The organism is Brevundimonas sp., assembly GCF_035627475.1.
In the GTDB taxonomy this organism is placed as follows: domain Bacteria; phylum Pseudomonadota; class Alphaproteobacteria; order Caulobacterales; family Caulobacteraceae; genus Brevundimonas.
Map to the genome: position 1 here is coordinate 1 of NZ_DASPLR010000027.1, position 54,171 is coordinate 54,171.

Annotated in this window: 60 protein-coding genes, 1 tRNA gene and 2 pseudogenes (1 of these 63 only partly in view); 37 read left to right on the forward strand and 26 right to left on the reverse strand. The window is 69.5% G+C overall.

Annotated elements, in window-relative coordinates:
- Positions 1-141, forward strand: a pseudogene (tuf, locus tag VEA62_RS06565) (elongation factor Tu); the annotation flags it as partial.
- Between the two features lie 148 nt (positions 142-289).
- Here tuf and VEA62_RS06570 read toward each other — a convergent pair.
- Complete coding sequence (locus VEA62_RS06570) at positions 290-1,585, reverse strand: NAD(P)/FAD-dependent oxidoreductase (protein WP_324819826.1); 1,296 nt, start codon at positions 1,583-1,585, stop codon at positions 290-292.
- A gap of 174 nt (positions 1,586-1,759) precedes the next feature.
- Between VEA62_RS06570 and VEA62_RS06575 the strand changes: the two genes are divergently transcribed.
- The 13 genes from VEA62_RS06575 (at position 1,760) to VEA62_RS06635 (ending at position 9,602) form a co-directional block, all read left to right on the forward strand.
- Positions 1,760-1,891 carry a hypothetical protein gene (locus tag VEA62_RS06575; protein ID WP_324819828.1) on the forward strand — a complete coding sequence of 44 codons (132 nt, stop codon included), beginning with the start codon at positions 1,760-1,762 and terminating at the stop codon, positions 1,889-1,891.
- Between the two features lie 94 nt (positions 1,892-1,985).
- Positions 1,986-3,320, forward strand: coding sequence for a hemolysin family protein (locus tag VEA62_RS06580; RefSeq protein ID WP_324819830.1), 1,335 nt, complete (start codon positions 1,986-1,988; stop codon positions 3,318-3,320).
- Between the two features lie 91 nt (positions 3,321-3,411).
- A tRNA-Trp gene (locus tag VEA62_RS06585) sits at positions 3,412-3,487 on the forward strand.
- A 70-nt stretch (positions 3,488-3,557) separates the two neighbouring features.
- Positions 3,558-3,842 (forward strand): preprotein translocase subunit SecE, encoded by a 285-nt coding sequence (secE, locus tag VEA62_RS06590; protein ID WP_324819832.1) that lies wholly within the window; start codon positions 3,558-3,560, stop codon positions 3,840-3,842.
- Positions 3,843-3,853: 11 nt separating this feature from the next.
- On the forward strand, positions 3,854-4,435 hold the full coding sequence (nusG, locus tag VEA62_RS06595; protein WP_324819834.1) for a transcription termination/antitermination protein NusG: 582 nt from the start codon (positions 3,854-3,856) through the stop codon (positions 4,433-4,435).
- A 10-nt stretch (positions 4,436-4,445) separates the two neighbouring features.
- Positions 4,446-4,892 carry a T6SS immunity protein Tdi1 domain-containing protein gene (locus tag VEA62_RS06600; protein WP_324819836.1) on the forward strand — a complete coding sequence of 149 codons (447 nt, stop codon included), beginning with the start codon at positions 4,446-4,448 and terminating at the stop codon, positions 4,890-4,892.
- A 150-nt stretch (positions 4,893-5,042) separates the two neighbouring features.
- Positions 5,043-5,474: a 50S ribosomal protein L11 gene (rplK, locus tag VEA62_RS06605; RefSeq protein ID WP_324777633.1), complete on the forward strand. Its 432-nt coding sequence runs from the start codon at positions 5,043-5,045 to the stop codon at positions 5,472-5,474.
- Positions 5,475-5,478: 4 nt separating this feature from the next.
- Entirely contained in the window at positions 5,479-6,168 is a 690-nt protein-coding gene (rplA, locus tag VEA62_RS06610) for a 50S ribosomal protein L1 (RefSeq protein ID WP_324819838.1), read from the forward strand.
- 109 nt (positions 6,169-6,277) lie between these two features.
- A complete protein-coding gene (locus tag VEA62_RS06615) occupies positions 6,278-6,781 on the forward strand; it encodes a DUF2059 domain-containing protein (protein ID WP_324819840.1) in 504 nt (167 codons plus the stop codon).
- Between the two features lie 91 nt (positions 6,782-6,872).
- Positions 6,873-7,529, forward strand: coding sequence for a DUF47 domain-containing protein (locus VEA62_RS06620; protein ID WP_324819842.1), 657 nt, complete (start codon positions 6,873-6,875; stop codon positions 7,527-7,529).
- Positions 7,530-7,538: 9 nt separating this feature from the next.
- Complete coding sequence (locus VEA62_RS06625) at positions 7,539-8,540, forward strand: inorganic phosphate transporter (RefSeq protein ID WP_324819844.1); 1,002 nt, start codon at positions 7,539-7,541, stop codon at positions 8,538-8,540.
- Positions 8,540-8,974: an NUDIX hydrolase gene (locus tag VEA62_RS06630; RefSeq protein ID WP_324819846.1), complete on the forward strand. Its 435-nt coding sequence runs from the start codon at positions 8,540-8,542 to the stop codon at positions 8,972-8,974. Before VEA62_RS06625 ends, VEA62_RS06630 begins: the two co-directional genes overlap by 1 nt.
- A gap of 55 nt (positions 8,975-9,029) precedes the next feature.
- Positions 9,030-9,602 (forward strand): DUF2059 domain-containing protein, encoded by a 573-nt coding sequence (locus VEA62_RS06635; protein ID WP_324819848.1) that lies wholly within the window; start codon positions 9,030-9,032, stop codon positions 9,600-9,602.
- An 11-nt stretch (positions 9,603-9,613) separates the two neighbouring features.
- Here VEA62_RS06635 and VEA62_RS06640 read toward each other — a convergent pair whose 3' ends face one another.
- Positions 9,614-10,084, reverse strand: coding sequence for a DUF1203 domain-containing protein (locus VEA62_RS06640; RefSeq protein WP_324819850.1), 471 nt, complete (start codon positions 10,082-10,084; stop codon positions 9,614-9,616).
- 99 nt (positions 10,085-10,183) lie between these two features.
- On the opposite strand from VEA62_RS06640, the gene VEA62_RS06645 reads away from it, so the two are divergent.
- The 11 genes from VEA62_RS06645 to VEA62_RS06695 all read left to right on the forward strand — a co-directional run bounded on the left by VEA62_RS06645 (position 10,184) and on the right by VEA62_RS06695 (position 18,397).
- Positions 10,184-11,986 (forward strand): M3 family oligoendopeptidase, encoded by a 1,803-nt coding sequence (locus tag VEA62_RS06645; protein WP_324819852.1) that lies wholly within the window; start codon positions 10,184-10,186, stop codon positions 11,984-11,986.
- A gap of 37 nt (positions 11,987-12,023) precedes the next feature.
- Positions 12,024-13,367 (forward strand): serine hydrolase, encoded by a 1,344-nt coding sequence (locus VEA62_RS06650; RefSeq protein WP_324819854.1) that lies wholly within the window; start codon positions 12,024-12,026, stop codon positions 13,365-13,367.
- A 92-nt stretch (positions 13,368-13,459) separates the two neighbouring features.
- Entirely contained in the window at positions 13,460-13,717 is a 258-nt protein-coding gene (locus VEA62_RS06655; RefSeq protein WP_324819856.1) for an aa3-type cytochrome c oxidase subunit IV, read from the forward strand.
- A gap of 101 nt (positions 13,718-13,818) precedes the next feature.
- Positions 13,819-14,952, forward strand: a complete 1,134-nt coding sequence (locus tag VEA62_RS06660; RefSeq protein ID WP_324819858.1) for a Re/Si-specific NAD(P)(+) transhydrogenase subunit alpha — start codon at positions 13,819-13,821, stop codon at positions 14,950-14,952.
- The gene (locus tag VEA62_RS06665) at positions 14,949-15,200 is read left to right on the forward strand and encodes a hypothetical protein (RefSeq protein ID WP_324819860.1); all 252 of its coding nucleotides are present in this window, start codon (positions 14,949-14,951) and stop codon (positions 15,198-15,200) included. The genes VEA62_RS06660 and VEA62_RS06665 overlap by 4 nt, the downstream gene beginning before the upstream one ends.
- The gene (locus VEA62_RS06670) at positions 15,200-15,508 is read left to right on the forward strand and encodes an NAD(P) transhydrogenase subunit alpha (RefSeq protein WP_324819862.1); all 309 of its coding nucleotides are present in this window, start codon (positions 15,200-15,202) and stop codon (positions 15,506-15,508) included. Before VEA62_RS06665 ends, VEA62_RS06670 begins: the two co-directional genes overlap by 1 nt.
- Positions 15,505-15,807 (forward strand): hypothetical protein, encoded by a 303-nt coding sequence (locus VEA62_RS06675; RefSeq protein WP_324819864.1) that lies wholly within the window; start codon positions 15,505-15,507, stop codon positions 15,805-15,807. Before VEA62_RS06670 ends, VEA62_RS06675 begins: the two co-directional genes overlap by 4 nt.
- Positions 15,804-16,097, forward strand: a complete 294-nt coding sequence (locus VEA62_RS06680; RefSeq protein ID WP_324819867.1) for a hypothetical protein — start codon at positions 15,804-15,806, stop codon at positions 16,095-16,097. Before VEA62_RS06675 ends, VEA62_RS06680 begins: the two co-directional genes overlap by 4 nt.
- A 2-nt stretch (positions 16,098-16,099) precedes the next feature.
- Positions 16,100-16,510, forward strand: a complete 411-nt coding sequence (locus VEA62_RS06685; RefSeq protein WP_324819869.1) for a hypothetical protein — start codon at positions 16,100-16,102, stop codon at positions 16,508-16,510.
- Between the two features lie 25 nt (positions 16,511-16,535).
- A complete protein-coding gene (locus tag VEA62_RS06690; protein ID WP_324819871.1) occupies positions 16,536-17,966 on the forward strand; it encodes an NAD(P)(+) transhydrogenase (Re/Si-specific) subunit beta in 1,431 nt (476 codons plus the stop codon).
- Positions 17,967-17,989: 23 nt separating this feature from the next.
- Positions 17,990-18,397, forward strand: a complete 408-nt coding sequence (locus tag VEA62_RS06695) for a DUF1801 domain-containing protein (protein WP_324819873.1) — start codon at positions 17,990-17,992, stop codon at positions 18,395-18,397.
- Here the strand turns inward: VEA62_RS06695 and VEA62_RS06700 are convergent, their stop codons facing one another.
- A complete protein-coding gene (locus tag VEA62_RS06700; protein ID WP_324819875.1) occupies positions 18,398-18,628 on the reverse strand; it encodes a hypothetical protein in 231 nt (76 codons plus the stop codon).
- An 87-nt stretch (positions 18,629-18,715) separates the two neighbouring features.
- Here VEA62_RS06700 and VEA62_RS06705 point away from each other — a divergent pair, with 87 nt between their 5' ends.
- From VEA62_RS06705 to VEA62_RS06715, 3 genes are all read left to right on the forward strand, one after another.
- Positions 18,716-19,705, forward strand: coding sequence for a WYL domain-containing protein (locus VEA62_RS06705; protein WP_324819877.1), 990 nt, complete (start codon positions 18,716-18,718; stop codon positions 19,703-19,705).
- A 64-nt stretch (positions 19,706-19,769) separates the two neighbouring features.
- Entirely contained in the window at positions 19,770-21,173 is a 1,404-nt protein-coding gene (locus tag VEA62_RS06710) for a hypothetical protein (protein WP_324819879.1), read from the forward strand.
- A 95-nt stretch (positions 21,174-21,268) separates the two neighbouring features.
- The gene (locus tag VEA62_RS06715; protein ID WP_324819880.1) at positions 21,269-23,197 is read left to right on the forward strand and encodes a PAS domain S-box protein; all 1,929 of its coding nucleotides are present in this window, start codon (positions 21,269-21,271) and stop codon (positions 23,195-23,197) included.
- Between the two features lies 1 nt (position 23,198).
- Here VEA62_RS06715 and VEA62_RS06720 read toward each other — a convergent pair whose 3' ends face one another.
- A complete protein-coding gene (locus tag VEA62_RS06720) occupies positions 23,199-24,638 on the reverse strand; it encodes a helix-turn-helix domain-containing protein (protein WP_324819882.1) in 1,440 nt (479 codons plus the stop codon).
- 154 nt (positions 24,639-24,792) lie between these two features.
- Here VEA62_RS06720 and aceA point away from each other — a divergent pair, with 154 nt between their 5' ends.
- Together aceA and VEA62_RS06730 are read left to right on the forward strand one after the other, a co-directional pair.
- Positions 24,793-26,073 carry an isocitrate lyase gene (gene aceA / locus VEA62_RS06725; protein ID WP_324819884.1) on the forward strand — a complete coding sequence of 427 codons (1,281 nt, stop codon included), beginning with the start codon at positions 24,793-24,795 and terminating at the stop codon, positions 26,071-26,073.
- A 14-nt stretch (positions 26,074-26,087) separates the two neighbouring features.
- The gene (locus tag VEA62_RS06730; protein WP_324819886.1) at positions 26,088-26,297 is read left to right on the forward strand and encodes a hypothetical protein; all 210 of its coding nucleotides are present in this window, start codon (positions 26,088-26,090) and stop codon (positions 26,295-26,297) included.
- 9 nt (positions 26,298-26,306) lie between these two features.
- Here VEA62_RS06730 and VEA62_RS06735 read toward each other — a convergent pair whose 3' ends face one another.
- The 6 genes and pseudogenes from VEA62_RS06735 to VEA62_RS06760 form a co-directional block, all read right to left on the reverse strand.
- On the reverse strand, positions 26,307-28,607 hold the full coding sequence (locus VEA62_RS06735) for a hybrid sensor histidine kinase/response regulator (protein ID WP_324819887.1): 2,301 nt from the start codon (positions 28,605-28,607) through the stop codon (positions 26,307-26,309).
- A 63-nt stretch (positions 28,608-28,670) separates the two neighbouring features.
- Positions 28,671-29,297 (reverse strand): M23 family metallopeptidase, encoded by a 627-nt coding sequence (locus VEA62_RS06740; protein WP_324819888.1) that lies wholly within the window; start codon positions 29,295-29,297, stop codon positions 28,671-28,673.
- Between the two features lie 264 nt (positions 29,298-29,561).
- Complete coding sequence (locus tag VEA62_RS06745) at positions 29,562-31,406, reverse strand: autotransporter domain-containing protein (RefSeq protein WP_324819890.1); 1,845 nt, start codon at positions 31,404-31,406, stop codon at positions 29,562-29,564.
- A gap of 89 nt (positions 31,407-31,495) precedes the next feature.
- Positions 31,496-32,725 carry a phosphoglycerate dehydrogenase gene (gene serA, locus VEA62_RS06750; RefSeq protein WP_324820114.1) on the reverse strand — a complete coding sequence of 410 codons (1,230 nt, stop codon included), beginning with the start codon at positions 32,723-32,725 and terminating at the stop codon, positions 31,496-31,498.
- A 135-nt stretch (positions 32,726-32,860) separates the two neighbouring features.
- Positions 32,861-33,379 (reverse strand): annotated as a pseudogene (locus VEA62_RS06755) (HAD family hydrolase); the annotation flags it as partial.
- Between the two features lie 444 nt (positions 33,380-33,823).
- Complete coding sequence (locus VEA62_RS06760; RefSeq protein WP_324819892.1) at positions 33,824-35,230, reverse strand: SDR family oxidoreductase; 1,407 nt, start codon at positions 35,228-35,230, stop codon at positions 33,824-33,826.
- A gap of 150 nt (positions 35,231-35,380) precedes the next feature.
- On the opposite strand from VEA62_RS06760, the gene VEA62_RS06765 reads away from it, so the two are divergent.
- Positions 35,381-36,301: an Hsp33 family molecular chaperone gene (locus tag VEA62_RS06765; protein WP_324819894.1), complete on the forward strand. Its 921-nt coding sequence runs from the start codon at positions 35,381-35,383 to the stop codon at positions 36,299-36,301.
- Here VEA62_RS06765 and VEA62_RS06770 read toward each other — a convergent pair.
- Positions 36,265-37,089 carry a hypothetical protein gene (locus tag VEA62_RS06770; RefSeq protein ID WP_324819896.1) on the reverse strand — a complete coding sequence of 275 codons (825 nt, stop codon included), beginning with the start codon at positions 37,087-37,089 and terminating at the stop codon, positions 36,265-36,267. The two genes, VEA62_RS06765 and VEA62_RS06770, sit on opposite strands and share 37 nt — an antisense overlap.
- A gap of 144 nt (positions 37,090-37,233) precedes the next feature.
- Between VEA62_RS06770 and VEA62_RS06775 the strand changes: the two genes are divergently transcribed.
- Positions 37,234-37,737, forward strand: a complete 504-nt coding sequence (locus tag VEA62_RS06775) for a DUF805 domain-containing protein (protein ID WP_324819898.1) — start codon at positions 37,234-37,236, stop codon at positions 37,735-37,737.
- On the opposite strand, the gene VEA62_RS06780 is transcribed toward VEA62_RS06775, so the two are convergent.
- From VEA62_RS06780 to VEA62_RS06810, 7 genes are all read right to left on the reverse strand, one after another.
- Positions 37,734-38,708, reverse strand: coding sequence for a cation diffusion facilitator family transporter (locus VEA62_RS06780; protein ID WP_324819900.1), 975 nt, complete (start codon positions 38,706-38,708; stop codon positions 37,734-37,736). The genes VEA62_RS06775 and VEA62_RS06780 overlap by 4 nt on opposite strands.
- Before the next feature lie 93 nt (positions 38,709-38,801).
- The gene (gene phoB, locus VEA62_RS06785) at positions 38,802-39,491 is read right to left on the reverse strand and encodes a phosphate regulon transcriptional regulator PhoB (RefSeq protein WP_324819902.1); all 690 of its coding nucleotides are present in this window, start codon (positions 39,489-39,491) and stop codon (positions 38,802-38,804) included.
- Between the two features lie 20 nt (positions 39,492-39,511).
- Positions 39,512-40,222 carry a phosphate signaling complex protein PhoU gene (gene phoU, locus VEA62_RS06790; protein ID WP_324819904.1) on the reverse strand — a complete coding sequence of 237 codons (711 nt, stop codon included), beginning with the start codon at positions 40,220-40,222 and terminating at the stop codon, positions 39,512-39,514.
- A gap of 10 nt (positions 40,223-40,232) precedes the next feature.
- Entirely contained in the window at positions 40,233-41,096 is an 864-nt protein-coding gene (gene pstB, locus VEA62_RS06795) for a phosphate ABC transporter ATP-binding protein PstB (RefSeq protein WP_324819906.1), read from the reverse strand.
- A gap of 4 nt (positions 41,097-41,100) precedes the next feature.
- A complete protein-coding gene (gene pstA, locus VEA62_RS06800) occupies positions 41,101-42,411 on the reverse strand; it encodes a phosphate ABC transporter permease PstA (RefSeq protein ID WP_324819908.1) in 1,311 nt (436 codons plus the stop codon).
- A complete protein-coding gene (gene pstC, locus VEA62_RS06805; protein ID WP_324819910.1) occupies positions 42,404-43,648 on the reverse strand; it encodes a phosphate ABC transporter permease subunit PstC in 1,245 nt (414 codons plus the stop codon). The genes pstA and pstC overlap by 8 nt, the downstream gene beginning before the upstream one ends.
- Before the next feature lie 106 nt (positions 43,649-43,754).
- Complete coding sequence (locus tag VEA62_RS06810) at positions 43,755-45,203, reverse strand: sensor histidine kinase (RefSeq protein ID WP_324819912.1); 1,449 nt, start codon at positions 45,201-45,203, stop codon at positions 43,755-43,757.
- 150 nt (positions 45,204-45,353) lie between these two features.
- On the opposite strand from VEA62_RS06810, the gene VEA62_RS06815 reads away from it, so the two are divergent.
- Together VEA62_RS06815 and VEA62_RS06820 are read left to right on the forward strand one after the other, a co-directional pair.
- Positions 45,354-46,310, forward strand: coding sequence for an ABC transporter ATP-binding protein (locus VEA62_RS06815; protein WP_324819914.1), 957 nt, complete (start codon positions 45,354-45,356; stop codon positions 46,308-46,310).
- The gene (locus VEA62_RS06820; RefSeq protein WP_324819916.1) at positions 46,307-47,698 is read left to right on the forward strand and encodes an ABC transporter permease; all 1,392 of its coding nucleotides are present in this window, start codon (positions 46,307-46,309) and stop codon (positions 47,696-47,698) included. The genes VEA62_RS06815 and VEA62_RS06820 overlap by 4 nt, the downstream gene beginning before the upstream one ends.
- Positions 47,699-47,807: 109 nt before the next feature.
- On the opposite strand, the gene rpsU is transcribed toward VEA62_RS06820, so the two are convergent.
- Positions 47,808-48,062 (reverse strand): 30S ribosomal protein S21, encoded by a 255-nt coding sequence (rpsU, locus tag VEA62_RS06825; RefSeq protein WP_168049186.1) that lies wholly within the window; start codon positions 48,060-48,062, stop codon positions 47,808-47,810.
- 188 nt (positions 48,063-48,250) lie between these two features.
- Here rpsU and VEA62_RS06830 point away from each other — a divergent pair, with 188 nt between their 5' ends.
- Entirely contained in the window at positions 48,251-48,928 is a 678-nt protein-coding gene (locus tag VEA62_RS06830) for a COQ9 family protein (protein WP_324819918.1), read from the forward strand.
- Here the strand turns inward: VEA62_RS06830 and VEA62_RS06835 are convergent.
- Positions 48,925-50,004, reverse strand: a complete 1,080-nt coding sequence (locus tag VEA62_RS06835) for a 5-(carboxyamino)imidazole ribonucleotide synthase (RefSeq protein ID WP_324819919.1) — start codon at positions 50,002-50,004, stop codon at positions 48,925-48,927. The two genes, VEA62_RS06830 and VEA62_RS06835, sit on opposite strands and share 4 nt — an antisense overlap.
- Positions 50,005-50,496 carry a 5-(carboxyamino)imidazole ribonucleotide mutase gene (gene purE / locus VEA62_RS06840; RefSeq protein ID WP_324819921.1) on the reverse strand — a complete coding sequence of 164 codons (492 nt, stop codon included), beginning with the start codon at positions 50,494-50,496 and terminating at the stop codon, positions 50,005-50,007.
- A gap of 122 nt (positions 50,497-50,618) precedes the next feature.
- Here purE and VEA62_RS06845 point away from each other — a divergent pair, with 122 nt between their 5' ends.
- A complete protein-coding gene (locus VEA62_RS06845) occupies positions 50,619-51,182 on the forward strand; it encodes a GGDEF domain-containing protein (RefSeq protein ID WP_324819923.1) in 564 nt (187 codons plus the stop codon).
- Positions 51,183-51,186: 4 nt separating this feature from the next.
- Here VEA62_RS06845 and VEA62_RS06850 read toward each other — a convergent pair whose 3' ends face one another.
- From VEA62_RS06850 to VEA62_RS06865, 4 genes are read right to left on the reverse strand one after another with little or no spacing between them, the layout of a single operon-like run.
- On the reverse strand, positions 51,187-52,158 hold the full coding sequence (locus tag VEA62_RS06850; RefSeq protein WP_324819924.1) for an MBL fold metallo-hydrolase: 972 nt from the start codon (positions 52,156-52,158) through the stop codon (positions 51,187-51,189).
- Positions 52,159-52,217: 59 nt separating this feature from the next.
- Positions 52,218-52,442: a YdcH family protein gene (locus tag VEA62_RS06855; protein WP_324819926.1), complete on the reverse strand. Its 225-nt coding sequence runs from the start codon at positions 52,440-52,442 to the stop codon at positions 52,218-52,220.
- A gap of 38 nt (positions 52,443-52,480) precedes the next feature.
- Positions 52,481-52,948 (reverse strand): TIGR02444 family protein, encoded by a 468-nt coding sequence (locus VEA62_RS06860; RefSeq protein WP_324819928.1) that lies wholly within the window; start codon positions 52,946-52,948, stop codon positions 52,481-52,483.
- Positions 52,945-53,559 carry a UbiX family flavin prenyltransferase gene (locus VEA62_RS06865; RefSeq protein ID WP_324819930.1) on the reverse strand — a complete coding sequence of 205 codons (615 nt, stop codon included), beginning with the start codon at positions 53,557-53,559 and terminating at the stop codon, positions 52,945-52,947. Before VEA62_RS06865 ends, VEA62_RS06860 begins: the two co-directional genes overlap by 4 nt.
- A gap of 116 nt (positions 53,560-53,675) precedes the next feature.
- Here VEA62_RS06865 and VEA62_RS06870 point away from each other — a divergent pair, with 116 nt between their 5' ends.
- Complete coding sequence (locus VEA62_RS06870; protein ID WP_324794333.1) at positions 53,676-53,849, forward strand: YdcH family protein; 174 nt, start codon at positions 53,676-53,678, stop codon at positions 53,847-53,849.
- A 55-nt stretch (positions 53,850-53,904) separates the two neighbouring features.
- Here VEA62_RS06870 and VEA62_RS06875 read toward each other — a convergent pair whose 3' ends face one another.
- Positions 53,905-54,171 carry the final stretch of a DUF1013 domain-containing protein gene (locus VEA62_RS06875; RefSeq protein WP_324819932.1) on the reverse strand. Its footprint extends 402 nt past the window's final position, so only the last 267 of its 669 coding nucleotides appear in the window; its start codon lies beyond the right edge, outside the window; its stop codon occupies positions 53,905-53,907.

Below are 54,171 nucleotides of genomic sequence, written 5' to 3' on the forward strand. Positions count from 1 at the left end.
GAGATGATCATGCCCGGCGACAACGCCGAGCTGAACGTCGAGCTGATCACCCCGATCGCCATGGAAGAGAAGCTCCGCTTCGCCATCCGCGAAGGCGGCCGCACGGTCGGCGCCGGCGTGGTCTCCAAGATCACCGAGTAATCAACCCGGTGCGCTGACGCTCGCGACGCGGTCGCTCGCTCCTTGGGCGCGCCTTCGGGCCTCAAGCCGCGAGCCTCCGCGAGGCGAGCACAGGCCGACAAGACAAGGCGGCCCCCGGAGGACACTCCGGGGGCCGTTTTGCTGCGCCTCAGGCCAGAACGGCGCGGACGGCCCGCGCCGCCGCCTCGCCCGAGCGGTAGGCGCCGCCGCAGGTCTGGATCAGGCCGCCGGCGAGGGCCTCGCCGGCGAAGAAGATGCGGTCGCCGACCGGGCGGGCCAGCGCCTCCCGCGCGGCGTAGCGGCCCGGGCTGGCGGCGGCGTAGGCGCCGCGCGTCCATGGATTGGAGGCCCAGGGCGTCAGCCCGCCCCTGACCACGGCGGCGGCGGCGTTCGAGCCGAACATCTCGACCAGCCCCTGGGTGGCGAAATCGATGGCCGCCGCCTCGCCCGCCGCGGACAGCTCCCAGCCCAGGTCGCCGCCGACGAAACCGACCATCAGGTCCGTGGCGAAGGGAAAGCTGAGGAAATACAGGTCGCGCCGTCCGCGCCGGGCCAGCAGGACGTCGGTGAAGGGCTCCAGGCCGAAGCGCTGGCCGCGGATCTGCAGCGGAATCTTGGCCAGCATGCCCATGGGGATGTCGGCGATGGCGTCCCGGGTGGCGACCGGCAGGTCGGGGGTGAAGCGGATCGCGCCCGAGGCCAGCACGCCCGTCGAGGCGGTGACGATGACGGCGCGGGCGTGGATCGAGCCGGCGTCGGTCTCGACCGTCGCGCCGGGACCGTCCCAGCGGACATGGCGGACGGGCGTGTTCAGCCGCACCGGCAGGCCCCGGCCGCGATGGGCCACGATGGCCCCGAAACCCTGCGCGCAGAGGAGGTTGGGGGCGAGGTCGTCGGCGTTGGCGTAGTCGAAGGTCGACAGCTCGTCGAGGTCGACGGCCATGTCGAGCGCGCCGAGATAGTCTCCGGCCGCCTCGTCCACCGGGGCGGCGAGGTCGACGACGGTGGAGGCGGCGACGTCGGCGGGGGCGCCGGCTATGGCCTCGCTCATCGCCTCTTCAGCGGCGTTGACCAGATGGGCCGGCGCGGGGCGGGGCCCGAGCCAGACCTTCTCGAGGTCGTATTCGTGGGCCCGCAGGGTGAAGCCCTGGGCGCGGGCGTAGTCGGCGTACGGATTGTCGTCGGCCTTGTGCAGCCAGGCGCAGCCGACGTCGAAGGGCGAGCCGAAGGTGGCGGTGTCGGTGAAGGCCCGGCCGCCGATACGGTCCATCGCCTCGAGCACCACGACGTCGAGGCCGGCGGCCCGCGCCGTCAGGGCGGCGGCGATGCCGGCCGACCCGGCGCCGATCACCACCACGTCCGGCTCGGAGACCGCGCGCGCGCCGCAGCCGCTCACGGCGGCGGCGCCGAAACCGGCGAGCAGGCTGCGTCGGGTCAGTCTCACCGGCCCCTCCCTCTCCGGACCGCAGGATGCGCCCCGCGGCCGGTGCGTCAAGCGGCGAGGTTCGCCTGTCAGGGGCGCGGCGCGGTTAACCCGCAACCGCGGGGCGCAGCCCGTTGCCTGCAACCCGAAAGCGGTCCCTACGTTCGGATCACGGATGTTAGGGATTGAGTAACCATGCGGCGCGCGCTCCGGACCGGCCTGTTCATCGGCACACTGATCGGGATGTCGGCCTGCGCCGCCCTCGGGCCTGACGACGGCGCGACGCCCGGGCCCTACGGCGGCGTCGAGGCGGGCCGCACGCGCTGACCGCGAAGGAAATCGTGGCGGAGGGGGCAATTCCCCCCTATCATTCGCCGCGCGGACGCCGACTGTCGCGCCGCGCCGGTCTCGCTCCCCCTAGATGTTAGCCATCGCCATCGCCGTCGTACTGCTGCTCGTGGTGCTGAACGGCCTGTTCTCCATGACCGAACTCGCGGTCGTCTCCTCCCGAAAATCCAAGCTGCAGAGCCGCGCCGAACGCGGCGACCGCGGGGCCCGGGCGGCGCTGAAGCTGGCCGAGGAGCCGACGCATTTCCTGTCGGCCGTGCAGGTCGGCATCACCCTGATCGGCATCGCCGCGGGCGCCTATGGCCAGGCGTCGATCGCCGGCGAGCTGACCCGGATCTTCAATGACGCATTTCCGGCGCTCGGCCACTGGAACCAGGTCATTTCGACCACCCTGGTCATCATCTTCATCACCTACATCTCGGTGATCATCGGCGAACTGGTGCCCAAGCGGCTGGCGCTGATCTTCCCCGAGCCCATCGCCTCCAAGATGGCGGCCCCGATCTCGACCGTGGCCACGGTGCTCAAGCCTTTCGTGGTGGTGCTGACGGTATCGACCTCGGCCATCCTCAAGGTCATGGGCGTCAAGGACCGCGACGGTTCGGATGTCACCCAGGAAGAGGTCGAGACCATGATCGCCGAGGGCACGGCCTCGGGCCTGATCGAGCCCGAGGAGCAGGAGATGATCGAGGAGATCCTGCGCCTCGGCGACCGGCCGATCCGGGTGGCCATGACGCCGCGTCACGAGGTGTTCTGGATCGCCCTCGACGACAGCGAGGAGCAGCTGCGCCAGGAGATCCGCACCTGCCCCTATTCGCGCATCGTGGTGGCGCGCGAGAACGACGTCGATAATCCGCTGGGCGTGGTCCACAAGAAGGACCTGCTGGACAGCCTGCTGGACAATGGCGAGTTCAACGTCGAGCGGCTGGTGCAGACGCCGGCCTTCATCCCGCAGTCGACCTCGGTGCTGAAGGCGCTGGAGATACTGAAGGCGTCCAAGGTCCACATGGCCTTCCTGGTCGACGAGTTCGGCGCCTTCGAGGGCGTGGTGACGGCGACCGACCTGCTGGAGATGATCGCCGGCGACTTCGACGAGGGCCACGACGAGGAAGAGGCCTATATCCGCCAGCGCGAGGACGGCAGCTGGATGGTCGACGGCCAGGCCGACATCGAGGAACTGGCCGACGCCCTGGGCGAGGATTTCGGCGAGGCCGAGGGTTTCCACACCGTCGCCGGCCTGGTGCTGCACCAGCTGTCGCGGGTCCCGGACGAGGGCGAGATCCTGCAGCTTGGCCGATTCGAGGTCGAGATCATCGACATGGACGACCGGCGCATCGACAAGCTGCTGTTCCGCCAGGTGATCAGGCGCGAGGACGAGGCGAGCGCCGTGGCCGCCCACCACGAGGATTGACCGTTCCGCCCTTGAAAACCCCGGCGGCGTGGGGCATACGCCCCGGTCTGGCGATCACATCCGTCCTTCGGGGCGTGCTGTCGTTTGCTCCAGGAGTTTAGCTCAGCTGGTAGAGCACCGGTCTCCAAAACCGGGGGTCGTGGGTTCGAGTCCCCCAACTCCTGCCATTTCCCCTGTCGCCGCCGGATGGGAGCCCCTATCTGGGGGCGGCAGGAACAATTCTTTGACGGATCAATGATGGCCAAGGCCAAGACTCCCGGGCGCCGCCCGCAGACCGCCCAGCCCGCGATCGCCGGGGCCGCCGTCGCGGCCGACGCGCCGAAGAAGCCGCGCGTCTCGGTCCCGCAGTTCCTGAGCCAGGTCCGCGCCGAAGGCCGCAAGATCGTTTGGCCGAGCCGCAAGGAGACCTGGATCACCTCGGTGATGGTCTTCATCATGGTCGTGCTGGCCTCCACGTTCTTCTTCCTGGTGGACACCGGCCTGGCCTTCGCCTCGCGCTTCATCCTGGCCATCGGCCAGTAAGAGACCCGCCCATGACTGACGCCGCTCCCGCTCCGAAGCCCGCCGCCAATCCGCGCCACAAGTGGTACATCGTCCACGCCTATTCGAACTTCGAGAAGAAGGTCGCCCAGCACCTGCAGGACCAGGCGCGCCAGCAGGGGCTGGAGGACTGTTTCTCTGAAATCCTCGTGCCGACCGAGGACGTGGTCGAGATCCGCCGCGGCCGGAAGGTGAACTCCGAGCGCAAATTCTTCCCCGGCTATGTGCTGGTGAAGATGGAGATGACCGACGACGCCTATCACCTGGTCAAGAACACGCCGAAGGTCACGGGCTTCCTCGGCGCCGCCGGCGGCACCAAGCCGCTGCCGGTCTCGGAGCGTGAGGTCCAGAACATCATCGGCGCCGTGGAAGAGGGCGTCGAACGTCCGAAGCCCACCATCCGCTTCGACATCGGCGAGACCGTCAAGGTCATCGACGGCCCGTTCGCCAGCTTCGACGGCCAGGTCGAGAGCGTCGACGAGGACAACGCCCGCCTGCGCGTGGCCGTGTCCATCTTCGGCCGCCCGACCCCGGTGGATCTGGAATACAGCCAGGTCGAGAAGAGCGCTTCCTAGGGCCAGATCGGTGACCTTGCTCGAAGCCGTTCGCGACCATTGGGCGTGGAAAGGCTTCGACCCGGTCGAGGTACTGGGCTTCAACGCCTTCGGGAATCTGCTGGTCCGATCGTCGTCAGACCAGGTCTGGCGCATCATCCCTGAAGAACTCGAAGCGTTTCCGCTCGCGGAAACGCTGGCCGACTACGAGACGGTCCGCTCCCACCCTGCGTTTGAGAGGGATTGGGCGATGACGGCCCTTTTGGACCTGGCCCGGTCCGCGCTCGGGCCGCTATCGGGCGGACAATCATACTGTCTGAAGGTGCCCGCCGTGTTCGGCGGCGCGTATGACGACTCCAATCTGGCGATAATCGACAGCGTGGAATTGATCCGGTCTACAGGGACGACAGCTCAACAGATCGATCATCTGCCGGACGGGACGAAGGTCAGGTTGAGAGCCGTCGACCAGGCTCGCTGACGTTTGCTTTTCGGCCCGGTATCCGCTACACGCGCGCCTCGCTCTGAGGGGCGGTGCGGGTTCGCCCGCATAAATCCGTGGGAGGCAGCCATGCCACGACCACGGCTCACCGGTCGCGATTGAGTTCGGGACCACTGTAAGGAGAGACCAATGGCCAAGAAGATTCTCGGCTACATCAAGCTGCAGGTGCCGGCCGGCAACGCCACGCCGTCGCCCCCGATCGGCCCGGCCCTGGGTCAGCGCGGCGTCAACATCATGGGCTTCGTCAAGGAGTTCAACGCGCGCACCGAGAAGGAAGTGAAGGGCACGCCCCTGCCGACGGTGATCACCGTCTATCAGGACAAGAGCTTCACCTTCGTCACCAAGACCCCGCCGGCCACCCACTACATCAAGCAGGCGGCCGGCATCACCTCGGGCTCGAAGATGACGGGCCGCGAAGTGGCCGGCAAGATCACGCGCGGCCAGCTGCGCGAGATCGCCGAAAAGAAGATGAAGGATCTGAACGCCAACGACCTGGACGCGGCGACCAAGATCATCGAAGGCTCGGCTCGCGCCATGGGCCTCAACGTCGTGGAGGGCTAAGCACATGGCCAAGCAAACCAAGCGCTTCAAGGCCCGCACCGGCGACGTCACCACGCCGCTGCCGTTCACCGACGCCATCGCGGCGGTGAAGTCCAACGCCTCGGCCAAGTTCGACGAGTCGATCGAGATCGCCGTCAACCTGGGCGTCGACCCGCGTCACGCCGACCAGCAGGTCCGCGGCGTGGTCAACCTGCCGTCGGGCACGGGCCGTGACGTCCGCGTCGCCGTCTTCGCCAAGGACGCCAAGGCCGCCGAGGCCCTCGCGGCCGGCGCCGACGTCGTGGGCGCCGAGGATCTGTACGAGAAGATCAACGGCGGCTTCATGGACTTCGACCGCGTCATCGCGTCGCCGGACATGATGGCCCTGGTCGGCCGTCTGGGTAAGGTGCTGGGCCCGCGCGGCCTGATGCCGAACCCCAAGGTCGGCACCGTGACCCCGAACGTCGCGCAAGCGGTCAAGGACGCCAAGGGCGGCGCGGTCGAGTTCCGCGTCGAGAAGGCCGGCATCGCCCACGGCGGCATCGGCAAGGCCTCCTTCACCCAGGAAGCCCTCGAAGCCAACGTGAAGGCCTATGTCGACGCGCTCAGCAAGGCCCGTCCGGCCGGCGCCAAGGGCACCTACATCAAGCGCATCACCCTGTCCTCGACGATGGGACCGGGCTTCAAGGTCGATCCGGCGTCGCTGAACGTCTGACGGTCTGAACATCGAAACGACGGCGGCGGCGGAGAGCGATCTCCGCCGCCGTTTTCGTTTGCGCCCGCGGATTCCGGCGGCGAGGATGGGAAATCGGAGGGGAAGGGTCATGCGGGTTCTCGCCATCATCGCCGCCGTGCTCGCCGTTTCGGCGGCGCCGGCGGCCGCCCAGGAGGCGCCGGACGCCGCCCGCCAGGCCCAGCTGCAGCGGGCTGACCGCTATCTGGAGCTCGCCCAGGGCTCCGGAATGGCGAAGGTGGTGCGCGAGCAGCTGGACGAATTCTACGGCGACGGCTCCATTCCGGACGACCAGCGCGCCTGGCTGACCGAAGCCATGGTCGACATGTACGAGGACGTCATGGATGTGGTCGTCGCCGAAATGCGCGACGACGTGGCCGACCAGTTCACGGCCGGCGAGCTGGACGCCCTGATCGCCTTCTACGACACGCCGATCGGGCGCTCGATCATCAGCAAGGAAGCCGAGATCGGCCTGTCCATGGAGCAGGCGATGATGCCGCATCTGACGGAACGCATGGCCGCCGTGGGCGAGAAATTCTGCCTGCGCTTCGACTGTTCCGCGGCCGGGGAGACGGCGCGGAAAGGGTTTCGCTGACCTCCATCAGAACCGTCCGCCCCCTGACGGGTTGACGCACCCGTGTGGACGCGGGAGTGACCGCTCACGGAATTCTGCGGGAGATTCGCCGATGCTGGGCTGGTTTCAGGCGCTGCTGCCCAAGGAAGACAATTTCTTCCGCCTGTTCGACGCCCATGCGGCGACGCTGGTCAGGGGCGCCGACGCCCTGCGCAACGCGCTGGAGGGTGGGGACGAGACGCCGCACTGGTGCCAGAAGATCGTCGATCACGAGCACGAGGCGGACGAGGTCGCCCGCGAGGTGCTGTTCGCCGTGCGGCGCAGCTTCATCACCCCGTTCGACCGGTCCGACATCCGCGGCCTGACCAACTCGCTCGACGACACGGTCGACCAGATGCAGAAGACCGCCAAGGTCATCACCCTGTACGAAATTCGCACCTTCGAGCCGCATATGCGCCAGTTGGCGGACATCGCGGTCCAGGCCGGCGCCCTGACGGTGGAAGCGGTCGGCCTGTTGCCGACCATGCGCAAGAACCACGCCCGCCTCAACGAACTGACCGAGCGGATCGCCCGGCTGGAGAGCCAGAGCGACGACCTCTACGACGACGGCATGAAGGCGCTGTACACCGCCCACAAGGGCCGCAACGGCGACGGAGACGCTCTCGCCTTCGTAATCGGCGCCAAGGTCTACGAGCATCTCGAGAAGGTCGTCGACCGCTTCGAGGATGTGGCCAACCGCATCAACGGCGTCCTGGTCGAGCATCTGTAGGGGGCGACGATGGACGCCGCCCTCCTGATCCTGATCTTCCTGATCGGCGTCGCCCTGCTGTTCGACTTCCTGAACGGCCTGCACGACGCCGCCAATTCGATCGCCACCATCGTGGCGACCCGCGTCCTGCCGCCGATGTATGCCGTGGGCTGGGCCGCCTTCTTCAACTTCATCGCCTTTCTGTTCTTCGGGCTGCACGTCGCCGACACCATCGGGAAGGGGATCATCGACCCGGCGATCATCTCGGACCAGGTGATCTTCGGCGCCCTGATGGGGGCGATCAGCTGGAACGTCATCACCTGGCTGGCCGGCATTCCGTCGTCGAGCTCCCATGCCCTGATCGGCGGTTTGCTGGGCGCGGGAGTGGCCAAGGCCGGGACGGGGGCCATCGTCGTGGCCGGGGTGACCAAGACCGTCAGCGCCATCTTCCTGTCGCCGGCCGTGGGCTTCAGCCTGGCCCTCGTGCTGGTCCTGATCGTGTCTTGGACCTTTGTGAAGGTGAATCCGTCGACGGCGGACAGGGTGTTCCGGCGGGCGCAGTTCGTCTCGGCCTCGGCCTATTCGCTTGGGCATGGCGGCAACGACGCGCAGAAGACCATGGGCATCATCGCCGTGCTGCTGTTCTCGCGCGCGCCGGCGGGCACGGAGTTCGGCGTGCCGTTCTGGGTTGTCATCACCTGCCAGGCGGCGATCGCGCTGGGCACCCTGTTCGGCGGCTGGCGCATCGTCCACACCATGGGCTCGAGGATCACGCGGCTTAGCCCGCAGCAGGGCTTCTGCGCCGAGACGGGCGGGGCGATCACCCTGTTCATGGCCACCGGCATGGGCATTCCGGTCTCGACCACCCACACCATCACCGGGGCCATCGTCGGCGTCGGCGCGGCGCGGCGGGCCTCGGCGGTGCGCTGGGGCGTCGCGCGCAGCATCGTGACCGCCTGGTTCATCACCATGCCCGCCGCCGCCGCCATCGGCGCCCTGTTCTTCTGGATCGGCGGAGCTTTCCTGACCTGATGGCCCAGCCCCCCGCCCGCGACGAACAGGCCGAACGGCGGCAGGTCGCGGCCCTGCCCTGGCGGTGTGGCCCCGACGGTGTCGAGATACTGCTCGTCACCTCGCGCGAGACGCGGCGCTGGGTCACGCCCAAGGGCGGCCGCATGTCCGGAAAGACGGATGCCGAGGCCGCCGCGCAGGAGGCGCTGGAAGAGGCCGGGATCGAGGGCGTGGTCGATGACCGGCCGCTGGGGACCTTCCGCTATCTGAAGGTGCTGAAGCGCCGCGCGCCGCGCTGGTGCGTGGTCACGGTCTACGGGCTGGAGGTGACCGCCGAGCTTCCCGACTGGCAGGAGCGTGACGAGCGCGAGCGCGTCTGGGTGTCGCGCGACGAGGCGGTCCGGCGAGTCGACGAGCCCGACCTGAAGGCCCTGATCTCGAACTTCGCCCCATAGCGCGCTTGTCTTCGCCCGCGTCGTCGCAGACTATGGGGCGAGACGGGGGGCGGCCATGCGCTTGAAGATTGTATTTGCAACTGCGGCTCTGCTGGGCGCCGTACTGACGGGTCCGGCCGCATGGGCTCAGGATGGGCAGCAGCCGGCCGCCGCCGCGCCCTCGGCGCGCCAGCTGGAACTGACCCGCAGATACATCAATCTGACGATGACGGAGCAGTTCGAGGACTCGCTTCGGCAGGTGATCATGGCCCAGGCCGAGATCGATCCGAACGCCCGCAGCCTGCCCGACGCCGACCGGCGCTTCATCGCCGAACTGGCGGCCGAACTGACCACCGACATGATCCCGCAGATGCTCGAGGCCATGGTGCCGATCTACGCCCGCACCTTCACCGAGGCCGAGCTCGAGGCCATGATCGCCTTCTACGACAGCGAGATGGGCAAGAGCATCATCGAGAAAACGATGACCGTCATGCCCGAGGCCAATGCGGCGGCGATGACCGTAATGCCGCAGTTGATGGACAAGATGGCCGCGCGGATGTGCCAGCACTACGGCTGCGACGCCGCCGAGCTGCAGGCCATGCAGGGCGCCATCCGCGGCGAAATCCCGGTGGCTCCCACACGCAAGTAGCGCCTTTGGGATCAGCCGCGTCCGGCGGCGGCCATGAAGCACCCCCTGCGGGCCGTGTGCAGGTGGATCAGCGCCACGGCGGGGTCGGCGAACCAGACCTCGAGACGGCCGGCCAGATCGCGACCCTCGACCACGTCGGCGTCGGTCATCATCCAGTCGGCGTCATAGGCCCTGATGGACAGCAGGCGGCGGCCAAGCATGTCGGGAACCTCGTCGAGCTCGGGTGCGGCGACGGCGGCCGTCTCGCGCACGAAGATCGGCCCCTCGGAGCGATAGGGGCTGTCCGGCGCGTCGAGGTGGCGGTGGTTGAGCAGGATCAGCCGCTCGCCCGGTGCGGCGTCGGCGAGGCTGACCCGGCATGGCGCGGCGTGCGGCGCGTCGGCGATCATGCGGCGGGCGCCGATCGCCAGCAGGGCGTCGTCGTCCATCCTGAACAGCGGCTGGAACGGCGACAGGGGCAGGCCATGGATGCGAAAGCTCATGCGGTGTCTCCTTCCTCGCCGATGTGACAGGCGCGGCGGTGAGCGTCTGGCGGCTTTCGGGCGTTGCGTCGGACCGGCCGCATCCCCACAAGGAAAGCCATGAACGCGCCCTTCAAGACCCCCGCCGAACCCGCCGAGGCTCCCGTCTGGGACCTGACCGACCTGTACGCCTCGAGGGAGGATCCCCGCATCGAGGCCGATCTCGAACGCGCCCGGACCCTGGTGGGCGAACTCAACGCCCTGCAGGGCCGCCTGGTCGAGGCGCGGGCGGACGCCGCGACGCTGGGCGAGCGGCTTCAGCGGGCGGTGAACCTGTACGAACAGGCCTCCGACCTGCTGGGCGCGCTGGGGGCCTACGCCTTCCTCGCCGCTTCCACCGACCGCAACGACGCGGGCGCCCAGGGCTTTGAGGCCACGGTGCGCGAGAAGATCACCGCCATCGCCACGCCCACCGTCTGGGTGACGCTGGAGATCAACCAGCTGGAGGAGGGCGAGATCGAGGCGGCGCTGACGGCCCGGCCCGCCGCCGCGCGCTGGCGTCCGTGGCTGCGCCGGGTGCGGGCGATGAAGCCGCACGAGCTCAGCCACGAGCTGGAGACCTTCCTTGCCGAGCGCGGCCCGATCAGCGCCCAGTGGCCGCGCCTGTTCGACGAGACCCTTGCGGCGATGAGGGTCAGGGCCGGCAAGGACGAACTGACCCTGGCCGAGGCGCTGAACCGGCTGTCGGACCCGAGGGCGGCGCGGCGCAAGGCGGCGGCCGAGGGGCTGAACGAGGCGCTCGGCGCGCGGGTGCAGACCATGGCCCTGGTGCTCAACACCGTGGCCGCCGACAAGGCGCTGGAGGATAAGTGGCGCGGGTTCAAACGACCCGCCGACAGCCGCCATCTGGCCAATGAGGTGGACGGCGACGCCGTCGACGCCATGGCCGAGGCGGTGGCCGCGGCCTATCCGCGGCTGTCGCACCGGTATTATGCGCTCAAGGCCCGGGCCATGGGCAAGCCGAAGCTGGACCAGTGGGACCGCAACGCGCCGATCGAGACCAGCGCACCGCGCGGCTACGACTGGGCGCAGGGGCGCGAACTGGTGCTGGAGAGCTTCGGCGACCTTGGCGGCGAGTTCGCCGACCGCGCGCGGGGCTTCTTCGAGCGGCCGTGGATCGACGGCCGGGCCCGGCCGGGGAAACAGTCGGGGGCATACGCGCATCCGGTGACCTCGGACCGCCACCCCTATGTGTTCCTGAACTGGATGGGCGAGCGGCGCGACGTGCTGACCCTGGCGCACGAACTGGGGCATGGCGTGCATCAGACGCTGGCGGCGGGGCAGGGCAGCCTGTTGGCCGACACGCCGCTGACCCTGGCCGAGACGGCGTCGATCTTCGCCGAGGGCCTGACCTTCGACCGGCTGCTGAAGACCGCGCCCAGGGCGGAGCAGCGCGGTCTGCTGGCGGGGCGCATCGAGGACGGGCTGAACACAGTGATCCGCCAGATCGCCTTCCATCGTTTCGAGACGCGGTTCCATGACGAGCGGGCGGCGGGGGAGCTGCCGGTCGGGCGGATCGGCGAGATCTGGATGGAGGAGATGGGCGGGTCGCTGGGCCCGGCGGTGACGCTGAACCCGGGCTATGAGCACTGGTGGAGCTATGTCAGCCATTTCGTCCACTCGCCCTTCTACGTCTACGCCTACGCTTTCGGGGACCTGCTGGTCGCGGCGCTGATGGAGACGCGGGCCAAGGACCCGGCGGGCTTCACGCCGCTGTATCGCGAGCTGCTCGCGGGCGGCGGGTCGAAGGGCTATGTCGAGGCGCTGGCGCCGTTCGGGCTGAACCCGCGCGATCCGGCCTTCTGGACCATCGGCACGAAGCGGCTGGAAGGCTTGATCGACCGGTTCGAGGCGCTGGTCTGAGTTGACGGTGGCGCGCGGGCGGGCGAGCGTTCCGGCCATGCGCACCCTGATCCTCGCCGCCGCCGTCGCCGCCCTCGCCGGGCCGTCCTTCGCCCAGACGCCGCCGGCGCAGCCGACGCCCGCCACGCGCGCCATGGCGGCGGGCTACAAGGCGCTGATGGTGTGCGGGGCGCTGAACAACGCCGAAGCGGCGGGCGGTGGGCGCACGGTGGAGAGCGTCGAGGCCAATGAACTGCTCGGTGTCTACCCGGAGATCGACGGGCTGGTGCGCGAGATGCCGGTGGAAGTGGCGCCCACGCGGGTTTCGGTCGGCTGGGACGAGGCGATGCCGCCCCGGACAGCCCTGTACAGCGCGGGACGGGGTTGCCAGATCATGCCAGTCGGCTGGCGTTCGATCAGCGTCGGGCTGCCCCCGCAGCCTGCGGCGGAGAACCGGAACGACTTGCTTCCGAGACCGGTCGATGGCGATGCCGCCGCCCTGTCGCAGGCGGTCGATGGCGCATTGGCGGACCGCTACGGCGAAGGTGTGAACACAACCGCCGTCGTCGTCCTGCAGAACGGCGGACTGATTGCAGAGGCCTATGCGAGAGGCTTCAACGTCGATACGCCGCAACGAACCTGGTCGGTGGCCAAGTCGCTGGCGGGGACGATCATCGGCGCGGCGGTCCAGCGCGGCGAGGTGGACGTCAACGCGCCCGCCGCAATCGCCGACTGGGGCCGCGAGGGCGATCCGCGCGGCGCCATCACCCTCGACAATCTGATGCGCATGGCTTCGGGCCTGACCAGCGACACGGCGGGCAATCGCACCGACGCCTTGTATTTCGGCGGGGTCGGGGTGGATGAGCAGGCCACGACATGGCCGCTGATCGCGCCGCCGGGGAGCCGCTACCGCTACGCCAATAATGACACCCTGCTGGCGGTGCTGAGCATCGCGCCGACCTTCCGGCTTCACCCGCCGTCCGAACTTTTTGGCCGTCTGGGCATGAGCGACACGGTCGCCGAGACCGACTGGCGCGGCAACTATGTGCTGTCCAGCCAGGTGTGGTCGACCGCCCGGGATCTGGCTCGCTTCGGGCAGCTGTACGTCGACGACGGCGTCTTGAACGGCGAGCGCATCCTGCCCGAGGGCTGGCGGGACTACGTTTCCCGTCCCTCCGGGCCGCAGCCCAGCGGCGAGCAGGGCTATGGCGCGACCTTCTGGCTGTTCGACAAGTCGGATGGCATCCCAGCGGACGCCATCTCGGCCAACGGCAACCGCGGCCAGTATGTGATCATCGTGCCCAGCCGGAATATCGTCATCGTCCGGCGCGGCGAGGATCCGGCCGGCAAGCGGTTTGACCACATAGCCTTCACCCGGGACGTGCTGGCGGCGCTGGACTGAGCCGCCGGCGCGAATTGTCGCCGCCCGCTTGAGCGCGCGCGCCGCGCCGCTATAAGGGCGCCAACGTCTCTCGCAGATTCCCGGACCCGACCATGGCCGACCCGCACCACGCCTCCGACGCGCACGACGACTACGTTCGCGGCTCGCAGCAGATCGACGAGCAGTCGGCGACGTTCACGCTGTTCATCAACCTGGCCAAATGGGGCTCGCTGCTGACGGCGGCGACGCTCTCCTTCCTGGTCCTGTGGTTCCAGCCGGGCGGCAGCTTTATCGGCGGCGCGATCGCGGCGCTCGTGCTGCTGGTGGCCGGCGGACTTTATCTCCGGTCGGGCAAGAAGAAGTCCCACTGAACATCCTTCCCTTCTCCCTGGGGGAGAAGGATACGGCGCTTTGACGGGCCGTCCCCGATCAGCCTAACGTTCCCGCGTCGAGAGATGACGGAGGGATTCGCTTGGCTGTCGCCATCGCCGTGACCCGCGAACGCCGAGACGGCGAGACGCGCTGCGCCGTCACTCCGGAAACGGTGAAGAAGCTCATCGCCCTCGGGGCGAGCGTGACGGTCGAGGCGGGGACCGGCGCCGGCTCGTCCATCCCGGATGCCGACTATTCGGCGGCGGGCGCGGCGGTGAAGCCGGACATCAAGGCCGTGCTGTCGGGCGCCGACGTCCTGCTCAAGGTGCGCGGGCCGACGGCGCAGGAGACCAGCGCGCTCAAGCCCGGCGCGGTGGTCGTGGCCCTGCTGGATGCGTACCGGGACAAGGAGACGGTGGCGGCGCTGGCTGGCGCCGGGGTCACCGCCTTCGCCATGGAGTTCGTACCCCGGATTTCGCGGGCGCAGGTGATGGACGCCCTGTCCTCCCAGGCCAATCTGGCCGGCTATCGCGCGGTGATCGAGGCGGCCTACGCCTTCGGCAAGGGCTTTCCGATGATGATGACGGCGGCGGGCACGGTCGCCCCGGCCAAGGTCTTTGTCATGGGCGCGGGCGTGGCCGGGCTGCAGGCCATCGCCACGGCGCGGCGGCTGGGGGCGGTGGTCACGGCCACCGACGTGCGGCCGGCCTCCAAGGAGCAGGTCGAGAGCCTCGGGGCCAAATTCGTCGCCGTCGAGGACGAGGAGTTCAAGGCCGCCGAGACCGCCGCTGGCTACGCCAAACCGATGTCGGCCGAGTATCAGGCCAAACAGGCCGAGCTGACGGCGTCGCACATCGTCAAACAGGACATCGTCATCACCACCGCTCTGATCCCCGGGCGGCCGGCGCCGCGGCTGGTCACGGCGGCGCATGTGGCCTCGATGAAGCCGGGCAGCGTGCTGGTCGACCTGGCCATCGACAACGGCGGCAATGTCGAGGGGGCGAAGGCGGGCGAGGTCGTGACCACGGCGAACGGCGTGCGGATCGTCGGCTGGACCAATATGCCGGGCCGGATCGCGGCCGACGCCTCGGCCCTGTATGCGCGCAACCTGAGCGCCTTCGTCGGCCTGCTGATCAAGGACGGCGCGCTGGCGGTCGATCTCGAGGACGAAATCCTCAAGGCGGCGGCGGTGACCCACGGCGGGGCCGTGGTGCATGAGGGGGTGAAGGGATGAACAGTCTGAGACTGACCGCCCGCATCATCGCCTGTCTCGTTGGTGTGGGGGGTGTCGCCCTGACCTTGATCAACCTGCCGTGGAGCGCCTTGACGGTCTCGTCGCGGCCGCCCGCCTATGTCTTCAGCAATCTCATTTTCGGCGCGCTGTTTCCGCTGTTGCTGTGTCTGACGGTCACGATCGGACTTTTGCTGATCGCGCGCGTCGACGAGCGGCTTGAGCGGCTCGAGCAACGGAGGGACGCCTGATGGAACACGTCGACCCCACCATCTTCCGCCTCGCCATCTTCGTGCTGGCGATCTTCGTCGGCTACTACGTCGTCTGGTCGGTGACGCCGGCCCTGCACACGCCGCTGATGGCGGTGACCAACGCCATTTCGTCGGTGATCGTGGTCGGCGGACTGATCGCGGCGGCGGCGGCCAGCGGCGACGACGGCTGGATCGCCAAGGGGGCCGGCGTCGCCGCCGTGACCCTGGCCAGCGTCAACATCTTCGGGGGCTTCATGGTCACCCGACGCATGCTGGCCATGTACCGCAAGAAGGAACGACCCCGTTGATACCGCTCGCCGACCTGTACTTCCTTTTCGCCTTTCCGGTCGTCCTGATCCTGGTGTTCGGCTTCCTGATTTTCGGCGGCCGGCTGGAGGGTGAGAAGCGGCAGCGCGTCGAGCGGACGATCGCGGCGATCATCTATCCGCTGATCACCCTCTACTGGCTGTGGAAGGCGTACGACTACGGCGTGAAGGAGGAGTGGTTTCTCGGCCTCGCCATGCTGGGGGTCGGGCTGATCTTCGTCATGAACGGCATCCGCTCCGTACATCAGGGCCGCCTCGCGCCGAGGAAACGACCCCGGTGATCTTCGACATCCAGCAGTTCGCGGTCGGCGCGTCCTGGGTCGCCACGGCGGTCGGGGCGGCGCTGTGGCTGTGGAGCTGGCTGGGCGAGAAGGACGCCGTCCGCAAACTGCGCTTCATGGACTGCGGCGTGGTGCTGCTGTTCTCGTCGATCCTGCTGCGTATCGTAGCGCAGGAGAAGCAGATGGGCGTGCTGGACTGGGCCATGGTCTTCCTCGGCCCGCTGTTCATCGCCGCCGCCCTGTGGCGGCTCGCGCGGACGGCCTGCCCGCCGCCGGGGAGCGGAGGGTGACCGTGCGCCGGCCAAACAGGGAAGGGGCGCGGGTGGGGATCGCCGCGGCCGTCTTCGCCCTTCCGCTCGCCCTGGCCGGGGCGTCCGCGGCGCAGACCTGGGTCGGCACGAACATCGAGGGGGGCATGCACTGGCACGTCTCCGCCCCGGAAGGCGCGGCCTGGCGGCTCGAGTGCCGCTTTCCCCCGGTGACCTACTACCGCAATGCCTACGAGCAGAAGGCGTGGATCAACCGGTTCGAACGCAGCGGGCGGGGCGATGACTCCGGACGCCTGCCCCTGAACATCGGCCACTGCCACCTGTGGAAGACCGGCGGCCGGGGCGCGGTCGCCATCGGCGTGTCGCGGCCGGGCGAGACCGTCGCCGACGCCAGCCGGGATCGGGCCACCCCTGCGGCGGTGGGGTTCCTGTGACGACGACCCCCTTGAGAGGATCAGCATGAACGCATCGATCGCGGCCCTGGCCTATCTGGTCTCCGGCGTCCTGTTCATCCTCAGCCTGCGGGGGCTGTCGAGTCCGGAGACGAGCCGGCGGGGCAACACCCTGGGCATGATCGGCATGGCGCTGGCCGTCGGGGTGACGCTGGCGACGCTGTGGTCCGCGGGCGACCTCGATCCTTTGACGGTGGCGCTGATCGGCGGGGGCGTTGTGATCGGCGGCGGGGCCGGCGCCCTGATCGCGGCGCGGGTGCAGATGACCCAGATGCCCCAGCTGGTCGCCGCCTTCCACAGCCTCGTCGGCATGGCGGCCTGTCTGGTGGCGGTGGGGGCCGTCTATGCACCCGGCTCGTTCGGCATCCTCAACGACCCGCTCGATCTCGCCAGCGGCATCAGGACGATCTCGATCATCGAGCTGAGCCTCGGGGTGGCCATCGGGGCGGTGACCTTCACCGGCTCGGTGATCGCCTTCGCCAAGCTGAACGGTAATATGAGCGGGGCGCCGATCATCCTGCCGGCGCGGCACCTGATCAACATCGGACTGGGTCTGGGGCTCATCGCCCTGATCGCGGTGATGATCGCCTCGGGAGGGACGGCGGTCTGGGCCTTCTGGGGCGTGTTCGCCATCGCCCTGATCCTCGGCGCCACCCTGATCATCCCCATCGGCGGGGCGGATATGCCGGTGGTGGTGTCGATGCTCAACTCCTATTCCGGCTGGGCGGCGGCGGCGCTGGGCTTCACGCTGGAGAACATCGCCCTGATCATCACCGGGGCGCTGGTGGGCAGCTCGGGCGCGATCCTGAGCTACATCATGTGCAAGGGCATGAACCGCAGCTTCGTCAGCGTGATCCTCGGCGGCTTCGGCGGCGGTGACGCGGTCGCGGGCGCGGGCGGCGCGGTCGAGACCCGGCCGGTCAAACAGGGCTCGGCCGAGGACGCGGCCTTCATCATGAAGAACGCCTCGAAGGTCATCATCGTCCCCGGCTACGGCATGGCCGTGGCCCAGGCCCAGCACGCGCTTCGCGAGATGGCCGACAAGCTGAAGGAGGAGGGGGTCGAGGTGAAATACGCCATCCACCCCGTCGCCGGCCGCATGCCCGGCCACATGAACGTCCTGCTGGCCGAGGCCAATGTGCCCTATGACGAGGTGTTCGAGCTGGAGGACATCAACTCCGAGTTCTCGAGCTGTGACGTGGCCTTCGTCATCGGCGCCAACGACGTCACCAACCCCGCCGCCAAGACAGATCCCAAGAGCCCCATCTTCGGCATGCCGGTGCTGGACGTGGAGAAGGCCGGGACGGTGCTGTTCATCAAGCGCGGCATGGGCTCCGGCTATGCTGGCGTGGAGAACGAGCTGTTCTTCCGCGACAACACCATGATGCTGTTCGCCGACGCTAAGAAGATGGTCGAGGGGATCGTGAAGGCGCTGTGAGCGCAGGTGAGAAGGGGTGAACCATGGCTGCGGAGCCCAAGACCAGACCGACCGGTGTCCCGGTCGCCGACTTCATCGCCGCCGTCGAGAATCCGCAACGCCGCGCCGACGCCGAGGTGGTGCGGGCCATGCTCAGCGAGGTCACGGGCGAGGAGCCTGTGATGTGGGGGCCGTCGATCGTCGGCTATGGCAGCTATCGCGGGCCGACCGGCGACTGGCCGGTCATCGGCTTCTCGCCGCGCAAGGCGCAGCTGGTGCTCTACATCATGCGCGGCTTCGCGGATTTCGGCGATCAGCTGGCGCGTCTCGGCAAGCACAAGACGGGCGGCGGCTGTCTCTACATCAACCGGCTGGACGACGTGGACCTCGGCGTGCTGCGCGAGATGGCGGCGAGTTCGGTGGCGTGGATGCGCGAGCGCTATCCCGGCTGATCACGCCGCCATGCGGAAGTCTCCGGCCGGGTCGAACGCGGGCCGGGCCTCGTCCCACAGGGCGTCCTCGTCGGCGTAGCGGGCGGACAGGCGGGCGTCGATGACGTCGATCACCTGTTCCTCGAGCCGGTCCCAGATCACGGCCAGGTCGCCGCAGCCGTCGGCCTCGCACGGCACGATCAGGTAGCGGGAGGCGGCGATGGAGGCGGTGGGGGCGAAACGGCGGGCCATGAGAGAACTCCTGAAGCGGTGTGTCTGTCGATGGTTCGACTATGAGACAGCGTTGCGTCAAAATCGGACGTATGCTTCAGTGACGGCATGAGACACGACAAGGCGGCCATGGTCATCGACCTCGCCCGGCGCATGGCCGCCAGCGCCGAGGGCCTGACGCTGGGCGAGATCGAGCGCGACCTCGACGTCGGCCGGCGCACGGCCGAGCGGCTGCGCGACGCGGTGATCATGCTGTTCCCCCAGACGGAGGAGGTCTCGGACCCGCCGAACAAGCGCTGGCGCATCCGCGGCGGCCTGTCCGCCTTCGAACAGGCCCCCACGACCGAGGAACTGGTCGAATTGACCAAGGCGGCCCAGGGGTTGAGGGCTACCGGCGAACCGGGGCGGGCGGCGGCGCTGGAGGGGCTGGAGCGCAAGCTGAAGTCGGCCATGCGCTCGACCACGCTGAACCGGCTGGCCCCCGATCTGGAGGCGCTGGTGCGGGCCGAGACCATCGCCGTGCAGGCCGGACCCCGGCCTTCTGCGGACGAGGCGGTGCTGGCCGAGATCCGGCAGGCGATATTGGCGGGGCGGCCCCTCGGCTTCATCTACAGCCGCCCGGGGGCCGAGGCCCGCAGCCGCAGCGTGGCGCCCTGCGGCGTCATGTTCGGGCGCGCCAACTATCTGGTCGCCGCCGACCGCGAGAGCGGACGCATCCAGACCTTCCGTCTCGACCGGATGAGCGCGGTAAGAGCGGAGGAGGGAGTGGCCTCCCCGCCGGCGGACTTCGACCTGCAGGCCTTCGCCAGCCAGTCGTTCGGCATCTATCAGGACGAGATCGAGGACGTGGTTCTGGAAGTCTCGCCCGACGGCGCGGCGGAGGCCCGGGCCTGGCGCTGGCACCCGACCCAGAGTCTCGAGGACCGCCCGGACGGCGGCGTCATCGTCCGCTTCCGCGCCTCGGGCATGCGCGAGCTCGCCTGGCACCTGTTCAGCTGGAGCGGCCAGGTCCGCATCGTCGCGCCCGAGCGGCTGAAGGCGGTCATGGCCGGAGAACTGGCGGCGGCGACGCGCGCCCTCGACCCGACCCAAGCCTGACGAAAGCTTAAGCTGACACTGTTCGGCCAGGTGTCTACGGCGGAGGACCAGAGAGGGCCTCCCCATGATCCGTTCACTTGCCGCCGCGCTGGCGCTCCTGATGCCGACCGCGGCTTCCGCGCAGACCGGGACGCCGCCGCCCCCGGCCGCCGCGGTGGTCCGCCACGAGGGGGGCGCCTGGACTCTCGACCTCACCCTCGACCGCGACGCGCCGCTCTGGGTGTTCGGCGAGTCCGAGGCTCTGGCCGACGGCCGCGGCTGGCGGCTCCATCAATGGACCGTCGAGACCCCCGGCGCGGTTCTGGAGACCATCGGCGGGCGCGATGTGCTGCGCGGGGTCGACGGCGCGCCCGTGCCGCGGCGGGTGCGGCTGCGCATGGAGCCGCGCTTTGTCGATCTGCAGGCCAACTATGATCCGGTGCTGACGTTCTCGACCGGGGCCGTGGCCTGGTACAGCGAGGCCTTCCACCTGATCCCTCTCGAGGCGGCGGATGCCCTCGCGAGCCTCCCGCGCGACCTCGGGCCCATGGTGGACGCCGTGGGGCCCACGCGGACGACCTGGAGCGACGCCGATGGGGCGGTGCTGGCCCAAGGCCAGCGGCTGGTCGACCCGGACTCGACCAGGAGCGGAACCTATATCCTGTTCGGCGAGGCTGACATCCGGCCCGGCGAGGCCGTTTCGACCGTGGTGGACCCGGGTCTGCCGGCCTGGATCGCCGCCGAACTGTCCGACTACGCCCCGCGCGTCGCGGCCTATTACGCCGCCCGCCTCGGACCGGGCGGGTCGGACGCGCCCACGGTGATGATGAGCTGGACCGGTCCGACCGCCGGGAAGACGAGCATGGCCGGCAGCGTGCTGCCGGGCCTGGTGGTCATGGCCTTCGAGGGCGAGGGCGTGCTGGAGGCCACGCCTGGCGTGCGCAACATGGCCCGCTGGTTCATCGGCCACGAGAGCGCGCATTTCTGGCTTGGCCAGACCGTCCACTACGAGAGCGCCCTCGACTCCTGGATCACCGAGGGCGGCGCGGACCTGATGACCATCAGGGCCCTGCAGACGGTGGACCCCGCCTATGGCGGGCGGGGCCGGCTGCAAGCCGCCGTGGACGACTGCATCGGCTTCGCCGACGAGCCGGTGGCGACTTCGGGCGACCGGGGCGAGTTCAAGGCCCACTATGCATGCGGCGCCGTCTTCGCCATGGCGGCCGAGGCGGTTCAGAAGCGGGCGACAGGCGGGGACTGGTTCGACTTCCTGCAACCGTTGATCGCCGCCAGCCGCGCCGACGGCGTGCTCACCCGCGAGGAATGGCTGTCCGCCCTCGACAAGGTCTCGGGTGATCCCGCCCTGCGCCGTGACATCGAGACCCTGCTGGACCAGGGCTCGGACGACCCGGCCGGACTCGTCGCCGCTGTTCTCGACCGGTCCGGGCTGGCGTACAGGAGGGAAGGGTCGCGCCTCGTCCTCGATTGATCCGTATGGCGGGGAACCGTGAACAGCCCTTCGCGTTATCTGCAGTTCCGCGAAAAGAGGCGCGCCCGGGGGCGGGATGCATGGATACTGCAGAGGTGACGGACACGCTGCCTCAGGTTGACGACCGGTATCGGCTTCTGGTCGACGCCATCACCGACTACGCCATCTACATGCTGGACCGCGACGGCTTCGTGACCAGCTGGAACGCCGGCGCCCAGCGGTTCAAGGGCTATCGGCCAGCCGAGATTCTCGGCGAGCATTTCTCCCGCTTCTACACGGCGGAGGATCGTGCGGCCGGCCTCCCGGAGCGGGCGCTGCGCACCGCCACGGAAGAGGGGCGTTTCGAGCATGAGGGCTGGCGCGTCCGCAAGGACGGCGGGCGGTTCTGGGCTCATGTCATCATCGATCCCGTGCTGGCGCCGTCCGGGGAACTGGTTGGTTTCGCCAAGATCACCCGCGACCTGACCGAGCGGAAGAAGGCGGAGGAGAGCCTGCGCCGCAGCGAGGAGCAGTTCCGGCTGCTGGTGCAGGGCGTGACCGACTACGCCATCTACATGCTGGACCCGACCGGTCGGGTGAACAGCTGGAACGCCGGCGCCGCCCGGATCAAGGGCTATGTCCCGGCCGAGATCATCGGCGAGCATTTCTCGCGCTTCTACACCGAGGAAGACCGGGCCGCCGGCGAACCGGCCAAGGCGCTCGCGACGGCCACCGAGGCCGGTCGGTTCGAGAAGGAAGGCTGGCGGATACGCAAGGACGGGAGCCGCTTCTGGGCCCACGTGGTGATCGACCGGATCCGCAATGACCAGGGCGAGATCATCGGCTTCACCAAGATCACGCGCGACATCACCGAGCGGATGGAGGCCCAGCGGGCCCTGGAGGAGGCGCGCGAGGCCCTGTTCCAGTCCCAGAAGATGGAGGCGGTGGGGCAGCTAACCGGCGGCATCGCTCACGATTTCAACAACCTGCTGATGGCGGTCCTGGGCAGCCTGGAACTCGTCAGAAAGCGGGTCCCATACGATCCGCGGATCACGCCGCTGATCGACAACGCCATCCAGGGCGCCGAGCGCGGGGCGGTTCTGACCCAGCGCATGCTGGCCTTCGCCCGCAAGCAGGAGCTGAAGATGGAGGCGGTCGACGTCCCGTCTCTCGTGCGCGGCCTGATGAGTTTTCTCGACCGGACGATCGGCCCGAACATCGAGGTCAGCATGCGGTTCCAAAGCGAGCTGCCCCGGGTGCACACCGATCCGTACCAACTGGAGGCGGCGCTGATGAACCTCGCCGTCAATGCGCGTGACGCCATGCCGCGCGGCGGCTCCATCACCATCAGCGCCCGGCCCGAGAGACTCCGCCAGCATTCCGTGCTCGCGCCGGGAGACTATGTCCGGCTGATTGTCGCGGACACCGGCGAGGGCATGGATGAGGCGACCCTGGCCAGGGCCACGGAGCCCTTCTTCACCACCAAGGGCGTCGGCAAGGGCACCGGACTGGGGCTGTCGATGGTGCACGGTCTTGCAGGCCAGTCCGGCGGCTGGTTGACACTGAACAGCCGACCGGGAGCGGGCACCCAGGCCGAACTCTGGCTACCTGTGGTCAGCGGCGAGCTCGCGGCGGCCACGCAAGGGGCGGTCGGCGACGACGTGGCGGGGGCCGCGCGACGGCTGCTGATCCTGGCCATCGACGACGACAGCCTCGTCCTGACCAACACCGCCGCCATGCTGGACGACCTCGGTCACGAGGTGATCGTGGCGTCCTCGGGCAAGGAGGGACTGGAGGTGTTGCGCAGCCGGCCCGATATCGACCTGATCATCAGCGACGAGGTCATGCCGAACATGACCGGTTCCCAGTTCGCAGAAGCGGTGCGGCGCAGCCATCCGGACCTGCCGGTGATCATCACCTCAGGCTATGCCGACCAGGCGCCGAATGCCGGCGTCGGCCCGCCTCGCCTGGCCAAGCCGTTCGCCCAGAGCGATCTCGCCGCCTTCGTCAACGAGGCGCTCGAACAGACCCCACCTGCCGCCTGATTCAGCCGGGCTGCGCGGGGCCCGTGAACGGATAGGGGCTGACCGATTTCGACCAGTCGTCCACCGTCAAGGGCCGGTCTACCGGGGGCGCGGCGCGCTCGGCGCAGGGATGGCGGTGGCACAGGCGGCAGGCCGGCCCGATGGGGGTCACCCCGGGCGCGCCGAGGTCCAGGCCGCGCGCATAGACCAGACGGTGGGCGTGCTTCAGCTCGCAGCCCAGGCCGATGGCCAGGTCGTGCCCCTCGGTGAAGGCGTCATGCCCCTGCCGGTCGACCGTGCGGGCGAGGGTGAACCAGCGTTGGCCGTCAGGGGTCTCGATGATCTGGGTGACAACCCGGCCCGGCGTCCGGAAGGCGCTGTGAAGCCGCCAGCGCGGACAGGCTCCGCCGAAGCGCGAGAAGGGGAAGGCGCCCGAGGCGAACCGCTTGGAGATGTTGCCCGCCTGGTCGACGCGCATCAGGAAGAAGGGGACGCCCCGCGCCGTCGGGCGGGACAGGGTGGTCAGGCGATGGGCCGCCTGCTCGAACGAGACGCCGAACCGGGCCTGAAGCCGGGCCAGATCGTAGCCGGTCTGTTCCGCCGTGCGCTGGAAGGCGGCGTAGGGCATCAGGACGGCGGCGGCGAGGGTGTTGGTCAGTGAGACCTTGAGCAGCCGCCGCGTGGGCTCGTCAGGCGGGGTGGCGGCCTCGGTCAGGGCGGTCAGTTCGGCGTCGTGCCCGGCCAGGGCCAGCTGGAAGGCCAGGGCGAAGGCGCGGGACGAGGGGCCCAGCGTCTCGGACAGCAGCAGCCGCTTGCGATGAGGATCGTAGCGGCGGGTCCATTCGACCATGACCTCGGCCGGAAGGGTCCGCACGGCCAGGCCGTGTCGTGACAGCAGGCGGGCGCGGGCCCGGGTCTCGAACGGCTCTCCCGGCGTTTCGGCCTCCAGCGCCTCAGCCAGCGCCTCACCCAGGACGTCGAGTTCGGGAAAGTGGTTGCGGCGCCCCTGGATATAGTCCCGCACCCGGTCGGCGGGCGTCTCGTCGCCGGCGCCGCCGGCGATATCGGCCTCGGCCCGGTCGCGGGCACGCCGATCCGCGAAGGCCCGGTACAGGCGCAACAGGGCGTCGGCGGCGGCGGGCTGGTCCTCCGCCAGCTGGACGATCTCGTGGCGCGGGACCGGCAGGCCCTGGAACAGCGGGTCGGCAAAGGCTTCCGCCAGTTCCGACTCCGTCGCCGGCCCGCCGGATTGGCCAAGGGTGCGCAGATCGACGTCGTAGGTATCGGCCAGACGCAGCAGGAGCTGGGCCGAGACCGGCCGCTGGTTGCGTTCTATGTGGTTGAGATAGCTGGGGGAAACGCCGAGGTCGGCGGCCATCGCCGTCTGGGTCAGCGCCAGATCGCGCCGCAGCCGCTTGAGGCGGCCTCCCAGGAACAGCTTGCGGTCGGCGGTCGCTTCCATCGCCGCACGATGTCACAGAATGACTTAAGAACAAGTGTCATGATGTGACTAAACGACATGATATTTGGCGGGGCTGCAGTGTCATTCGTGACTGTAGCGTGTTCCTCTCCACGCCACCGTGGCGGACCGGCCGCGACTTGCAGAGACCCCGACCATGTCCACCTTCGCCGACCTCGTTCCTTCGCCCGCCGGCCGTTTCGATGGCGTCGAGCGGCCCTATTCGCCCGAGGATGTGCTGCGCCTGCGTGGCTCGCTGCCGATCACCCACACCCTGGCCGAGCGGGGCGCCAACCGTCTGTGGCAGCTGCTGCATGACGAACCGTTCGTCAACGCGCTCGGCGCCGTCACCGGCAACCAGGCCATGCAGATGGTCCGCGCCGGGCTGAAGGCCATCTATCTGTCCGGCTGGCAGGTCGCCGCCGACGCCAACACCGCCGGCGCCATGTACCCTGACCAGTCGCTGTATCCGGCCAACGCCGCGCCCGAGCTGTGCCGCCGCATCAATCGCACCCTGCAGCGCGCCGACCAGATCGAGCATGCCGAGGGCGGGGCGAAGCGCGACTGGTTCGCGCCCATCGTCGCCGACGCGGAGGCCGGCTTCGGCGGGCCCTTGAACAGCTTCGAGATCATGAAGGCCTTCATCGAGGCCGGCGCCGCCGGCGTCCATTTCGAGGACCAGCTGGCGTCCGAGAAGAAATGCGGCCACCTGGGCGGCAAGGTGTTGATCCCGACCCAGGCGCATGAGCGCAACCTCATCGCCGCCCGCCTCGCCGCCGACGTCATGGGCGCGCCGACGCTGATCGTGGCGCGAACCGACGCCGAGAGCGCCCAGCTGATCACCTCGGACATCGACGAACGGGACCATCCCTTCATCCGGCGCGACGATCGCACCCCGGAAGGCTTCTTCCGGCTCAAGGAGGGCACGGGCCTCGACCACTGCATCGCCCGTGGCCTGGCCTACGCCAGATACGCCGACGTGCTGTGGTGGGAGACCTCCCATCCCGATCTGGACGACGCCCGCCGCTTCGCCGAGGCGATCCAGAAGCAGCACCCCGGCAAGCTGATGGCCTACAACTGCTCCCCGTCGTTCAATTGGAAGGCGAAGCTGGACGACGCCACCATCGCCAAATTCCAGCGCGAGCTGGGGGCCATGGGCTACAAATTCCAGTTCGTGACGCTGGCCGGCTTCCACGCCCTCAACAACTCGATGTTCGAACTGGCCGACGGCTACCGCGACCGCGGCATGGCCGCCTATTCCGAGCTGCAGCAGCGCGAGTTCGCCAACGAGGCCGCCGGCTACACAGCCACCCGCCACCAGCGCGAGGTCGGCACCGGCTATTTCGATCAGGTCGCCACCGTCATCTCGAATGGCACGTCTTCGACCACGGCGATGAAGCAATCCACCGAGGCCGCGCAGTTCGTCGCGGCGGAATGAGCAGGAGAAGACCCATGGAACCCATGACCCGACCGCAGGCGATCATAGACTTCTGCCTGGCCCCCCTGAACCTCGACACCCGGAGCGAGGCCGAGCGTGAGGTGCGCCGTCGGCTGGAGCACGTCATCAAGACCTTCCAGCAGCGCGCCGCCCGCCCCGTGGCCGTGGATTTCTCGTCGATGCCCTCGCAGGTCATCAACGAGGCCGCGCACGGCTACGAATAGGCGGGTTCGTCAGGCCGCGATCGACCGGGCCGCCGCCTGGGGCAGGGTGACCATCAGGTTCAGCAGCTCCGCGGCGTCGAACGGCTTGGCCAGATGCAGGTCCGCGCCGGCGGCCTCGGCGGCGACGATGTGTTCCGGCAGGGCGTTGGCCGTCAGCATGACGATCGGCGTCCGCTCCAGGCCCATCGCCGCCTCGTGCAGCCGGATCTCGCGGGTGGCGGTCAGCCCGTCCATCACGGGCATCTGCATGTCCATCAGGATCAGGTCGTAGTCGGCGTCGCGCATGGCCTGCAGCGCCTGGGCGCCGTCCTCGACCGAGGTCAGGGCTACGTCGGCCTGGGCCAGGATCATCTCGACCACGCGGCGGTTCACCGGGTGGTCGTCGGCCATCAGCACCCGGGTGGTCCGGCGCTCGGCCGTTTCGTCCTCCGCCGGCGGCGCGACGGAGACCACGGGCGCGTCGGCGGCCCGCAGCGGCACGGTCAGGATGAAGGCGGATCCGCCGCCCGGCTCGCTCTCGCAGTCGAGGTCGCCGCCCATCATCTCGGCCAGTTGCCGCGATATGGCCAGGCCCAGGCCCGAGCCGCCGAATTTGCGCGTGATCGCCCCGTCGGCCTGTTCGAAGCGGCTGAACAGCCGCTCGCGGGTGTCGCAGTCGAAGCCGATCCCGGTGTCCTCGACCGAGAATCGCAGGGTCGGTCCGCCGTCCCGGTCGGGGCCGGTGGCGGCGGTCAGGCTGACGAAGCCCTCGCTGGTGAACTTGACCGCGTTGGAGACCAGATTGGTCAGGATCTGCTTCAGCCGCACCACGTCGCCGGCGATCCAGCGGTCCGCCTCGGGCGCGATCTCGACGAAGAACTGCAGCCCCTTTTCGCGCGCCGACGCCTCGTAGAGCCGGGCCGCGTCACGGACGGCGCTGCCGAGGTCGAACGCCTCCTCCGACAGTTCCAGGCGGCCGGACTCGACCCGCGCCAGATCGAGGATGTCGCTGAGCAGGACCTGCAGCGTACGGCCCGAGGAGTGGATCAGATCCAGCATCTCGCTCTGCTGCGCCGACAGGCCGGTGTGGGCGAGCGCCTGGGCCACGCCGATGACGCCGTTGAGGGGCGTGCGGATCTCGTGGCTCATATTGGCCAGGAACTGGCTCTTGGCCGCGTTGGCGGCCTGGGCGGCGTCGCGCGCCTCGGCCAGCGCCCGCGCGTCGTTCTTCAGGTCGGTGATGTCGGTGCAGACGGTGACGATGCCCCCGGCCGCCGTGCGGCGGTCGGCCACGCGCAGCCAGCGGTCGCCGGCGATGCGCTGTTCCATCATCGCCGACAGGGCGCGGCGCGATTCCATGCGCTCGGCGATCCATTCCGTCTCGCGGCCCTTGGCTTCGGCGTAGAGACCCTCGTCCAGCCCGATCTGGATGATTTCGCGGAAGGTCATTCCGGCCTGGAGATTGGACGACAGCTCCGGATTCACCTCGTCATAGCGATTGTTCCACAGCACCAGGCGGTCGTCCGCGTCGAAGAAGGCCAGGCCGTCGGGCATGGCGTCGATGGCCTCCCGGATCTGGTTCAGGGCGCTGGCGCGGGAGAAGTAGCCCATCCAGGCGACCGCGCCCGCGACGGCCACGATGCTCATCACCATCACGGTCAGCACCGCCAGCATCGTCGAGGCGGACAAGGTGGGGCCCACGTCAGCCGCGGCGATGGCGCCCGCGGCCTCGGGCGTGACGGCCATGGCGCTCATGGCCGTGAAATGAAGGAAGATGATCGCCAGCGCCCCGGACAGGCAGGTCGCCACGAAGCGTGCGGTTCCCTTGCCGTAGACGACGGCCCCGGTGGCCAGGGCCATGATCAGACCGCCCGCGACGGCGGCTCCCGCAAGGACGGGATCCCAGCCGATGACCCGTCCCGGCAGGTCCAGGGCGGCGATGCCCACGAAATGCATGGAGGCCACGCCGGACAGGCCGACCATGCCGCCCAGCGCGCGGTGCAGGCGGCTGCTCCTGATCATCAGGACGACGGAGCCGAGCGCGACGCCGGCCACGCAGAGGGCGAGCGACGCCAGCGTCAGCAGCAGGTCGTAGCGGACCTCGCCGCCGGCGTCATAGCCCTGCATGGCCACGAAATGGGTGGAGAAGGCCGCGACGCCCCCGACGACGGCGCCGAGCAGCGCGACCTCGCGCCGGCGCGCCCGCTGAAGGCTCCGGGCCTCGACCAACAGGCGGAAGGCCGTCCCGAGGCCGAAAATGCACAGCCCGGCGGCCGCCAGCGTCCAGCGCCAGTCGTGCTCGATCGTCAGGCAGTACAGGATCCGGTCCAAGTCGCCCCCTTCTGACCGGACACCATCGGCGAAAGGGGTGAAGAAACCGTGGCCGCAGCGGCTCTAGACTGCGGCGGGATCGATCTCGACTTCGAACGCCTGGCCGAGCACGGAGGTCGGATTGACCTGGGCGTGGTCGCGGCGGACCTCGAAATGCAGGTGCGGGCCGGTGGAGCGGCCGGTCGAGCCGACCAGGCCGATGCGCTCGTCCGCGGCGACCTTGTCGCCCCTCGCCACATCGATGCGGCTCAGGTGGGCGTACAGGGTGCTCATCCCGTTGGGGTGGCGCACCTCGATGAAACGGCCGTAGCCCTTGGCGTCATAGCCGGTGCGGAGCACCTCGCCCTCGCAGGCGACGTAGACGCTGGTGCCCTGCGGGGCGGCGATGTCGACCCCCTTGTGCTGTCGGGCCCGCGCTTCACTGGCGAGACGGCGCAGGCCATAGGCCGAGTTGATGGCGTAGCCGCGCAGCGGCGCGACGAAGGCGATCAGCCGGGTCATCGCGCCGGCCGGCCGGGCGACGGCGGTCACCGGGGGCGCCTCGGGCACGGCCATCTCGGCTTCGGCAGGCGCGTAATAGGGTTCGGGGGCAGGGGCGAAGGCCATGGCCAGCACGGCGACCGAGGTCAGCGCGGCGGCTTGGCCGGAATGGAACAGGAACGACCGGACGGTCGGCAACAGGCGTCGCATGGGCGGCGTCAGCTCCGTCTTTGCGGCTCGATTGAGCAGTGAAGGCGCCGACGGGCCGCCCGACAGGCGACGCTCTCGGCCGGCGACCGGGAGGAGCTCTTCCTAGGGGCCGGGCTGGGCGACTTTGGGGCCAAAAAGGTTCCGTCAGGGCGACAGGAGGTCGCAGCGGAGCCGTGGAAAGGCCTACAAAATCAATAAAAAGCGATGCGCGCAAAAAAGGCGCGCCACCCGAAGGCGGCGCGCCCGATTGGAGATTCTCCGCGCCTACTGGAGCGGCAGGCGGAAGGTGATGGCCCCGACGTGACTGTCCGCCGCGTCGCCGAAGCGGCCGCGGTAGCCGAACGAAACCGTACCGGGGCCGACGTCGGCCTCAAGTCCGGCCGAGGCGATCATCGAACCGCCGAACGGGTCTTCGATGTCGCGCTCGAGGACCTGTGCGGGGTTGCCGGCGATGCCGACCCGGACGGCGTCGCTGCTGTCGCCGAAGGTGTCGCGATAGCCGCCCTCGATCCAGAAATTCGTCCCGTTTCCGCCGCCCTCGGCCCGCAGCGAGATTTCGCCGCTGGCCGCCTGCACCGTGCGGTCCTCGTATTCGTACTGGGCGGCGATGCCCTGTTCGACGTAGCCGTTGACGTCGGTCGAGACGAAGTTGAGGGCGGCGCGGGGGGAGAGGGCGATGCCGCCCATCTCGAACCAGGTCCCGGCCTGCAGGCGGGCGCCAAGGCTGCCGCCGTCGGTCTCGCCGCTGTGAACGACCGGGGCCAGCGAGGTGACGCGGGTGATGTCGTCGTAGTGGTCAATCGAGCCGCCGACGGTGGCGTTGACGAACATGCCGCCGGAACGCCAGCCGGCGTAGATGTCGAAGGCATAGGTTTGGACGTCGAAGTCCATCAGCCCGGCTTCGACCTCGGCCGTGCGGAAGGTGCCCGCCAGGCCGAAGCGCGCGGAGCCTGACATGACATGGTCGAGGCCGACCCGCCCGCCCCAGCCGGTCGCCTCGGCGGCGGCCACGACGCCGCGGGCGTCAGTTTCGACACTGTCGTAGAGCGCCCCGAACGTCACATGGGTGCCGGGCTCCCACGCGCCGCGCGCCGACAGACCCTCGCTGGCGAGATCCAGCAGGTCCTCGCGCTGGCGGAAGCCTGTTTCGGCCTGGACCGCCGATTGGGCGCCGAGGTCGCCGTAGTAGAGGTAGTCGTTGGCCAGCGCCGCGATCAGCCGGTGCCCGGCGGCCGTCGGGTGGACGCTGTCCCAGTACAGGTAACTGTCGGGGTTGGAGCAGACGGTCAGGGTGACCTGGTTGAAGCAGGCGTCGCGGGCGTTGGTGAGCCCGAAGAGGCCCGGACTGCCCGCCAGGGTGTCGCTGATCTTGTACAGGTCCATCAGGATGATGTTGCTGTCCGGATTGTTGGCGGCGACCGTGAACAGGCCGGCGGACAGAGCCGAGTTGAAGGTGGTCCCGGCGAAGTCGGCCAGCGGGCCGAGCGGCGCGCCCGAGCCCTGGTTGAACTGGGGCGTGATGCCCAGACGCGGCAGGTTGGAAACCAGCACCGTGCCGGCGCCGGCGCCGGCGACCGAGTTGACGATGAAGTTGATGTCCGCGGCGGCGGCCAGGGCGGTGGGCTGTACGAAGGACTGCGGGTTGGTCACGGCCTGCTGGGCCGGCGGCAGAACGGCGAAGGCGGTAAGTTGCTGGAACAGGTTGTTGGCGCCGCCGAGAACGCTGACCAGGTCGTTGGCTCCGAAGGTTCCGCCGCCGCCGGTATAGGCCAGCAGCTGGTTGCGCATGCCGGGCGGCAGGGCGGCGTTGTCGGTGCGCGCGCCGCCGAAGGCGTAGTTGACGCTGCCGGTCACCGGCGCGCCCGCGGTGTAGCGGCCCGCGTTGAAGCCCAGCAGTTCGGTGAACACCGGGCCGTTGGAGAACCGGCCCTGGAAATAGGGTGGGGACGTCGGCTGACCGCTGATGGCGTAGAGGTTGCCGTTGTCGCTGAGGCTGTCGCCGAACACGACCAGACGGCCATAGCTCTGGGCGCTGGCGGTGGATGCGAATGCGCCGATGGCGGCGACGGTCAGCGCGGCGGCCGCCGCGTTGCGCAGGAAACGAGACATCGATGATCCTCCCTCGGTCGTCATCATGCGACCGTTGCGAGCACTCTGCTCCCGTTTTCGCGGTGCGCAAGATGCCGCCGGGGAAGCTTTCAGTGCAGCATCCGGAAGCGCAGCGTCCCGGCCACACTCCGCAACGCCTTCAGCGCGGCCGGATCGTAGTCGCGGTCGACGTCGGTGATGACATAGCCGGTGCGCTCGTCGGTCTTCAGGTGCTGGCCGAGGATGTTCAGCCCGGCCGCGGCGAGGGCGCGGTTCAGCTCGGCCAGAACGCCGGGCTGGTTGCGGTGGATGTGCAGGATGCGGTGCGCGCCCGACACCTCGGCCAGCTGCACGTTCGGCAGGTTGACGCAGAAGGTGGTGTCGCCCCGGTTCAGATAGCCCAGCAGCCGTTCGGCGGCGAACTCGGCGATGGCTTCCTGGGCCTCCTCGGTCGAGCCGCCGATGTGCGGGGTGAGGATGACGTTCTTCAGGCCACGCAGGGGGCTGTCGAACGGATCGGCGTTGGTCGCCGGCTCGTCCGGAAAGACGTCGAGGGCCGCCCCGCCGATCCGGCCCGAGCCCAGCGCCTGGGCCAGGGCGCCGACGTCGACGACGTGGCCTCGCGACAGGTTCAGCAGCAGCGCTCCCGGCTTCATCCGCGACAGTTCGGCCGCGCCGATCAGGGCGGCGTTGTCGGCCCGGCCGTCGACGTGCAGGCTGACCACGTCGCTCTCGCCCAGAAGGGCGTCCAGCGACGGCATGCGGCGCGCATTGCCCAGCGCCAGCCGCTCGGTCAGGTCGTGGAAGACGACCCGCATGCCCAGCGCCTCGGCCAGCACCGAGAGCTGGGAGCCGATGGCGCCGTAGCCGACGATGCCCAGGGTCTTGCCGCGCAGCTCGCGCGAGCCCGTGGCGGACTTGTTCCATTCCCCCCGGTGCATGGCGGCGGACTTGTCGGTCACGTCCCTGAGCAGGGCGATGGCCAGGCCGATCGCCAGCTCGACCACCGAGCGGGTGTTGGACCAGGGGGCGTTGAACACCGCCACGCCCCGCTCAGCGGCGGCCTCGAGGTCGATCTGATTGGTGCCGATGCAGAAGGCGGCGACCGCCATCAGCTTGTCGGCGGCGTCGAGGACGCGGGCGCTGACCTGGGTTCTGGAGCGGACGCCCAGCACGTGCACGCCCTTGATGCGCTCGATCAGGGCGTCCTCGCCCAGGGCCTCCTTGACCGTCTCGACCTGATAGCCGGCGCTTTCCAGCCGTTCGACGGCCGCGGGGTGGATGGCTTCCAGCAGCAGCATCCGCATCCGGCTGCGTGGATACGACCAGCGGCCGGACAGGCCCTCCAGATGCAGCAGTTCGTCGATCGAGCGGACCTCGGCGTCGGCGGCGGCGACCGCCCGCTCGCGGCGGACCACCTCGGTGAAGGCGTAGAAGCGGTCGGCCACGCCGGCCTGCTTCACCTCGGCGTCGGTCCAGCCGTCGCCGACCATGACGACCGGGCGGGGCAGGGAGAGGCCTTTCAGCGCCTCGGCCTTGCCGAACGGGGCGAGCAGGGGGCTGTCGGCGACGCCGGCGACCCGCTCGCCATCGTAGACGAGGTCGTTGGCGACGACCCGGTCGGGCGGAACGCCGAGGCTGTCGGCGACGCCCGCGATGATCTCGCGGAAGCCGCCGGAGACGATGACCAGCCGGTCGGCGTGGTTGCGGAAGAAGGTCCGGTTCCGCTCCACCGAGGGGGTCAGGCGGCGGATGGCGTCCCGCGCCAGCTGGTCGATATGGCCGCGGGTCAGGGGCAGCAGGGCGAGGCGGCGCTTCAGGGCCTCGGCGAAGGGGATCTCGCCGGCCATGGCGAGATCCGTCAGCCGTTCGATCTCGAGCCGGACAGCGGCGGCGTCGGGCCGGTCCTCGAGGGCGATCCCGGCGAGAAGCTCCAGCGTCTCGAAGTCGACGAGCGTGGAGTCGAAATCGAAAACCCAGATCGCGTCAGCCATGGCGTCGAGCTTGGCTCACCTTCGCAGATGCAGCAATGGCCACTTTTCACCCGGGTGAAATCCGCAACGACGGAGTGTCAGCGTCGGCAGAGTCTGCAGAATTGCAGCGGAACAGCGGGGGCGGAGTCGGCAGAGTCGGCATCGGCGCGCCTCGGGCGGTGCGGCGGAGATGCGATTGTCAAAGACCGGCGCCTGCCCTCGCGACAGGACGAGCGGCATTATGCGCCCGCTGTCGGCCCGGGCGGGCAGATGGGCTCGAGAAAAGGCGATGTGATTGAAGTCGCCGCAGGTTTTCCGCGCAATCCGACTATAGATTCGCGGATTGCCAGCACAGCGACCGGAACTCCTTGAGAGCGGGGCATCACCGGCACGAAGACGCCGGCCGCGCCCTTGAGGCCGACCGGCGCACACGCCGCAGGCCGTTCCGTCGGATTCCGACGAGAGTCAGAAGCGTCCGAGGCTGCGCAGCCTGCTGTCGGGCCGCCGGGCGTCGAGCGCCGCCGCGCCCACCGCGGCCGCGATCGTGGCCAGGGCGAGAATCGCCCCGCCTTCCTTCGCGTGCTCGCGGGCGTAGGTTCCCGCTTCGGAGGCGTAGTGACGCGCCCGCTTGCCGTGCTTCTTCAGCGCCTTGCGCGAGGTATGGCGGGTGTCGTGAAGGAAGCGCCGCGAGCGGTGGCCGGCCTCGTCGCCGAACTCGGCGGCGCGTTCGCCGGCTTCGCTGACGCCGCGCCGCACCGTCTCGGCCAGATCGTCGAAACGGGTGCGCAGCCCGTCCGTGTCGACCCAGCGGCGCGGACTGATCCGGCCGCGCAGGCTTTCCAGCCGGGTGGGGCCGGTGCGCTGGTTCAGCAGCAGGGTGGCCAGGCCAACGCCGGCGAGGATGGCGACGACGCCGGCGGCGATGCCGGGATGCTTGCGAACCTCGGCCAGGGCGGAGAACTGTCGAACCATGGGATAGTAGACCTCTTCGTCGAGACCGTCGTCGGTCGGGTCGTACAGCCCGTCCTCGTCCGGTTGCCAGGCGGAACTCCTGTCCCGCATCAGGCTAGGAGCGAACCGCGCGAAAAGAGGTTCCGCGAGGCCCGGCAGGGCGGAATAGAAACTGGCGATCAGCCGGCTGCCGCCACCGACGGTGATCTCCCGGATCGGATGGGCGGCGCAGTACAGGATGGTGTCGGCCACCACATGGGTCGCATAGACCGGCTGGGGATTGTGCATCGCCTGGCCGGTCAGGTTGCGGGCGTGCCTGTTGTAGGGCGTGTCGATGGCCCCGGGCTTGACCAGGCTGACGGTGACCGGCGCCTGTTCGCGCATCAGCTCCATGCGCAGGGCGTTGGTGAAGCCCTTCACCGCGTGTTTGGAGGCCGAATAGACGCCCTGGATCGGGATCGGCGCGTCTGAAAGGATCGAGCCGACGTTGATGATCGCCCCGCCGCCGGGCCGCTCGCGCAGGTGCTTCGCGGCGACCAGCGAGCCGTTGACCACGCCCCAGTAGTTGGTCTCGAACAGCCGGCGCTGGTCCTCCAGCGACGTCTCGCGGATGGCGCCGAAGATCGACACGCCGGCGTTGTTGATCCAGGTGTCGAAACCGCCGAACAGCCGCACGCATTTTTCGGCCGCCTCGGCGAGGGCGTCGTGGTCTGCGACGTCGGCCACGGCCCAGGCCGCCCGCGCCCCGGTGGCCTGAAGCTCTTCCGTCAGCGCCTTCAGATCGCTTTCGCCGCGCGCGATCAGGAACACGCAGGCCCCCGCCCGCGCCGCCCGCCGCGCCACCGCCAGGCCGATTCCCGAGGTCGCGCCAGTGACCACTATGGCCTGCTGGTTCAGGGGCTTGAGCGTCGCTTTGGTCATGAAACCGCCGGCTGGATGGGGTCTGGAAGGGCCTTGGGGAACGGGGCCGCGACCCCGCCGGTTCCTGCTCTAGCACGCTGCCCTTACCATCTGCGATACGGGCGCCTATCTTGCGGCGCTTCCGCACAACCGCCCCCTTCGAGGACCGCCGTGACCGATCACGCGCCCGCCGCCGCGCCTTCCGCTGACAACATCGCCGCCGCCTTCCAGATCGAGGGCTGGCCGGTGCGCGGCCGCCTCGTCCGGCTGGGGGACGCCATCGACGCCATCCTGTCGGCCCACGCCTATCCGGAGCCGGTCGCCGCCCTGCTGGGCGAGGCCTGCGCCCTGGCCGCCCTGATCGGCTCCAGCCTGAAGTTCGAAGGCCGGCTGATCGTCCAGGCGCAGGGCGACGGCCCGGTTCGCTATGTGGTGGCCGATTACGACACCCAGGGCCATCTGCGCGGCTACTGCCGCTTCGATCCCGAGGAGGTGGCCGCCGTCTCGCACGGCTTCGCCCGTCCGGGCGCCCGCACCCTGCTGGGCGAGGGCCTGTTCGTCATGACCCTGGACCGCGGCCCGGACTTCGAGCGCACCCAGGGCATCACCCCGATCGAGGGCGAGAGCCTGTCGCTGGCCGCCGAACACTATTTCCAGCAGTCCGAGCAGATCCCGACCCGCGTCCGGCTGGCCGTCGGGGCCGTGACCACCGATGGCGGCACGGCGTGGCGGGCCGGCGGGGCGCTGATCCAGCTGATCGCCGGCGACGCGGCGCGCGGCTCGACCGAGGAGGCCTGGGACCGGTCGCGGGCCCTGTTCCAGACCCTCGGTGATGACGAGCTGATCGATCCCACCATCTCGCCCGAGACCCTGCTGTTCCGCCTGTTCCACGAGGACGGCGTGCGGCTTGAGGACGCCCGGGTCCTGCAGGCCGTGTGCCGCTGTTCGAAGGAGCGCATCGGCGCCGTGCTGGCCTCGTTCGGGCCGGAGGAGCGCGCGGAGATGGTCGAGCCGGACGGCAAGATCCGGGTGACCTGCGAATACTGCGCGACGGTCTACGAACTGGAGCCGGAAGAGATCGCGGCCGGCTGAACCTGGGCCGCGGGCGGCGACGGCGTCAGGGGGCCCAGCGCAAGCACGCCGTCATAGAGCCCGTCTTCCGAGGGTCGCAGAACGATGCCGCGTTCATCGGGGCGAGGGTAGGCCGGGGCGATGTCGCGCGGTCCGCACCGATCGGCCACGCAACTCCATGACTGACCGCCCTGCTGGGCGACTTCGAGGCTGACGACGTCCGCCGGGGGCAGAAGGGCGGCGGCGCCCAGGAGATCGTCGCCAGGAATGCGCGCCTTCATGGCGTGGAAGTCCCCGACCAGCACAAGCACGCGCGCCCGGGGCCGCGTCTTCGCCGCTCGCGCCAGCCGGACCGCCATTTCGAGTTCGTCGTAGTTCTGGTCGAAGCCTTCGACGCGGCGATCCGAAGGCCGGAAGGCGCTGAACGAGACGTCGTGCCCGTCGGCCTTGAGGCGCCGCACGGACTGCATCATGTCCAGCATGGCTGCGCTGGAGCGGCCGTCCTGGATTCGCAGGTTCCAGAAGGGCGTGTCGTGCAGGGCTGCGGCCGCCGAGGCGTCGTCCGGCGCCTCGAGGAAAGCGTCCAGCCGGGGTTGCATCACGTCGGCCAGTTCCAGCGCTACAATGACCGGGCCCTGTGCAGCCGCGGCGCAGACGATCCTGGCGAAGGCGGCGGGGATTTCCTCTGTCCCGTGATCCTCGCCAACGATGATGAATCGCCGGTCCATCGCCAGCAGCGCCTCCGTTCCGGGCGGCGGTTCGCACCCGGGGGCCGCGGACAACGCCGCCGCCATGACCATGGCGATCATTCGTCAGGCCTCCCTATGTAAGGTTGCATAGCTGGACCGGACACCAAGGCGGAATTGTGGTCCGGTCCGCCGTAACGCCGGCTTGCGAAGCCCCATAGGGTCCGTCATGCTCCGGCGTCCAATCGCTGATCAGGGGAGGATCGCATGACCATGGAATCGCCCAGTCAGGTTCAGGGCTTCGACTGGAAGCAGCTGTTCTTTTCGTTCGAGGGCCGCACGCGGCGCTCCCATTTCTGGATCGGCTGGCTGGTCTGCCTGGGTCTCGGCGTCGTGTTCGGCTGGATCCCGATACTCGGCTTCTTCCTCTCCATCGCGCTGATCTGGCCGAACCTGGCGATCACCGTGAAGCGCCTCCATGACATGGGCCATTCGGGCTGGCTCGCCGCCATTCCCTATGTGGTCGGCATCGTCGGTTCGATTGCGGCCGTCATGATGATCGGCGCCAGCGCCTTCATGAACGCCTCGGCGCTCGAGAACGAGGATCCGGCGGCGATCTTCGCCCTGATCGCCCCGGCCATGGGCCTGTTCGGCGTGATGCTGCTGGTCGGGTTCGGCTTCCTGCTTTGGATCGGCGTGACGGACGGCCAGCGCGGCGACAACCGCTTCGGTCCCGATCCGAAGGCCTCTCCGGCCGCGACCTTCAGCTAGACAGGGCGAAGAACCGGGCGCGGGTGGCGGACGGCGCATTCCGCGCTTTCCGGCCGGACGTAGATCGAGGTCAGTTGCGGAAAGCGGGCGCTCAGGTCCGCCTCGATGCGCTCGATCAGCCGTTCGGCGTCGCCCATCGGCAGGCTGTCGTCGAAGTCGGCGCTTATCGCCACGAACACCACCTCGGGCGAGGTGTGGACGGTGCGCACGTGGTTGACCGAGGTGATGGCCGGATAGTCGTCCAGCACGCTCCACACCCCGGCGAGCAGATCCGGGTCGGCGCTTTCGCCGATCAGCAGGCCCTTGGATTCCCGAGCCAGCAGCAGCGCCACCAGGGCGAGGATCACGCCGATGCCGATGGAGGCCAGCCCGTCGATGCGCGGATCGCCGAGGGCGTGGCTGGCCCAGACGCCGAGGGCTGCGATGATCAGCCCGAGCAGGGCCGCGCTGTCCTCGAACAGCACGATGAAGGTGGTCGGGTCCTTGGAGCGGCGCACGGCGCGCCACCAGCCGGCGCCCTGCCGCTCGCGGTCGAACTTCCGGACGGCGATGGCCCACGAGGTCCCCTCCAGCAGCATGGCGACTGCCAGGACGATGTAGTTGATCAGCGGGTCGCGCAGGGGCTCGGGCTCGCGGATGTGACGCCAGCCCTCGTAGATCGACACCCCGGCCCCGACCGCGAAGATCAGGATCGCCACCACGAAGGCCCAGAAATACAGCTCGCGGCCGTAGCCGAACGGATGGAGGGCGTCGGGCGGGCGTTTGGCCCGGTGCTGGCCGTAGAGCAGCAGCACCTGGTTGCCGCTGTCCACGAGGGAGTGGATGCCCTCGGTCAGCATCGAGGAGGAGCCGCTGATGGCGGCGGCGACGAATTTGGCGACGGCGATGCCCAGATTGGCGACCAGGGCGCCGATCAGGACGATGTTGGCCTTGATCGGATGGGGCTCGGTCGTCTCGCTACCGGTGCGCATGGGCGTCGGGGTCCTGCAGGCCAGGCAGGAACAATCGGCTCAGCCTGGAGTCGTTCCGTCCGCAGCCAGGCGGGCGGCGCGGAACGCGGGGCTCTAGCCCCCCAGGTCCAGCGAATAGCCCGCCGAGCGCACCGTGCGGATCGGATTGACCGTGCCTTCGATGTTCAGGGCCTTGCGCAGGCGACCGACGTGGACGTCGACGGTGCGGGCCTCGACATAGACATCGGAGCCCCAGACGGCGTCGAGCAGCTGCTCGCGGCTGAAGACGCGGCCGGGGTGCTGCATCAGGTGGTCGAGCAGGCGGAACTCGGTCGGGCCGAGGTGGATCTCCTGACCGGCGCGGCGGACGCGGTGGGCGACGCGATCGATGACGATGTCGCCGTGGTTCAGCCGGTCGTCGGCCAGGCCCGGACGGATGCGGCGCAGAACGGCGCGGATGCGGGCGTTCAGCTCGACCATCGAGAAGGGCTTGGTCATGTAGTCGTCAGCGCCGGTGTCGAGACCGCGCACGCGGTCGGTCTCCTCGGCGCGGGCGGTGACCATGATGACCGGCAGGTTGCGGGTCTCGGCCTTGCCGCGGATGCGCCGGCACACCTCGATCCCGGACAGCTTGGGCAGCATCCAGTCGAGCAGCACCAGGTCGGGCATCCGCTCCTCGATCTGCAGCATGCCCTCCTCGCCGTCGGAGGCGACGACGACCCGGTAGCCTTCCTTCTCGAGGTTGTACTGGACGAGCGTGGCCAGCGCGTCCTCGTCTTCCATCACCAGAACATAGGGCTGCACGTCGTGATCTCCCGGTCAGGTCAGGGGATGGCGGGGCCGTCGCCGGGCGCGGGAGTCCAGCGCGGGCGCTCGCCCGTGAACTCCTGTCCCGTGACTTCGTAGTAGATGGTCTCGGCGATGTTGGTGGCGTGGTCGCCGATGCGCTCGAGGTTCTTGGCCATGAACAGCAGGTGGGTGCAGGCGCCGATCATGCGCGGGTCGCCCATCATGTAGGTCAGCAGCTCGCGGAACAGGCTGTTGTAGTGCTCGTCGACCTCGTCGTCGGTGTTCCAGACGGCGATGGCCCGCTCCACCTCGGCGGCGGCATAGGCGTCGAGGACGTCGCGCAGACGCATGGAGACGAGCTTGCCCATCCGTTCGATCGACCGGGTCAGGGGCTGCATCGGCTCGCCCTCGGCGAGGATCAGGCCGCGCTTGGCGATGTTCTTGGCCAGGTCGCCGGTGCGTTCCAGATCGGTGGCCAGCTTCATCGCCGACAGGGTGCGGCGCAGGTCCGAGGCGACCGGCTGGCGCAGGGCGATCAGGCGGATGGCCTTCTTCTCGATGTCGCGGTGCATGGCGTCCAGGCGGGCGTCGCGCTCGACCACGGAGCGGCCCAGGGCGATGTCGCGGCGGGCGACGGATTCCACGGCGTCGGCGACCTGGGCCTCGGCCAGGCCGCCCATGCGGGCGACCTCGGCGGTCAGCTGGTCCAGTTCGTCGCCATAGGCTTTGACGATGTGCTCGGTCATGGGCCCTGTCCTAGCCGAAACGGCCGGTGATGTAGTCGAGCGTGCGCCGCTCGCGCGGGTTGGTGAAGATGTCTTCGGTGTCGCCCATCTCGACCAGCCGGCCGAGGTGGAAGAAGGCCGTGCGCTGGCTGACCCGCGCCGCCTGGGCCATCGAATGGGTGACGATGACGATGCAGTAGCGCTCGCGCAGCTCGTCGATCAGCTCCTCGATCTTGGCCGTGGCGATCGGGTCAAGGGCCGAGCAGGGCTCGTCCATCAGGATGACTTCCGGCTCGACCGCGATGGCGCGGGCGATGACCAGCCGCTGCTGCTGGCCGCCCGAGAGGCCGGTCCCCGGGGAGTGCAGCCGGTCGGCGACCTCGTCCCACAGGCCGGCGCGCTTCAGGGAGGCCTCGACGATGCCGTCCAGCTCGGCCTTGCCGTCCGCCAGGCCGTGGATGCGCGGTCCGTAGGCGACGTTCTCGTAGATGGTCTTGGGGAAGGGGTTGGGCTTCTGGAACACCATGCCGACGCGGGCGCGCAGCAGCACCGGGTCGACCGTGCGGGCGTTGACGTCGGCGCCGTCGATCTCGATCCGGCCCGCGACGCGCGCGCCGGGAATGGTGTCGTTCATGCGGTTCATGGTCCGCAGGAAGGTCGACTTGCCGCAGCCGGAGGGGCCGATCAGGGCGGTGACGGTCTTGTCGGCGATGTCCATCGAGACGTCGAACAAGGCCTGTTTGTCGCCATAGAAGACCGACACGTCGCGCGCGGCGATCTTGACCGGCGCATCGGGGTCGGCGCTGTGCAGGACGGCGGGGCGGGTGATCACCGGCGCCTCGGCGCGGGGGCCGCCGGACGAGCCGTCAGGCGCTCGAAACAACTTGAATTTCATTGGACTACCACCGGCGTTCGAAGCGGCGCCGCAGAACCACGGCGGCGGCGTTCATGACGACCATGAAGGCGAGGAGGACGAGGATGGCCGCGGCGGTGCGCTCGTGGAACGCGCGCTCCGAGGCGTTTTCCCAGATGTAGACCAGCGAGGGCAGGGCGCCGGTCGGTTCGGTCAGGCCGTGCGGAACGCCCGGCACGAAGCTGACCATGCCGATCAGCAGCAGCGGCGCGGTCTCGCCCAGGGCGTGGGCCATCGAGATGATGGCGCCCGTCATCACACCCGGCATGGCCAGCGGCAGGGTGTGCTGGAACACCGTCTGGGTCTTCGAGGCGCCCATGGCCAGGGCGGCCTCGCGGATCGACGGCGGCACCGCCTTCAGCGACGACCGGGTGGCGATGATGATGGTCGGCAGGGCCATCAGGGCCAGCACCAGTCCGCCGACCAGCGGACTGGCGCGGGGCAGGTGCATCCAGTTGATGAACAGCGCCAGGCCGAGCAGGCCGTAGATGATCGACGGCACCGCGGCCAGGTTGTTGATGTTGACCTCGATCAGATTGGTCAACCGCCCCCTGGGCGCGAACTCCTCCAGATACAGGGCCGCGCCGACGCCCAGCGGGATGGCGATGACGGCGGTCACCAGCAGCATCAGGGCCGAGCCGATCACCGCCCCCAGAACACCGGCCAGCTCCGGCTCCGTCGAGTCGCCGCGGGTGAACAGGGCGCCGTTGAAATGGCTCTCCACCTGGCCCCCGGCGCGCATCCGGTCCAGCCAGGCGATCTGCTCGTTCGACAGGCGGCGCTGTTCGGCCGGGGTGTCCAGCGAGATCTCGCCCTTGAAATAGAGGTCGGCGTCGTCCGACAGCGGCGCAGCGATCGGCACGGTCTGGCCGATCAGGCCGGGCTGCGCCTCGATCCGGTCGGCGGCGATGAATTTGAGCTCGGACGAGAACAGGCCCCGCATGGCGGTGGCCTTCGAGCCGGCGGCGTCGTCGACCACGCCGAAGCGGGCCAGCTGCTGTTCGGCGGCCAGCAGTTCGAAATTCGTGCCCTGGGGATAGGCCCGGTCGATCCGCGCCGGGTCCATGTAGACCGGCACGGTCATGGTGTGGGCGTAGAAGGCGGTGTGGCCCTGTTCGACGATCCGGCCGAGCAGGAGCAGCAGGAAGCTGACGGCCACGCCGATGGCCAGCAGGCCGTACAGCCGGAAGCGGATCTCGCGGCCATGGCGGCGCCTGAGGCCGGCGCGCATCCGGTCGGCGCGGACCGTTTCGTCGACGGGCGGGGAGCCCGGCTGAGGAAGGGCCGCGTCAGTCATACTGCTGCCGATAGGTATGGACGATACGCTGGGCGATGATGTTCAGCGCCAGGGTGATCAGGAACAGGGTCAGGCCGAGGCCGAAGGCGGCGAGGGTCTTGGGGCTGTCGAACTCCTGGTCGCCGGTCAGCAGGGTGACGATCTGCACCGTCACCGTCGTCACCGTGTCGAGGGGATTGAGGGTCAGCCGCGCCGCCAGGCCCGCGGCCATGGTCACGATCATGGTCTCGCCGATGGCCCGCGACATGGCCAGCAGCATGGCCCCCGCCACGCCCGGCAGGGCCGCCGGCAGCAGCACCCGGGTGACCGTCTCGGACTTCGTCGCCCCCATGGCGTAGGAGCCGTCGCGCAGGCTCTGCGGCACGGCGTTGATGATGTCGTCGGACAGCGAGCTGACGAACGGGATCAGCATGATCCCCATGACGCCGCCGGCCACCAGAGCCATCTGGTTCTGGACGAGCATCAGATACTGGCCGAGACCGTCCAGCGGTCCGCCGGCCAGCTGGGCCCCGATGCCGTTGAAGAACTCGCGAAAGGCCGGCCCCACGGTGAGGGCGGCGAAGAATCCGTAGACCACGGTCGGCACGCCGGCGAGAATCTCCAGCACCGGCTTGACCGTCGAGCGGAACACCGGCCCGGCGTACTCCGACAGGTAGATGGCCGCGAACAGGCCGACCGGCGCGGCCACCGCCATGGCGATCAGCATGATCAGGAAGGTGCCGGCGAACAGCGGCAGGGCCCCGAAGGCGCCGCTGGAGCCGACCTGGTCGGCGCGGATCGCCGTCTGCGGGCTCCACTGGGTCCCGAACAGGAATTCGGCGATCGGCACCGAGGCGAAGAAGCGCATCGAATCGAACACCAGCGAGGCGATGATGCCCACGGTGGTCAGCACCGCGATGGCCGAGCAGGCGAACAGCAGGCCGACGATCCAACCCTCGACCCGGTTGCGCGCCCGCAGCTCCGGCCGGATGCGGCTGAAGGCGAACAGGGCCCCGAGGACCCCGGCGAGCGCCGCCCCGGCCGCCGCGGCGCCCGCGCCGAGCGACGGAACCAGCACGGCGGCGCCGATCAGCACCGCCAGCGCCGGAACCAGGCTCCAGATCATCGCATAGGCGCCGTGCTGGCCGGGCCGCGAATGGGCCCTGACGCCCTGCTGGCGCCGGCGCGCCAGCCTGCGCCCGCCGATGTAGGCGGCGACGGCCATGGCGATCAGGAGCGGCGGGAGGAGCCAGGTCATGCGGGTCCGGAAGCGGGGAATCAGAACGCACCGGTCGCCCGGTTCACGCCGGGCGGAACCTGCCCGCGAATGGTCAGCGGATTACGACGGCGGCGTGACAGTTCTGTTACGGCGTTCGGCGGCCGGTCGGGGCGTTGTCACGAACCGGCCGTGGCTCCTTCGGGGCCGCCACGGGGAAGTAGGCGGTGAACACGGCGCCCTGTCCCGGCGCGCTCTCCACCGTCAGGCCGCCGCGGTGCCGGTTGACGATGTGTTTGACGATGGCCAGGCCCAGGCCGGTGCCGGAGCGCTCGCCGCTCTTCTGGCCCTCGACGCGATAGAACCGCTCGGTCAGGCGGGGCAGGTGCTCCCGCGCCATGCCCGGGCCGTGGTCGCGCACGGTGACGGCGGCGTAGCGCAGGCCCGTCTCGCGGTCCGGAGTGACCAGCGGCAGCCGCGTCGCCCCTTCCCCCCGGTTGCCGCCGGACCAGGGCGCCGACGCCTCGTCCAGCGTCACCTCGGGCTGGACGACGACCTCGATGGTGTCGCCGGCGGCCGAGTATTTGATGGCGTTGTCGACCAGGTTCTGGATCACCTGCACGATTTCGTCGCGGTCGCCGTGCACCGGCGCGCTGACGGCCCGGTCCTTCAGCGCCACCTGCACCTGGCGTTCGGCCGACAGCACGCTGATGGCGTCGATCACGTCCGAGGCCGCCCGCGCCAGGTCGACCCGGCCGGCCGGGGGGACGTGTTCGTTCAGTTCGATCCGGCTCAGCGACAGCAGGTCGGCGACCAGCCGGCTCATCCGCTCGGCCTGCGCCGCCATGATGTCGAGGAATTTGTCCCGCGCCTTGGGGTCTTCGCGGGCGTGGCCCCTCAGGGTCTCGATGAAGCCCGACAGCGACGCCAGCGGCGTGCGCAGCTCGTGGCTGGCGTTGGCCAGAAAGTCGACGCGCATCATCTCGGTGCGGCGCACGTCCGTCTCGTCGCGCAGCACCACCAGCGCCAGGGCGGACCCCTCCGCCGCGGCCAGGGGGCGGGTAAGGGCCCGCCAGTGACGCGTCTGCGCCCCGACCCCGGTGTAGTCCGTGGTCCGCTCCAGGCCGCCGAACAGGGCCTCGTCGACCGCCTCCAGCACCGCCGGGTCGCGCACGGCCGAGAGCAGCAGGGCGCCCTCGCGCGGAATCCTGAGCAGTTCGCGCGCCGCGGCATTGGCCAGCACCACCCGGCGCGACGCCAGGTCGTCCGCCTCGCCGCCGGACACCACCAGCACCGGATCCGCCAGCGCCTCGAACAGCCCGTCCAGCAGGGCCCGGTCGCCCGGCGACGGGGTCGATTCAGCCTCCCGCGCCTTCGCCCCGGCGGCCGCGGTCCGCGCCGGGCCGGGCCTCCGGTTCAGCGCCCAGGCGGTCAGCGCCACCAGCGCCGCGCCCGCCAGCAGTGGGCCGGCGATCTCCCGGTGCAGCGCCGCCAGCCCCACCAGCACCACGACCGCGAGGCCGGCGCTGGCGCCCGCCGTCCACAGGCGGGATCCGGCGGACGGCGCGACGGGCGAGGGCGGGTCTTCGTACGGCATGCGGTCTCCGGCCGGGTGCGCGCCGACTCTGTCCGCCGAACATGACACGGAATTCATGACAAGGGCACGGCGGAGCGCCGCTCTGCTGTTGTCAAACGTCCTTTACAACCTTACCAATGCCGTCGGAGACCGGTATCCGGTGGAGGGCATATGACGGCGGCATTGACGCTCGACGGGGTGAGCAAGCGCTACGGCGATTTCCACGCCGTTCGCGACCTGAGCTTTCAGGTGGAGAAGGGCTCTATCTGCGGCTTTCTCGGCCCGAACGGCGCAGGCAAGACGTCCACCCTGCGCATGATCCTGGGCCTGCAGCCGGCGACGGCGGGCCGGATCACCATCCTGGGCGCCGACGACGGCCGCAAGGTGCGCGACAGGATCGGCTTCCTCCCTGAGGAACGGGGCCTCTACAAGAAGATGACGCCGGTGGACGCCATCGCCTTCTTCGGCGCCCTGAAGGGCCTGCCGACCGGCGAGGGCCGCCGCCGCGCCCGCGAGATGCTGGACGCCCAGGGGCTGGGCGACGCCAAGCGCAAGAAGATGAAGGAGCTGTCCAAGGGCATGTCCCAGAAGGTGCAGCTGATCGCCTCGGTGGTGCACCGGCCCGAGTTCGTGATCCTCGACGAGCCGTTCTCCGGCCTCGATCCGGTCAATCAGCAGGGGCTGGAGGCGATGATCCGCGGCCTCGCCGCCGACGGGGCCACGGTGCTGTTCTCGACCCATGTGATGCAGCACGCCGAGCGGCTGTGCGACAAGGTCGTGCTGCTGGCGCGGGGCCGGAAGGCCTTCGAGGGCACGGTGGCCGAGGCCCGCGCCACCTCTCCGCGCTTCCTCGAACTGGAAGGCGAGATCGCGCCGGAGCAGGCCGCGGGCCTGCCGGGCGTCAGCGGCGTCGAACTGGTCTCCGAGGCCGGCGGCGTGCGCGTGATCAAGGCCGCCCTGACGGCCGGAGGCCGGGGTCAGGACGCCCTGAAGGCGGCCTTCCTGAACGGGCTGGACGTGCGCCGCTTCGAACTGCGCGAGCCCAGCCTGCACGACGCCTTCATCGGCCTGACCGGAGACAATCCGGATCAGGACCAGTCCGTCAAAGCCGCGGAGGCCGCCCGATGAACCGCACCCTGCTGATCGCCCGGCGCGAGTTCGCCGCCTACGCCAAGACCGTCGGATTCTGGCTGTCGCTGCTGGCGATCCCGCTATTCGGCGCGCTGGGGGGAGGAATGGTGGTCCTGATGAAGTCCAACGAGCCGGTGCGCGAGGTCGTGCTGATTGAGGAAGGACCTCAATCCACCGGCCTCGCCGTCTTCGTCCGCGAAACCTTGGCGTCCGAGTCGGAGGAGCGGTCGGCCGAAGCTGTGGAGGCTCTGAACGCAGCGCAGGCGGCGACCGGTACGCCGATGCAGCCAGGAATGGCGGAAGCCGCCAAGGCCAAGCTCTCCCGACCTTCGATCCGCATTGTGGATGCTCCGCCGGATTTGGCCTCCGCGGCGCCGGGAGACGCGCAGATGGAGGTGGTCCGGAAATACCTGAGCAAGGAAACGCCGAAGGCCGATCGGCTCGACGCGGTGGTTTTCCTGACCCGCGCCGACGACGGCAAGCCTACCGCGCGCGTGTGGAGCGCGAGCGCTACCGATGGCGCGGTTCGGCGCTTCGTCAGCGACGCGCTCAAGTCGGCCAACCGGCGCGAGGTCTTTGCCCAGGCAGGGATCGACCCTGGGGTCGTGATCCAGACCGACACCTATGATCCGGAGGTGGAGACCTTTTCGCCGCAGTCGCTCAGCGGTGGAGCCGTGACCAAGCGGGACATGATCCCCATGCTGGTCGGGCTCGCCTCGGGCTTCATCCTGTGGTCGCTGATCATCACGGGCGCCTCGATCCTGCTGAACAGCGTGATGGAGGAGAAATCGAACAAGATTCTGGAGGTCCTGTTGTCATCGGCCTCCGCGACCGAAATCCTGGCCGGAAAGGTGCTGGGAGTCGCGCTGCTGACACTCACGGTACTTGTCGCCTGGGGCGGCATTGGCGCGATCGGACTGATCACCGCCGCTCCAGCGTGGGCCGCTGACGTCGGCGCGGCCCTGCTCGACGGCGGCCTGATCTTCTACTTCTTCGCCTACATGGTAGGCGGATATCTGATGTATGCGGTGCTGTTCGCGGCCATCGGCGCCTTCTGCGAGACGCCCCGGGACGCCCAGACGCTGATGGGACCGATCATGATGGTCCTGGTGGTGCCGCTGCTGGTCATGCAGATGACCCTGGAAACGCCTGACTCTCCGATCGTCCGCATCCTCTCCTGGGTGCCCTTCTTCACCCCCTTCCTGATGAGCGCCCGCGCCCCGTCGGAGCCGCCGATGATCGAGATCGTCGGCACCATGGCGGGGATGTTCGCCTTCGCCCTGCTGATGGTGTGGATCGCCGGCCGGGCGTTCCGGGCGGGCGCGCTGTCGGACGTGAAGCTGAGCTGGAAGGCGTTCGCCGGCGCGATCGGGCGGGGGCGGTAGGGTTCTCGTCTCCTCCCCATCCGCTGCGCGGACAGGGAGGAGGCGGCTCAAGAAAAAGGCCGCTCCGGTTACCCGGGGCGGCCTTTGATCTTCTGTTCGGAACGTCGGCTTAGCCGCGGGCGGGACCGGCGCCCGGGACGCGGGGCTTCGGCGGCGGCAGCAGGCCTTCGCGCTGGGCGCGCTTGCGGGCCAGCTTGCGGGCGCGGCGCACGGCCTCGGCCTTCTGGCGGGCGCGCTTCTCCGAGGGCTTCTCGTAGTGCACGTGGCGCTTCATCTCGCGGAAGCTGCCTTCGCGCTGCATCTTCTTCTTGAGGGCCTTCAGCGCTTGATCGACGTTATTATCGCGAACGAAAATCTGTACCAGGTTGAACTCTCCTTTGGCCGCCCGCCGCGTCCTGTGAGGGAGACGGGCAGACAAATAAATCTCATCCTCGTCAGACGGGGGTCCGCGAGTGAAGGCGGGCTGATACACGAGCGGCCCCGCCCTGTCCAGATCGTCGCGGCAAGATGTGAAGGCTCGAAACGCCCGCCCGACGGGCTTATGCTGCCCCCATGACCGAGGCGCCACACCTGTCGAACGACCCCTCCCAGGGGGACTGGGCCGACCGCATGGAGCAGGCGGTGCTGGACGCGGCGATCGAGCGCGCGCCGGCGCTGGGCTGGAACGGGCGGATGGTGCGGGCGGCCTGCGAGGCTGAGGGCCTGTCGCAGGGGGACGAGGAGCTGCTGTTCCCCAACGGCGCGCGGGATCTGGCGGCCCTGCTGTCGCGGCGGCACGACGACCGGGCGCTGGCGTCGCTGGCGGAAGTCGACCCGAAGTCGCTGAAGATCCGCGAGCGAATCGCCCGCGCCGTCTCGGCCCGGATGGAGGCCGGCGCCGCCGACCTCGAGGCGACGCGCCGCTGCGCCGCCTTCCTGGCCCTGCCGCTCAACGCCGACCTGGGCCTCAAGCTGGCGTGGGAGACCGCCGACCTGCTGTGGAACTGGGCCGGGGACACGGCCACCGACTGGAACCACTATTCCAAGCGGGCCATCCTGTCGGGCATCCTGGTCCCGGCCCTGACCATGCGCTGGTTCGACGGCAGGGACGCCGCCGACGCCTTCGTCGCCCGCCGCATCGAGAACGTCATGGCCTTCGAGAAATGGAAGGCCGGCAAGGACTTCGACGCCCCGCTGCGGAAGGTGACGGACGTGCTGAGCCGGATGAGGTACGGGGCGAAGGCCGGCTAGAGCGGCTTGACCCGGTTCACATGGCCCATCTTGCGCCCCGGCCGGGCCTCGGCCTTGCCGTAGAGGTGGAGGCGGGCGTCGGGCCTGGCCGAGAGCGTCTTCCACTGCTCGACCTCGTCGCCCAGCAGATTGGTCATCTCGACGCGGGCGTGGGCCGTGGTCGGGCCCAGCGGCCAGCCGGCGATGGCGCGGATATGCTGCTCGAACTGGTCGCAGACGCAGCCGTCCTGGGTCCAGTGGCCGGTGTTGTGGACGCGCGGCGCGATCTCGTTGACCAGCAGGCGGCCCTCGCCGAGGTCGAACAGCTCGACGCCGATCACGCCGACGTAGTCGAGGCCCTCAAGGACGGCCCTGGCGATGGCCTTTGCGCCCTTCTCCGTCTTCGCGTCGACGGCGGCGGGGGCGACGGTGGTCTTCAGGACGCCGCCCTTGTGGATGTTCTCGCCCAGCGGATAGACGGCGATCTTCCCGTCGGCCCCGCGCGCCGCGATCACCGACAACTCGCGGACGAAGTCGGCCTTCGCCTCGAGGATGGCGGGGCGTTCGCCGATCGCGTGCCAGGCGTCGGCGGCCATCTTCGCCGAGCGGACCCAGACCTGGCCCTTGCCGTCATAGCCCTCGCGGCGCGTCTTCAGCAGGGCGGGGACGCCGAGGCGCTCCAGCCCCGCCAGCAGGTCGTCGAGGTTGTCGACTGGAACGAAGTCCACGGTGGTCGCGCCGACGCCGTTGAGGAAGGTCTTCTCGTCGACCCGATCCTGGGCGACGGCCAGCGCCTTGGGGCCCGGCGAGACGAGGGCGCCGCCCTCGGCCAGCTTCCCGACGGAGGCCGCCGGCACGTTCTCGAACTCGAAGGTCACGGCGGCGCAGGTCTGGCCCAGCACGCCCAGCGCCGTGGCGTTGTCGTAGGCCGCGACGATCTGGCCCTGGGAGACCCGGCCGGCCGGGCTGTTCTCCTCAGGATCGAGGATAACGACGTTGAAGCCCAGCCGCGACGCCGCCTGGCTGAGCATCCGCCCCAGCTGGCCGCCGCCGAGTATGCCGAGGGTCGATCCGGGGGGCAGCGGAAGCGTGGTCACTCAGTCCTCGACCGTCTCGTGGACCGCCTCGGTCTGGGCCTCGCGGAAGGCGGCGAGGCGTCCCGCCAGAACCTCGTCCGACAGGGCCAGGATTTGCGCCGCGAGGATGCCGGCGTTCTTCGCGCCCGGCTCGCCGATGGCCAGGGTCGCAACCGGTACGCCGCCGGGCATCTGGGCGATCGACAGCAGGCTGTCCATGCCCTTGAGCGCCTTCGATTCCACCGGCACGCCCAGCACCGGCAGCTCGGTCATCGAGGCCGCCATGCCCGGCAGATGGGCGGCGCCCCCGGCCCCCGCGATGATCACCTTGTAGCCCGCGGCCCGCGCGCCCGTGGCGAAGTCGAACAGGCGTTTCGGCGTGCGGTGGGCGGAGACGACCCTGGCCTCCCAGGTCACCCCCAGCCGGTCCAGCGCGTCCGCGGCGTGCTTCATCGTCGGCCAGTCCGAGCGGCTGCCCATGATGATCGCAACGGGCGGGGTCTGAGTCGCCATGCCGAGCACTTTCGCGGGAAAGCGGCGCGATACAGGACTCGCGTTGCGCCCGCAACCGACCGCGTTAGGCTGAACGCGGGTCGGCGCGCAGTGAGTCGCCGGCCGGGGAGCCTTTTTCTTCAGTGACCGACGCGGCCCTCATCGACCCCATCGCCGAGATCGAGCGGCTCCGCGCCGAGGTCGAGGCCCTGCGCCGCCGCGCCGAGGCGGCCGAGGCGGCGGCCGACCACGACGTGCTGACGCCGGCGCTGAACCGGCGCGGCTTCGTGGCGGCGATGAAGAGCGCCATGGCCTTCTGCCAGCGCCACGAGGTGCCCGCCGTCCTGCTCTACCTCGACCTCGACGGCTTCAAGGGCGTCAACGACAGCCTCGGCCACGCCGCCGGCGACGCGGCCCTCGTCCATGTGGCCGAGATGATGCGGGCCAATCTGCGCGAATCCGACGCCGTCGGCCGCCTCGGCGGCGACGAGTTCGGCCTGCTGATGCTCAACGCCGGCCTCGACGAGGGCCGGGAGAAGGCCCGCAAGCTGGCGGAGACGCTCGAGGCTTCGACGTTCGAATGGGAGGGCCGTTCCGCCGGCCTCGGCGGCTCGTTCGGCGTCCGCGCCTTCGCCGGCCACACCGATCCCGAGGTCTGGCTCGCCGAAGCCGACGCCGCCATGTGGGTCCGCAAGAAGGGCCGGTAGCCCGTCAGGGGCGGGGCGTCCTGACCGTGACGACGCCCTCGGCCGAGATGTCGAACGCGGTGAGGTCCTCGCCTATCGTCAGGGGGCCGTCATAGGTCTCACGGGTCTGCGCGATCAGTTCTGAAAGCGGTGCAGGAGCGAAGCCGCCCTGGGCCGGCCGCGCGAAATGGCTGTAGGCCGCCATGGTCGGCCGTGCGGTGGCGAAGATTCGGCCGGCCTCGCGAGGTCGGGTGTGGGTGTCGAGGATCAGGGCCACCCCCGGGGCCGAGGCCTCGGCCTCGTCGGTGGCGAAGGCCACTTCATGGATCAGGAGATCGGCGCCCGTCGCGAACCGCAGGACGCTGTCGCTGGGTCGTGCATCGCCCGAGATGACCACCGAGCGGCCCTGATAGTCGATGCGGAACCCAAAGGCGTGGTCCACGGCCCGACCATGATCCACCCGGAAGGCGGTCACGCGGACCCCGTCCTGATCATGGACGACGCCATCGGCCGCAAACTCCTCGGCCGCGATGCGGGCGCCCTCCGGCGGCAGTCCCTGGGCTATCCGGTAGCGAACGTCGGCCGCGAACGCCTGCTCCAGATGATGCGCCAGATCCGTCGTGCCGGGAGGACCGACAAGGCGAAATGGCTGCGACCGCGCCCCATGCGGTCCCCGAACCCAGCCCGTCAGCCACAGGTCCGGGAGTCCGACCACGTGGTCGGAGTGCAGATGGGTGAGGAAGGTCGCCGTCAGCGCCGATCCCGGGACGGCCAGCTGCCAGAGCCTTATCGTCGATCCCCGCCCGGCGTCGAACAACAACGTCTGACCGCCGGCCTGCACGAGGGTGGCCGGACCGAACCGGTCGGCCAGCGGCGGCGGGGCGCCGGTGCCCAGCAAGGTGACGGTGATGACCGGCTCTTCGGCTGCCGCTGGCCGGGCCAGCGCCGCCCCCTGAAGCGAGAACAGGCACGCGAAGGCGAGAAGGAGGAGGCGCATGCGTGCTTCACCTGAAGAACCGTGTTCCCCAACCCTAGCACGGTCTCGCCGTCAGCCCTTCAGGCGATGATGTCCGGCAGGACGATGGCCTCGATCTTCACGATCTCGTCCCTGAGTGTCAGCTTCTTGCGCTTCAGCCGGGCGATGGTCAGCTGGTCGGGCACCGGCATGCGGGTCAGCGCCTCGATCGAGGCGTCGAGGTCGGCGTGCTCCTGACGCAGTTCCCTGAGCCTGGCGTGCAGCGCCTGCTCTTCCTCGCTCAGAAAAGGATCGTCGTCGTTCATGGTCGGGCCCCGGAGGCGGGCTTATAGCGCGCGGCGGCTCAGGCCGGAAGCCGTTCGGCGAGGGCGGTCAGGCCGGCGCGCGGCGTCATCGGCGACCACTGCCGCGCCACCGCGATCAACGCCTCCAGCACCGGGCGAGGGGCGCCTTCCGGGGAGGGCGCCAGGGCCTCCAGCGCCGCCAGCAGACGGCGCTCCGCCTCCAGTTCCACGGCCTTGACCTGGGTCCGCACCGCCTCCCGGTCGGCGTCCCCGAGATCGGGGTTTCGGCCCTTGAGCGCCCGCCGCACGTCGCGGAGCGGCGCGATGGCGCTCTCCTGCCAGGCCCGCGCGATGTCGCAGGCGGCTTCCAGCGCATCGGCGTCCGGGACCCGCCCGGTCCGCGCCGCCCATGCCGCCCACAGCAGCAAGGGCACGTTCTGGCCGGCGGCGTCCTGCAGATGCAGGCAGGCCTCGCCGACGCCTTCGGAGGCATAGGCCCGCACGGCCCAGTCCCACAGGTCACTCATTCGGCGGCGGCGCCCTTCAGCCCGGCCCAGCGGCGGACGCCCGACCACTCCAGGCCGAACAGGTCCAGGGCGCGGCCGACCGACTGGTCGACCATCTCCTCGATCGAAGCGGGCCGGGCGTAAAGGGCGGGCAGGGGCGGGGCGATGATCGCGCCCATCTCGGTGAGGGCCGTCATGGTGCGCAGATGCCCCAGGTGCAGTGGCGTCTCGCGCACCATCAGCACCAGCGGTCTGCGCTCCTTGAGCACGACGTCGGCGGCCCGGGTCAGCAGGGTCGAGGTCACGCCGGTGGCGATCTCGCTCATGGTGCGGACGGAGCAGGGGGCGACGATCATTCCCATGGTCCGGAACGAGCCCGAGGCGATGGAGGCGCCGACGTCGTTCAGCCGGTGCGTCACGTCGGCGCGGCCCGTCAGGTCGTCGGCCGACAGATCGGTCTCCTGCGACAGGGTCAGCAGGGCGGCGCGGGTGACGACGAGATGGCTCTCGACGCCCAGTTCGCGCAGCGCGTCCAGCGTCCGCACGCCGTAGGCCACGCCGGAGGCCCCGGAAATCCCGACGATGAGGCGGGGCGGCGAGGCGCGTACGGCTCCGTTCACATCGTCGGCCATATTCAGGTCCAGAGTCGTCGGGTCCGGACGGCCGGCGGCCTCACCGGAAAGTGATTCCACAGCCGGTCGAGCCGGGCGCTCAATCTAGTGGTCCCTTAGACATGGAGGCGCAAGCCATGACCATCGAAGCTCGTATCCGCGAACTGGGAAACCGTCACCGCAATCTGGATGAGACCATCCGGCGGGAGATGATCCACCCGGCCACGGACTCGCTTCGCGTAAGGGAGCTCAAGCAGCAGAAGCTCCGCCTCAAGGAAGAGATCACCAGTCTGGAGGCCCGAGCGCACTAGCGACGGCCTCTCGCCCAAGGAAAGACGGCCCCGGAGCGATCCGGGGCCGTTTTCGTCAGTCCTTCTTGCCGAACACCGATTCGGCGGTCGGTTCGGCCCCGCGGCGTTCGCGGGCTTCCGGCACGAACTCCGGCTCGGCGGGCTCGGGTGCGTCGACCGGCTGCAGGGTGGCGCCACCCTTTTTCGCGTCGTCCCGGGCCTTCTTGTCGGCGGCTTTCCTGACCAGTTCGTCCAGCGCCAGCTGACCGACGAGGCCCAGCGTCACAGGATCGACCGGCTTGATGTTGGCGCTGTTCCAGTGGGTCCGGTTGCGCACGCTCTC

Coding starts and splice junctions, on each gene's coding strand:
- VEA62_RS06575 (WP_324819828.1), top strand. CDS start 1,760: ATGCGGCGCGCGCTCCGGACCGGCCTGTTCATCGGCACACTGATCGGG.
- VEA62_RS06580 (WP_324819830.1), top strand. CDS start 1,986: ATGTTAGCCATCGCCATCGCCGTCGTACTGCTGCTCGTGGTGCTGAAC.
- secE (WP_324819832.1), top strand. CDS start 3,558: ATGGCCAAGGCCAAGACTCCCGGGCGCCGCCCGCAGACCGCCCAGCCC.
- nusG (WP_324819834.1), top strand. CDS start 3,854: ATGACTGACGCCGCTCCCGCTCCGAAGCCCGCCGCCAATCCGCGCCAC.
- rplK (WP_324777633.1), top strand. CDS start 5,043: ATGGCCAAGAAGATTCTCGGCTACATCAAGCTGCAGGTGCCGGCCGGC.
- rplA (WP_324819838.1), top strand. CDS start 5,479: ATGGCCAAGCAAACCAAGCGCTTCAAGGCCCGCACCGGCGACGTCACC.
- VEA62_RS06615 (WP_324819840.1), top strand. CDS start 6,278: ATGCGGGTTCTCGCCATCATCGCCGCCGTGCTCGCCGTTTCGGCGGCG.
- VEA62_RS06620 (WP_324819842.1), top strand. CDS start 6,873: ATGCTGGGCTGGTTTCAGGCGCTGCTGCCCAAGGAAGACAATTTCTTC.
- VEA62_RS06625 (WP_324819844.1), top strand. CDS start 7,539: ATGGACGCCGCCCTCCTGATCCTGATCTTCCTGATCGGCGTCGCCCTG.
- VEA62_RS06630 (WP_324819846.1), top strand. CDS start 8,540: ATGGCCCAGCCCCCCGCCCGCGACGAACAGGCCGAACGGCGGCAGGTC.
- VEA62_RS06635 (WP_324819848.1), top strand. CDS start 9,030: ATGCGCTTGAAGATTGTATTTGCAACTGCGGCTCTGCTGGGCGCCGTA.
- VEA62_RS06640 (WP_324819850.1), bottom strand. CDS start 10,084: ATGAGCTTTCGCATCCATGGCCTGCCCCTGTCGCCGTTCCAGCCGCTG.
- VEA62_RS06645 (WP_324819852.1), top strand. CDS start 10,184: ATGAACGCGCCCTTCAAGACCCCCGCCGAACCCGCCGAGGCTCCCGTC.
- VEA62_RS06650 (WP_324819854.1), top strand. CDS start 12,024: ATGCGCACCCTGATCCTCGCCGCCGCCGTCGCCGCCCTCGCCGGGCCG.
- VEA62_RS06655 (WP_324819856.1), top strand. CDS start 13,460: ATGGCCGACCCGCACCACGCCTCCGACGCGCACGACGACTACGTTCGC.
- VEA62_RS06665 (WP_324819860.1), top strand. CDS start 14,949: ATGAACAGTCTGAGACTGACCGCCCGCATCATCGCCTGTCTCGTTGGT.
- VEA62_RS06670 (WP_324819862.1), top strand. CDS start 15,200: ATGGAACACGTCGACCCCACCATCTTCCGCCTCGCCATCTTCGTGCTG.
- VEA62_RS06690 (WP_324819871.1), top strand. CDS start 16,536: ATGAACGCATCGATCGCGGCCCTGGCCTATCTGGTCTCCGGCGTCCTG.
- VEA62_RS06695 (WP_324819873.1), top strand. CDS start 17,990: ATGGCTGCGGAGCCCAAGACCAGACCGACCGGTGTCCCGGTCGCCGAC.
- VEA62_RS06700 (WP_324819875.1), bottom strand. CDS start 18,628: ATGGCCCGCCGTTTCGCCCCCACCGCCTCCATCGCCGCCTCCCGCTAC.
- VEA62_RS06705 (WP_324819877.1), top strand. CDS start 18,716: ATGAGACACGACAAGGCGGCCATGGTCATCGACCTCGCCCGGCGCATG.
- VEA62_RS06710 (WP_324819879.1), top strand. CDS start 19,770: ATGATCCGTTCACTTGCCGCCGCGCTGGCGCTCCTGATGCCGACCGCG.
- VEA62_RS06720 (WP_324819882.1), bottom strand. CDS start 24,638: ATGGAAGCGACCGCCGACCGCAAGCTGTTCCTGGGAGGCCGCCTCAAG.
- aceA (WP_324819884.1), top strand. CDS start 24,793: ATGTCCACCTTCGCCGACCTCGTTCCTTCGCCCGCCGGCCGTTTCGAT.
- VEA62_RS06730 (WP_324819886.1), top strand. CDS start 26,088: ATGGAACCCATGACCCGACCGCAGGCGATCATAGACTTCTGCCTGGCC.
- VEA62_RS06740 (WP_324819888.1), bottom strand. CDS start 29,297: ATGCGACGCCTGTTGCCGACCGTCCGGTCGTTCCTGTTCCATTCCGGC.
- VEA62_RS06745 (WP_324819890.1), bottom strand. CDS start 31,406: ATGTCTCGTTTCCTGCGCAACGCGGCGGCCGCCGCGCTGACCGTCGCC.
- VEA62_RS06760 (WP_324819892.1), bottom strand. CDS start 35,230: ATGACCAAAGCGACGCTCAAGCCCCTGAACCAGCAGGCCATAGTGGTC.
- VEA62_RS06770 (WP_324819896.1), bottom strand. CDS start 37,089: ATGATCGCCATGGTCATGGCGGCGGCGTTGTCCGCGGCCCCCGGGTGC.
- VEA62_RS06775 (WP_324819898.1), top strand. CDS start 37,234: ATGACCATGGAATCGCCCAGTCAGGTTCAGGGCTTCGACTGGAAGCAG.
- VEA62_RS06780 (WP_324819900.1), bottom strand. CDS start 38,708: ATGCGCACCGGTAGCGAGACGACCGAGCCCCATCCGATCAAGGCCAAC.
- phoU (WP_324819904.1), bottom strand. CDS start 40,222: ATGACCGAGCACATCGTCAAAGCCTATGGCGACGAACTGGACCAGCTG.
- pstB (WP_324819906.1), bottom strand. CDS start 41,096: ATGAAATTCAAGTTGTTTCGAGCGCCTGACGGCTCGTCCGGCGGCCCC.
- pstA (WP_324819908.1), bottom strand. CDS start 42,411: ATGACTGACGCGGCCCTTCCTCAGCCGGGCTCCCCGCCCGTCGACGAA.
- pstC (WP_324819910.1), bottom strand. CDS start 43,648: ATGACCTGGCTCCTCCCGCCGCTCCTGATCGCCATGGCCGTCGCCGCC.
- VEA62_RS06810 (WP_324819912.1), bottom strand. CDS start 45,203: ATGCCGTACGAAGACCCGCCCTCGCCCGTCGCGCCGTCCGCCGGATCC.
- VEA62_RS06815 (WP_324819914.1), top strand. CDS start 45,354: ATGACGGCGGCATTGACGCTCGACGGGGTGAGCAAGCGCTACGGCGAT.
- VEA62_RS06820 (WP_324819916.1), top strand. CDS start 46,307: ATGAACCGCACCCTGCTGATCGCCCGGCGCGAGTTCGCCGCCTACGCC.
- VEA62_RS06830 (WP_324819918.1), top strand. CDS start 48,251: ATGACCGAGGCGCCACACCTGTCGAACGACCCCTCCCAGGGGGACTGG.
- purE (WP_324819921.1), bottom strand. CDS start 50,496: ATGGCGACTCAGACCCCGCCCGTTGCGATCATCATGGGCAGCCGCTCG.
- VEA62_RS06850 (WP_324819924.1), bottom strand. CDS start 52,158: ATGCGCCTCCTCCTTCTCGCCTTCGCGTGCCTGTTCTCGCTTCAGGGG.
- VEA62_RS06855 (WP_324819926.1), bottom strand. CDS start 52,442: ATGAACGACGACGATCCTTTTCTGAGCGAGGAAGAGCAGGCGCTGCAC.
- VEA62_RS06860 (WP_324819928.1), bottom strand. CDS start 52,948: ATGAGTGACCTGTGGGACTGGGCCGTGCGGGCCTATGCCTCCGAAGGC.
- VEA62_RS06865 (WP_324819930.1), bottom strand. CDS start 53,559: ATGGCCGACGATGTGAACGGAGCCGTACGCGCCTCGCCGCCCCGCCTC.
- VEA62_RS06870 (WP_324794333.1), top strand. CDS start 53,676: ATGACCATCGAAGCTCGTATCCGCGAACTGGGAAACCGTCACCGCAAT.